At 50.5% G+C, this 42,761-nt stretch carries 36 protein-coding genes, 1 tRNA gene and 2 pseudogenes; 15 read left to right on the top strand and 24 right to left on the bottom strand.

What is annotated here, in order from left to right; genetic code table 11:
- Positions 1-216 (bottom strand): annotated as a pseudogene (locus A7589_RS09360) (ribose ABC transporter permease); the annotation flags it as partial.
- The gene (locus A7589_RS09355; protein WP_001089395.1) at positions 213-1,733 is read right to left on the bottom strand and encodes a sugar ABC transporter ATP-binding protein; all 1,521 of its coding nucleotides are present in this window, start codon (positions 1,731-1,733) and stop codon (positions 213-215) included. The gene A7589_RS09355 and the pseudogene A7589_RS09360, both read right to left, overlap by 4 nt.
- Before the next feature lie 113 nt (positions 1,734-1,846).
- On the opposite strand from A7589_RS09355, the gene A7589_RS09345 reads away from it, so the two are divergent.
- The 3 genes from A7589_RS09345 (at position 1,847) to yjdP (ending at position 5,254) form a co-directional block, all read left to right on the top strand.
- Positions 1,847-4,111, top strand: a complete 2,265-nt coding sequence (locus tag A7589_RS09345; RefSeq protein WP_105282758.1) for a hybrid sensor histidine kinase/response regulator — start codon at positions 1,847-1,849, stop codon at positions 4,109-4,111.
- Positions 4,112-4,223: 112 nt separating this feature from the next.
- On the top strand, positions 4,224-4,856 hold the full coding sequence (locus A7589_RS09340; protein WP_000636711.1) for a GNAT family protein: 633 nt from the start codon (positions 4,224-4,226) through the stop codon (positions 4,854-4,856).
- A gap of 68 nt (positions 4,857-4,924) precedes the next feature.
- Entirely contained in the window at positions 4,925-5,254 is a 330-nt protein-coding gene (gene yjdP / locus A7589_RS09335) for a DDRRRQL repeat protein YjdP (protein WP_000806200.1), read from the top strand.
- Positions 5,255-5,317: 63 nt separating this feature from the next.
- On the opposite strand, the gene yjdN is transcribed toward yjdP, so the two are convergent.
- Positions 5,318-5,761 (bottom strand): VOC family metalloprotein YjdN, encoded by a 444-nt coding sequence (yjdN, locus tag A7589_RS09330; RefSeq protein ID WP_108188816.1) that lies wholly within the window; start codon positions 5,759-5,761, stop codon positions 5,318-5,320.
- Positions 5,762-5,900: 139 nt separating this feature from the next.
- Entirely contained in the window at positions 5,901-6,236 is a 336-nt protein-coding gene (locus tag A7589_RS09325; RefSeq protein ID WP_001300891.1) for a zinc ribbon domain-containing protein YjdM, read from the bottom strand.
- 399 nt (positions 6,237-6,635) lie between these two features.
- Here A7589_RS09325 and crfC point away from each other — a divergent pair, with 399 nt between their 5' ends.
- The 4 genes from crfC to pmrR all read left to right on the top strand — a co-directional run bounded on the left by crfC (position 6,636) and on the right by pmrR (position 11,709).
- A complete protein-coding gene (gene crfC, locus A7589_RS09315) occupies positions 6,636-8,864 on the top strand; it encodes a clamp-binding protein CrfC (RefSeq protein ID WP_000288530.1) in 2,229 nt (742 codons plus the stop codon).
- Positions 8,861-9,733, top strand: coding sequence for a diguanylate cyclase regulator RdcB family protein (locus A7589_RS09310; protein ID WP_000169204.1), 873 nt, complete (start codon positions 8,861-8,863; stop codon positions 9,731-9,733). Before crfC ends, A7589_RS09310 begins: the two co-directional genes overlap by 4 nt.
- Before the next feature lie 269 nt (positions 9,734-10,002).
- Positions 10,003-11,505, top strand: coding sequence for a glycine betaine/L-proline transporter ProP (proP, locus tag A7589_RS09305; protein ID WP_010353876.1), 1,503 nt, complete (start codon positions 10,003-10,005; stop codon positions 11,503-11,505).
- Between the two features lie 114 nt (positions 11,506-11,619).
- On the top strand, positions 11,620-11,709 hold the full coding sequence (gene pmrR / locus A7589_RS23585; RefSeq protein WP_000797657.1) for an LpxT activity modulator PmrR: 90 nt from the start codon (positions 11,620-11,622) through the stop codon (positions 11,707-11,709).
- Here pmrR and pmrB read toward each other — a convergent pair.
- The 7 genes from pmrB to melR form a co-directional block, all read right to left on the bottom strand.
- Positions 11,685-12,785: a two-component system sensor histidine kinase PmrB gene (gene pmrB, locus A7589_RS09295; protein ID WP_001052119.1), complete on the bottom strand. Its 1,101-nt coding sequence runs from the start codon at positions 12,783-12,785 to the stop codon at positions 11,685-11,687. The genes pmrR and pmrB overlap by 25 nt on opposite strands.
- Positions 12,786-13,454 carry a two-component system response regulator BasR gene (gene basR / locus A7589_RS09290; protein WP_000697915.1) on the bottom strand — a complete coding sequence of 223 codons (669 nt, stop codon included), beginning with the start codon at positions 13,452-13,454 and terminating at the stop codon, positions 12,786-12,788. It abuts the gene before it with no gap.
- A complete protein-coding gene (gene eptA / locus A7589_RS09285; protein WP_010353881.1) occupies positions 13,451-15,094 on the bottom strand; it encodes a phosphoethanolamine transferase EptA in 1,644 nt (547 codons plus the stop codon). The genes basR and eptA overlap by 4 nt, the downstream gene beginning before the upstream one ends.
- Before the next feature lie 103 nt (positions 15,095-15,197).
- Entirely contained in the window at positions 15,198-16,535 is a 1,338-nt protein-coding gene (gene adiC, locus A7589_RS09280) for an arginine/agmatine antiporter (protein WP_000093133.1), read from the bottom strand.
- Between the two features lie 136 nt (positions 16,536-16,671).
- Complete coding sequence (adiY, locus tag A7589_RS09275) at positions 16,672-17,433, bottom strand: DNA-binding transcriptional activator AdiY (RefSeq protein WP_001217092.1); 762 nt, start codon at positions 17,431-17,433, stop codon at positions 16,672-16,674.
- A 335-nt stretch (positions 17,434-17,768) separates the two neighbouring features.
- Positions 17,769-20,036, bottom strand: a complete 2,268-nt coding sequence (gene adiA / locus A7589_RS09270) for an arginine decarboxylase (RefSeq protein ID WP_077637380.1) — start codon at positions 20,034-20,036, stop codon at positions 17,769-17,771.
- Between the two features lie 197 nt (positions 20,037-20,233).
- Positions 20,234-21,142 (bottom strand): transcriptional regulator MelR, encoded by a 909-nt coding sequence (gene melR, locus A7589_RS09265; protein WP_001090774.1) that lies wholly within the window; start codon positions 21,140-21,142, stop codon positions 20,234-20,236.
- 260 nt (positions 21,143-21,402) lie between these two features.
- Here melR and melA point away from each other — a divergent pair, with 260 nt between their 5' ends.
- Positions 21,403-22,758, top strand: a complete 1,356-nt coding sequence (gene melA, locus A7589_RS09260) for an alpha-galactosidase (RefSeq protein WP_108188815.1) — start codon at positions 21,403-21,405, stop codon at positions 22,756-22,758.
- Here melA and A7589_RS09255 read toward each other — a convergent pair.
- From A7589_RS09255 to A7589_RS09235, 5 genes are all read right to left on the bottom strand, one after another.
- Positions 22,755-23,405 carry a DUF2238 domain-containing protein gene (locus A7589_RS09255; protein ID WP_000198757.1) on the bottom strand — a complete coding sequence of 217 codons (651 nt, stop codon included), beginning with the start codon at positions 23,403-23,405 and terminating at the stop codon, positions 22,755-22,757. The genes melA and A7589_RS09255 overlap by 4 nt on opposite strands.
- Positions 23,406-23,527: 122 nt before the next feature.
- Entirely contained in the window at positions 23,528-25,174 is a 1,647-nt protein-coding gene (fumB, locus tag A7589_RS09250; RefSeq protein WP_000066144.1) for a class I fumarate hydratase, read from the bottom strand.
- Between the two features lie 77 nt (positions 25,175-25,251).
- Positions 25,252-26,592: an anaerobic C4-dicarboxylate transporter DcuB gene (gene dcuB, locus A7589_RS09245; RefSeq protein ID WP_000899528.1), complete on the bottom strand. Its 1,341-nt coding sequence runs from the start codon at positions 26,590-26,592 to the stop codon at positions 25,252-25,254.
- 570 nt (positions 26,593-27,162) lie between these two features.
- Positions 27,163-27,882, bottom strand: coding sequence for a two-component system response regulator DcuR (gene dcuR, locus A7589_RS09240; RefSeq protein ID WP_000611279.1), 720 nt, complete (start codon positions 27,880-27,882; stop codon positions 27,163-27,165).
- Entirely contained in the window at positions 27,879-29,510 is a 1,632-nt protein-coding gene (locus A7589_RS09235; RefSeq protein ID WP_001216444.1) for a sensor histidine kinase, read from the bottom strand. The genes dcuR and A7589_RS09235 overlap by 4 nt, the downstream gene beginning before the upstream one ends.
- Before the next feature lie 178 nt (positions 29,511-29,688).
- Between A7589_RS09235 and yjdI the strand changes: the two genes are divergently transcribed.
- Complete coding sequence (gene yjdI, locus A7589_RS09230; RefSeq protein WP_000371865.1) at positions 29,689-29,919, top strand: 4Fe-4S mono-cluster protein YjdI; 231 nt, start codon at positions 29,689-29,691, stop codon at positions 29,917-29,919.
- Positions 29,920-29,930: 11 nt separating this feature from the next.
- Positions 29,931-30,203, top strand: coding sequence for a GNAT family N-acetyltransferase (locus tag A7589_RS09225; protein WP_000405640.1), 273 nt, complete (start codon positions 29,931-29,933; stop codon positions 30,201-30,203).
- A 71-nt stretch (positions 30,204-30,274) separates the two neighbouring features.
- On the opposite strand, the gene A7589_RS09220 is transcribed toward A7589_RS09225, so the two are convergent.
- From A7589_RS09220 to aspA, 6 genes are all read right to left on the bottom strand, one after another.
- A tRNA-Phe gene (locus A7589_RS09220) sits at positions 30,275-30,350 on the bottom strand.
- A gap of 106 nt (positions 30,351-30,456) precedes the next feature.
- The gene (locus A7589_RS09215) at positions 30,457-31,032 is read right to left on the bottom strand and encodes a transcriptional regulator (RefSeq protein ID WP_001188520.1); all 576 of its coding nucleotides are present in this window, start codon (positions 31,030-31,032) and stop codon (positions 30,457-30,459) included.
- A 36-nt stretch (positions 31,033-31,068) separates the two neighbouring features.
- Positions 31,069-32,766 (bottom strand): protein-disulfide reductase DsbD, encoded by a 1,698-nt coding sequence (gene dsbD / locus A7589_RS09210; RefSeq protein WP_000068949.1) that lies wholly within the window; start codon positions 32,764-32,766, stop codon positions 31,069-31,071.
- Positions 32,742-33,080: a divalent cation tolerance protein CutA gene (cutA, locus tag A7589_RS09205; RefSeq protein WP_000883313.1), complete on the bottom strand. Its 339-nt coding sequence runs from the start codon at positions 33,078-33,080 to the stop codon at positions 32,742-32,744. Before cutA ends, dsbD begins: the two co-directional genes overlap by 25 nt.
- A 115-nt stretch (positions 33,081-33,195) precedes the next feature.
- Positions 33,196-34,497: an anaerobic C4-dicarboxylate transporter DcuA gene (dcuA, locus tag A7589_RS09200; protein WP_000961959.1), complete on the bottom strand. Its 1,302-nt coding sequence runs from the start codon at positions 34,495-34,497 to the stop codon at positions 33,196-33,198.
- Between the two features lie 117 nt (positions 34,498-34,614).
- Positions 34,615-36,051 carry an aspartate ammonia-lyase gene (gene aspA / locus A7589_RS09195; protein ID WP_010349613.1) on the bottom strand — a complete coding sequence of 479 codons (1,437 nt, stop codon included), beginning with the start codon at positions 36,049-36,051 and terminating at the stop codon, positions 34,615-34,617.
- 336 nt (positions 36,052-36,387) lie between these two features.
- On the opposite strand from aspA, the gene A7589_RS09190 reads away from it, so the two are divergent.
- Positions 36,388-36,864 (top strand): FxsA family protein, encoded by a 477-nt coding sequence (locus A7589_RS09190; RefSeq protein WP_001267449.1) that lies wholly within the window; start codon positions 36,388-36,390, stop codon positions 36,862-36,864.
- Between the two features lie 15 nt (positions 36,865-36,879).
- On the opposite strand, the gene yjeH is transcribed toward A7589_RS09190, so the two are convergent.
- Complete coding sequence (gene yjeH, locus A7589_RS09185) at positions 36,880-38,136, bottom strand: L-methionine/branched-chain amino acid transporter (protein ID WP_000015829.1); 1,257 nt, start codon at positions 38,134-38,136, stop codon at positions 36,880-36,882.
- Positions 38,137-38,411: 275 nt separating this feature from the next.
- Here yjeH and A7589_RS09180 point away from each other — a divergent pair, with 275 nt between their 5' ends.
- The 3 genes from A7589_RS09180 to A7589_RS09170 all read left to right on the top strand — a co-directional run bounded on the left by A7589_RS09180 (position 38,412) and on the right by A7589_RS09170 (position 40,886).
- Positions 38,412-38,705, top strand: a complete 294-nt coding sequence (locus A7589_RS09180; RefSeq protein ID WP_001026276.1) for a co-chaperone GroES — start codon at positions 38,412-38,414, stop codon at positions 38,703-38,705.
- Positions 38,706-38,748: 43 nt separating this feature from the next.
- Positions 38,749-40,395, top strand: a complete 1,647-nt coding sequence (gene groL / locus A7589_RS09175; protein ID WP_000729121.1) for a chaperonin GroEL — start codon at positions 38,749-38,751, stop codon at positions 40,393-40,395.
- Positions 40,396-40,532: 137 nt separating this feature from the next.
- Complete coding sequence (locus tag A7589_RS09170) at positions 40,533-40,886, top strand: DUF4156 domain-containing protein (protein WP_000558209.1); 354 nt, start codon at positions 40,533-40,535, stop codon at positions 40,884-40,886.
- Positions 40,887-41,088: 202 nt separating this feature from the next.
- On the opposite strand, the gene A7589_RS09165 is transcribed toward A7589_RS09170, so the two are convergent.
- Positions 41,089-41,958: a YjeJ family protein gene (locus tag A7589_RS09165; protein ID WP_000155819.1), complete on the bottom strand. Its 870-nt coding sequence runs from the start codon at positions 41,956-41,958 to the stop codon at positions 41,089-41,091.
- 382 nt (positions 41,959-42,340) lie between these two features.
- Here A7589_RS09165 and A7589_RS09160 point away from each other — a divergent pair.
- Positions 42,341-42,720, top strand: a pseudogene (locus tag A7589_RS09160) (IS1 family transposase); the annotation flags it as partial.
- Between the last annotated feature and the right edge of the window lie 41 nt (positions 42,721-42,761).

Here is a 42,761-nt window from a genome sequence, read left to right as displayed (position 1 = left end):
CCCGCCGGTCAATATAATGAAGGTCATTCCCGCCGCCAGCACAATGTTGATTGACGCCTGGCGGGTAATATTCAGCAGGTTGCTTTCGGTAAAAAAGTTTGGCGCGATAAAGCCAAAAACTGCCACGATCAGGATCAGAATCGGCAAAATGCCGACCGTTTGCATCAGATCGCTCATTAACATTTTTTTGGCAGAGGTCTTTGCAGATGTTGTCATGAGCGCACCGCCTGGGAATGAGCGTCGTTGACGCCGGTCGCTAAGGTCATAATGTTTTCCTGGGTGATGTTGTTGCCGTTTAACTCACCGGCAATGCTGCCTTCGCGCATTACATAAACACGATCGCTCATCCCGACTATCTCCGGCAGTTCGCTGGAGATCATCAGGATCGCCACGCCCTTGCGTGCCATCTCGTTCATGATCCGGTAGATCTCGCTTTTTGCGCCGACATCCACGCCGCGCGTGGGTTCATCGAGCAGTAAAATGCGTGGGCCAATCGCCACCCAGCGGGAGATCAACAGTTTTTGCTGATTACCGCCGGAAAGCCCACCCGCTCGCACCTGGGAATGTGGCACACGAATGTTGAGCAACTTAATGGCGTCATCGGAGATGGTTTGCGCTTTTTTGCGGTTGAGCATCCCCCAGCTGGCATCGCGCTCCAGGGTTGCCATGGTGATGTTTTCGGCTGCCGCCATTTCAAGGAACAGCCCCTGTTCTTTACGGTTTTCGGTCAGAAATCCAATGCCAAGATCGATGGCTTCGCGCGGGGAGTGGATCACCACCGGTTCGCCATCCACTTCAATCATTCCGCCCGTTGCTTTACGCACGCCGAAAATTAACTGCGCGAGTTCGGAACGTCCGGCACCCACCAGCCCTGCGAGGCCGACAATTTCGCCGGAACGCACCAGCAGACTGCTCGGCTGCACTTTGCCGCCGTCGGTCAGGTGGTGAACGTTCAGGCGGGCTTTGCCGGGCAGGATATCGCGTTCTTTATTGAACAGATCGCTCAGCGGCCTGCCAACCATCATCCGCACCAGTTCAGCAGCGTTGAGGTTGTCGCGGGTCAGGCTGCCAACGTATTGCCCGTCGCGCAGCACGCTGACGCGATCGGAAAGCTCATACACTTCCGCCATGCGGTGGCTGATGTAGATAATCGCCATCCCTTCATCGCGCAGCCGCATAATCAGCTCAAACAGGCGGTGAGTTTCGCGGGAGGAGAGGGCGGCGGTGGGTTCGTCCATCACCAGAATGCGGCTGTTGCGATGCAGCGCGCGGGCAATTTCGACCTGCTGTTGTTCGGCAATGGTCAGCGTCATGACTTTATCACTGGCCTTGAACTGCGCGCCGAGGCGGTCGATCACTTTTTGCGCCTGCACCAGCATCTCTTTACGCTGCACCAGCCCGCCGTGGGAAAGCTCGCTGCCGAGGAAAATGTTCTCTGCCACCGTCAAATTGGGTGCCAGCTGCATCTCCTGATAAATCAGCGTAATACCGGCGCTTAAGGCATCTTTTGGCGTGCGAATGTGAAAGGGTTTGCCATCAATCAGGATCTCGCCGCTGGTGGCGGTATAAGCCCCCGCCAGCACCTTCATCAGCGTGCTTTTTCCTGCGCCGTTTTCCCCCATCAGGGCATGGATCTCGCCAGGGTAAACCGTCAAATCCACCCCTTTGAGCGCATAAAATTTGCCGAAGGCTTTGGCAATATTGCGCATCTCCAGAACTGGCGTGCTGTTCATGGTGGACTCCTGCGAGGTTGTCGATATCAGCACTCCATCACAGGAAAGTAAATGCAAAATGTCAGAAGCCGTTCATATTTGTCATATTGCGAATTTTCTTCACGGAGCGTGATATGGCGCACCCCGGACGTCACTTTTTTGCCAGCGCGCGCGGGCGATTGCTGCTTTTAAATTTGCTGGTGGTAGCAGTGACGCTGATGGTCAGCGGCGTGGCGGTAATGGGTTTTCGCCATGCCAGCCAGATGCAGGAGCAGGTGCAGCAGCAAACGGTGGATGATATGACCGGCAGCCTGAATCTGGCGCGCGACACGGCAAACGTGGCGACGGCGGCGGTGCGATTGTCACAGGTGGTGGGGGCGCTGGAATATAAAGGCGAAGCCGAGCGATTACTGGAGACACAGCGGGCATTAAAAAGCTCACTTGAGCAACTGGCGACAGCGCCTTTAGCACAGCAGGACGCCGGGCTGGTGGCGCGAATCATCCAGCGTAGTAATGAACTGCAAACCAGCGTCGGCGGAATGCTGGAGCGGGGGCAAAGGCGGCATCTGGAACGCAACGCGTTGTTAAGTTCGCTATATCAAAACTTAAGTTATCTGCGGCATCTGCAAAAAGTCACTCACGCGCAAGATGATATTTTGCTTAACGAGATGAACCGGCTGATCGTCGCCGCCATTGCCACTCCAGCACCGCAGGCGATTATTCATCAACTGGTTGAAGTGATGTCTGCGCTGCCGACTCATAGTGATACGCCGTTAGTAAATACGCTACTTACTGATTTCAATGATGAACTACGTAAACTCGCGCCGCTTTCTGCCGCTCTGGAGCAAAGCGATCTGGCGATTAGCTGGTATATGTTTCACATCAAAGCTCTGGTGGCGATCCTTAACAGCGATATTAACCATTATGCCGAACAGGTGGCGATGCTTTCAGGTCAGCGGGTAGCGCAAAGTTACCAGGATCTGCGCTCCGGCGAGAGAGTGATCATGATCTTTGCCCTGTTAGCGGTGGTGATCACCGCGTTTGCAGGTTGGTACATCTATCGCAATCTTGGCTCAAACCTGACGGCGATTTCTCGCGCCATGAGTCGTCTGGCGCACGGTGAAGCAGAAGTCAGCTTTCCGGCGTTACAGCGGCGCGATGAGTTGGGGGAACTGGCACGCGCCTTTAACGTCTTCGCCCGTAATACCGCATCGCTTGAACGGACGTCACGGCTGCTGAAAGAGAAAACCACGCAGATGGAGATTGCCCAAACCGAGCGGCAGGGGCTGGAAGAGGCGCTATTGCACAGCCAGAAGCTAAAAGCGGTCGGGCAACTGACGGGGGGACTGGCGCATGATTTTAATAATCTGTTGGCGGTGATTATTGGCAGCCTGGAGCTGGTGAACACGGACTCGCCCGACGCGCCGCGAATACAGCGGGCGCAGCAAGCCGCCGAACGTGGCGCGCTACTGACCCAACGGCTGTTGGCATTTTCCCGCAAGCAGTCCTTACATCCACAAGCCATTGAACTGAAAACATTACTGGAAGAGTTAAGCGAATTGATGCGCCACTCCTTACCGGCAACGCTGACGCTGGAGATTGAAGCGCAGTCTCCGGCGTGGCCTGCGTGGATTGACGTCAGCCAACTGGAAAACGCCATCATCAACCTGGTGATGAACGCTCGTGATGCGATGGAAGGGCTGACGGGAACCCTCAAAATCCGCACCTGGAACCAGCGTGTCACCCGTAGCGGTGGGCAGCGTCAGGACATGGTGGCTCTGGAGGTTATCGATCATGGCTGTGGAATGTCGCAGGAGGTGAAAGACCAGGTGTTCGAACCGTTCTTTACCACCAAACAGACGGGGAGCGGCAGCGGGCTGGGCTTGTCGATGGTCTATGGTTTCGTGCGTCAGTCCGGCGGGAGGGTGGAAATCGAAAGTGCGCCGGGGCAGGGAACGACAGTCAGACTACAGCTTCCCCGTGCGTTGTTGGCGGCGAAAAATGTATCGTCAGCGGTGGTAGAACAGACAGCCGTCAGCGGCGATAAGCTGGTGTTGGTGCTGGAAGATGAAGCTGCGGTACGCCAGACCATCTGTGAACAGCTGCATCTGCTGGGCTATTTGACGCTGGAAGCGAGCAGTGGCGAACAGGCGCTGGATCTGCTGGCGGCATCAGCGGAAATCGATATCTTTATCAGCGACTTAATGCTCCCAGGCGGTATGAGCGGCGCAGAAGTGGTCAATGCAGCACGCAAACGCTACCCACACCTGACGCTGTTGCTTATCAGCGGTCAGGATTTACGCCCCAGCTATAACCCCGCGTTGCCAGAAGTGGCGCTGCTGCGCAAACCTTTTACCCGCGTGCAACTGGCGCAGGCATTGGGGCAAATTGAGGGATGATTTTCAGAATTTATCAAGAGGCCTGGAGCAAATGTGCTGCTATTGTGAGCAATTCTGTTCTGAATGGGATATAAAAGGAATTATGCCAGTACTGACAAGAGGCGATTCACATATGATCGTGATGCCAACCACCTATAGCCCAATGACGGTTGCTCGTTCTTTTCGCGTGGTGGAAGAGATCGAGCTTTCCGGGCGTCTGTTACAGGTGATTTATGACAGCCAGACGCCAAGAGCGGCCATCATTGAAGCGGACATTGAAGTTTTTGCAGGCGTGCCACGTCATCGGGTACTTGCCGCTCTCGACCTGCAGCGTAAAAAAGAGTTCGGCAGCGATATTATTGCCGTTGAACGCTGGTGGGAAGACTCGGATCTGGTACAAGTGGAAGGTATCTGCGTCTCCCCAGGTGAACGCGATAAAGGTCTGGCAACGCGACTGTATGAAGCGTTAATCCTGCAATGCGGAATCACACTCATCAGCGATTTTGATCAGTATGATGGCGGGAAGATGCTCTGGCAGAAGATCGCGCGCGAGTCCGATCAGATTTCAGTGTTTATATTAGACACTGAACAAGAGACATTTTGGCCTTACGATGGCACGAAAGTGATCTACGATGGTGGCTGCATTCCGGAAGAACGTATCTGGAGTATTTCTCCGGATCAAAAATGTCATAGCATTGTGCTGGTGGCGGAAAATAAACGGCGAGCTATCCAGCTAATGGAAGAGTCTGCGCCTTACCGTATTTGAGATTACTCCGCTACTCCGGTTATTCACACTCAACTAACGTTAAGCCAGTCCATCACAGAGACTGGCTTATGAAACCTTACTCCACGCTCTTTCTTTTCACCCTGCTCACGCTGACCACCGTTCCGGCTCAGGCCGATATTATCGACGACACGATTGGTAATATTCAGCAGGCGATTAACGACGCTTATAACCCTGATCGTGGGCGTGACTATGAAGATTCGCGCGACGACGGCTGGCAGCGTCAAGTGAGCGACGATCGTCGCAGACAATATGACGACCGCCGCCGCCAGTTTGAAGATCGCCGCAGGCAGCTTGACGACCGCCAGCGCCAGCTTGATCAGGAGCGTCGGCAGCTGGAAGATGAAGAGCGGAGAATGGAAGATGAGTATGGGCGGTGATGTTGGGTATGGAGCAGGCATCACCCCTCCCCCTAATTCTCCCCATCAGCTATTAAAGCCCGGCTATTGTGTTGACTGCTGCTTAACGACATTAATCATCCACGGCACACCATATTTATCGGTAACTTTGCCGAAGCCATGCGCCCAGAAGGTTTCCTGCCAGTCCATTTCGATTTTTCCGTTGGCGGCAAGGTTGTCAAACCAACGTTTCCCTTCCTCGACCTGTTGCGAATCGAGCACCAGCGTAAAGCCGGAGTAGTTGGCTTTTCCTGACGGTATGGCATCGCTCATCATGATGTCGCTTCCGGCAATGCGCACGTTAGCATGGGCGATGGCAGTATCGGGAAATAGCATCCCTGAAGGACAGCCTTCGGTGCTTTCTTGCGTGGGTTTCGGCATTTCCCCAAAGCTGATTTTATAGAGCAGTTCCGCGCCTAACGCGCGTTGGTAATAGGCTATCGCGTCGGCACAGTTACCGGAAAAAGAGATATAGGGACTTAACGGCATGATGGTGACCTCAGTTAAGAGAAGTCAGTTAAGTGTAGTTTGAATTTTGTACAGATGAAGAGTAGGCCTGATAAGACGCGCAAGCGTCGCATCAGGCAGTTGGCACCGTTGCCGGATGTATCGCACCCGGCATTCGAAATCAGTTCTTTTTCACAAACTCAGATTTCAGTTTCATCGGACCAAAACCGTCGATTTTGCAATCGATGTTATGGTCGCCTTCAACCAGGCGGATGTTTTTCACTTTGGTGCCAATTTTCAGCATCGAAGAGCTACCTTTCACCTTCAGATCTTTAATGATGGTAACGCTGTCGCCGTCAGCCAGCAGGTTGCCGTTAGCATCTTTAACGATCAGCTCGTCGCTTTCCTGTGCAGGTTCGGCGTCGTTCCATTCGTAGGCGCATTCCGGGCAGATGTACATGCCGTTATCTTCGTAGGTGTATTCGGAGTTGCATTTCGGGCAGTGTGGTAATGACATGTGGATTTCCTCAAAAGTCAGCAGGGCAAAAGCGCCAAAAAACGGCAGATTGCCGAAAAAGGCCGCAATTATACACAAAATCCCTGAGTTTGTCGGGGGTACTGCTGATTTTAGTCGACGATCGTTTTCATTTGAAAGACAACGCAAAAAGAAAATAATCTTTTTGCCTCTGTTTATTATTTAAGTTAAGGTTAACTCTCTTCTTGTTCTTTTTTTAATTAAATTGTTATTTTATCTTTCTGACTTTTAACTTGTCGGAAGAGATTTATTCATCCTAATAAAAACAATATATTAAATATAAAAATTATTTCCTGCAGTAATTATAAAAGCCGACAACAGAACTAAAAAACGATCTGGCTAAATAAAAATAATGAAATTTGCCTTAAGGAAGAATTTTCCATGTACACACAGACAATATATGAATTAAGTCAGGAGGCTGAGCGTCTGTTACAGCTTTCCCGACAACAGTTGCAGTTACTGGAAAAAATGCCGCTCTCTGTGCCCGGAGAAGATGCACCACCACTGACTTTACCCTGGAGTCAGCCTAATATAGCCGAGCGTCATGCGATGCTGAATAATGAGCTGCGTAAAATTTCCCGTCTGGAAATGGTGCTGGCGATTATTGGCACCATGAAAGCAGGAAAATCAACCACCATTAACGCTATTGTTGGCACTGAAGTTCTGCCTAATCGCAATCGCCCTATGACTGCGCTGCCGACGCTTATTCGCCATACGCCGGGGCAAAAAGAACCGGTGCTGCATTTTTCACATGTCGCACCAATCGACTGTTTAATCCAACAATTACAACAACGCCTGCGCGATTGCGATATTGAGCATCTGACCGAACTGCTGGAAATAGATAAAGATATGCGTGCGCTTATGCAGCGGATCGAAAATGGCGTTGCTTTTGAAAAATATTATCTTGGTGCCCAGCCAATTTTTCATTGTCTGAAAAGTTTGAATGATTTGGTGCGTCTGGCGAAGGCGCTGGACGTCGATTTTCCTTTTTCTGCTTACGCCGCCATTGAGCATATTCCAGTAATTGAAGTGGAGTTTGTCCATCTGGCGGGACTGGAGAGTTATCCCGGTCAATTGACGTTGCTGGATACCCCCGGACCGAATGAAGCCGGACAACCGCATCTGCAAAAAATGCTTAACGAGCAACTGGCGCGCGCCTCCGCAGTGCTGGCGGTGCTGGACTATACGCAACTGAAGTCAATCTCCGATGAAGAGGTGCGTGAGGCGGTTTTAGCGGTGGGGAAATCAGTACCGCTGTATGTGCTCGTCAATAAGTTCGATCAGCAGGATCGTAACAGTGACGATGCCGAACAGGTGCGGGCGCTGATTTCCGGAACGCTGATGAAAGGCTGTGTTACGCCAGGGCAGATATTTCCGGTATCGTCGATGTGGGGCTATCTGGCGAATCGGGCACGTCATGAGTTAGCTAACAATGGGAAGTTGCCTGCGCCGGAGCAACAACGCTGGGTGGAGGATTTTGCCCATGCCGCGCTTGGCAGGCGCTGGCGCAATGCCGATCTGGCAGATATCGACCGTATTCGTCATGCCGCCGATCAACTGTGGGAAGATTCGCTGTTCGCTCAACCGGTTCAGGCGTTACTCCATGCTGCCTACGCCAACGCGTCGTTATATGCTCTGCGATCTGCTTCGCATAAGTTGTTGAATTATGCCCAACAAGCGCGGGAATACCTTGATTTTCGCGCACACGGGCTGAACGTCGTCTGCGAGCAATTGCGGCAAAATATCCGCCAGGTTGAAGAAAATATGCAGCTATTGCAGCTCAATCAGGTGCAGGTGAGTGGCGAGATTAAACATGAAATCGAGGTGGCTCTGGTATCAGCCAACGACTTTCTGCGTCAGCAGCAAGACGAGGTGAATACCCAGTTAGCTGTGCTTTTTCAACATGATTCATGGTCGTTAAGCGAGATTCGTACCCGCTGCGAGACGCTGTTACAGGCGGCGCAGACCAAAATCAGCCGTGATTTTACGCTGCGTTTTGCTGAACTGGAATCAACCCTTTGCCGGGTGTTAACCGATGTTATTCACCCCATCGAGCAGCGGGTAAAAACAGAATTGAATGAGTCCGGGTTTCGCCCCGGCTTTCATTTTCCTGCTTTTCATGGCGCAGTCCCACACTTCAATACTCGCCAGTTGTTCAGCGATGCAATATCCCACCAGGAAGCAACGGATGAGCAGAGCAGCCGTTTTGGCATTGTGCGTGAGACGTTCTCGCGCTGGCTGAATCAGCCTGACTGGGGACGGGGTGGTGAGAAATCCCCGCCAGAGGCCGTTGATTACAGTGCGCTACAACGAACGTTAACCGAAGAAGTAGACCTTTATTGCCAACAAATGGCTAAAGCTTTGGCGGTTCAGGTCGATGATTCTGTCACGGCAGGCATGAACACTTTTTTCGCTGATTTCGCGTTATGTTTGACGGAATTACAGGCGCGTTTACGCGATAGTCTGGCGCTGCGTCAACAAAATGAATCCGTGGTCAGGATGATGCAGCAGCAATTGCAGCAGACCGTGATGATTCATGGCTGGATTTATACGGACTCTCAGTTGTTACGCGATGATATTCAAACTCTTTTCATGGCAGAACAGTATTGACAAAGACGTTACTGGACGGCTCCGGTCGCGTACTGGAGTCGGTTTATCCCCGCTTTTTGGTGGATCTGGCGCAGGGCGATGATGCCCGCTATCCACAAGCCCATCAGCAGCAGTTTCGTGAACGACTGATGCAGGAGCTCCTTGCGCGCGCACAGCTTCAGGCGTGGGCGAATGCCGGAATGTTAAATGCGCCACTTAGCCTGCGCCTGACATTGGTGGAAAAACTGGCGGCGATGCTGGATCCCGGCCATCTGGCGCTGACGCAGATCACGCAACATCTGGCGCTATTGCAAAAAATGGATCACCGCTCGCACTCCGCTTTCCCGGAACTTCCCCAGCAAATTGCCGCGTTGTATGAGTGGTTTTCTGCCCGCTGTCGCTGGAAGGAAAAAGCGTTAATGCAACGAGGGTTACTGGTTCAGGCAGGTGAGCAGAGTGAGCAAATTTTTACCCGCTGGTGTGCTGGTGCGTACAACGCCTGGTCGCTGCCGGGACGTTGCTTTATTGTTCTGGAGGAGCTGCGCTGGGGGGCGTTTGGTGATGCCTGCCGTCTGGGAAATCCACAAGCAGCGGCGTTGTTGCTTGACGACTTACGCGTGAAAGCGACGCAATATCTGGCTGAAAGTATCAATGCGGCACCGACTACTCGCCATTATTACCATCAGTGGTTTTCCTCTCCTACTACCCCGACTGGCGGGGATCATGCTGACTTTTTAAGTTGGCTTGGCAAGTGGTCCGATGCCGATAAGCAGCCCGTTTGCTGGTCAGTAACCCAACGCTGGCAAACCGTCGCGCTGGGGATGCCACGGCTCTGTTCAGCACAGCGTCTGGCGGGCGCGATGGTTGAGGAAATCTTCTCTGTAAATTGACTGTAAATGATCAGTTACATCAATGAGTGCTCAACGAAATCCATGTGTGAAGTTGATCACAAATTTAAACACTGGTAGGGTAAAAAGGTCATTAACTGCCCAATTCAGGCGTCAACAGGTTTGATTGTACAATCCTTAATCGGATCGTGTAAGCAAACCAGCTACGCTTGTTACAGAGATTGCACCCTGCAATTCCCGCTCCCCTTTTGCGGGCGCCGCGTCGATTTGCCTGACGCGTGCGGAAATGGGCTTACTCTGCGAGGAAAGCTATGCTGAAAAGGAAAAAAGTAAAACCGATAACCCTTCGTGATGTCACCATTATTGATGACGGTAAACTGCGAAAAGCCATTACTGCAGCATCGCTGGGTAATGCAATGGAATGGTTCGATTTTGGTGTTTATGGCTTTGTTGCTTACGCATTAGGTAAAGTATTTTTCCCAGGGGCTGACCCCAGCGTGCAGATGGTTGCTGCACTTGCCACCTTCTCCGTTCCCTTTCTGATTCGACCGCTTGGCGGACTCTTCTTCGGTATGTTGGGCGATAAATATGGTCGCCAGAAGATCCTCGCTATCACTATTGTGATTATGTCGATCAGTACGTTCTGTATCGGTTTAATACCGTCCTATGCCTCTATTGGTATTTGGGCGCCGATTCTGCTGTTGATTTGTAAGATGGCACAAGGTTTCTCGGTCGGTGGCGAATACACCGGAGCATCGATATTTGTTGCGGAATACTCACCTGACCGTAAACGTGGCTTTATGGGCAGCTGGCTGGATTTCGGTTCTATTGCCGGGTTTGTGCTGGGTGCGGGCGTGGTGGTGTTGATTTCGACCATCGTCGGTGAAGAGAACTTCCTTGACTGGGGCTGGCGTATTCCGTTCTTTATCGCGCTGCCGCTGGGAATTATTGGGCTTTATCTTCGTCATGCTTTAGAAGAGACGCCAGCGTTCCAGCAACATGTTGAGAAACTGGAACAGGGTGACCGCGAAGGTTTGCAGGATGGCCCGAAAGTCTCGTTTAAAGAGATTGCCACCAAACACTGGCGCAGTCTGTTGACATGTATTGGTCTGGTGATTGCCACCAACGTGACTTACTACATGTTGCTGACTTATATGCCGAGTTATTTGTCGCATAACCTGCATTACTCCGAAGACCACGGGGTGCTGATTATTATCGCGATTATGATCGGTATGCTGTTTGTTCAGCCGGTGATGGGCTTGCTGAGTGACCGTTTTGGTCGTCGTCCGTTTGTGATCCTCGGCAGTGTTGCGTTGTTTGCGCTGGCGATCCCGGCGTTTATCCTGATTAACAGTAATATTATCGGCCTGATTTTCGCCGGGTTGCTGATGCTGGCGGTGATCCTTAACTGCTTTACGGGTGTTATGGCCTCTACCTTGCCAGCGATGTTCCCGACGCATATTCGTTACAGTGCGCTGGCGGCGGCATTTAATATTTCGGTGCTGGTTGCCGGTCTGACGCCAACGCTGGCAGCCTGGCTGGTGGAAAGCTCGCATAATCTGATGATGCCTGCCTATTACCTGATGGTAGTGGCGGTGATTGGTTTGATTACCGGCGTGACCATGAAAGAGACGGCGAATCGTCCACTGAAAGGTGCGACGCCAGCGGCGTCAGATTTGCAGGAAGCGAAGGAAATTCTCGTCGAGCATTACGATAATATCGAGCAGAAAATCGAGGATATTGACCAGGAGATTGCCGATTTGCAGGCGAAACGTACCCGCCTGGTGCAGCAACATCCGCGAATTGATGAGTAAGCTGAAACGGATTGCCTGATGCGGCACTCTCTTATCAGGCCAACAATCGAACTCTTAAGGTTCACTTAATCTCTGACGCGCATACTCTCCTCCAGGACAACGGAGGAGAGTGCAATGAAAAACCGTGTTTATGAAAGTTTAACGACTGTGTTTAGCGTGCTGGTAGTCAGCAGCTTTCTCTATATCTGGTTTGCCACGTACTGATCTTTTTTCAGCCGTACCCAGGCGCGCGTGCCGGAAGCCTCTTCCCGGTTTTGCAGGAAAAACTGCCCGTGATGCAACTGTGTGATGCGGCTGACAATACTTAATCCCAGACCAATCCCGCCATAACGGCTGTCCATTCGTACAAACGCTTTGCTCAACTCTCCGCATTTACTCTCATCAATGCCAGGCCCTTCATCTTCAACGGCCATGACCGCTCCGCCAGCTTCTTGCAGCTTAATCATAATGTTGCTGCCTGCTGGACTATAGCGATGGGCGTTTTCTACCAGGTTACGCAATAACATCCGCAGCAGGGTCGCGTCGCCCTGAACGGTGATGTCGGCGGCGCTCTCTGGTAACAGCAAGGTTTGTTGACGCTGGTCGAGCATGGTGCTGAGTTCGTCATAGGAGGGCAGGATCACATCTTCCAGCAGTTTTACATGTTGATAATTACCGGAAGAAAATGACTGTCCGGCGCGTGCCAGTTGCAACAACTGGGAGACGCTCTCCATCATCTGATCAAGCCGTGCGACTAACGGCGCTACATCAATGTGATGCGTTTTCGCCAGCAGTTCCAGATGCAAACGCACCCCCGCCAGCGGCGTTCGCAGTTCGTGAGCGACGTCAGCGGTAAACAACCTTTCGTTATCCAGCGTGCTGGTCAGGCGACTGACCAGATCGTTCAACGCCGAAACCACCGCTTCGATTTCGAGGGTGGCACTGTGAATGGCTATGGGCGTTAAGTTGTCAGCGGTGCGCGCTTCCAGCTCTTTTTGCAGTTCCGCCAGCGGGCGTGTGATGCGGTGCACCGCCTGATAGCAGATAAATAGTGTCAGGCTGACCATAAATACGCCGGGAACAATCAGGCTGGCGACTGCTTCGCGGATCTCACGCATGATGTGGCGATCGTTGTTGCGATTGTCACGTAGCGCCTGCTCAAACAGCTGAATCTGCTCGGTACTTTCATGCCATAGCCAGAAGACGCTGATCAGCTCAAACACCAACAAAATGGCCCCGATGGTCAATATCAGCCGTTGGCGCAGCGATATTGGTCGGCGCAGAAAACGCATCAGATTCAATTAGTTTTCCTCATTCGCGACCAGCATATAGCCAAAGCCGCGCACGGTACGGATACGGGCTTTGCCCACTTTGTCGCGCAGATTGTGGATATGCACTTCCAGGGTGTTGGTCGAGGGCTCATTGTCCCAGTTATAGATGTCGTTGTAGAGAATTTCCCGATGTACCGGACTGCCTGCTTTGAGCATTAACCGTGACAACAGAGCATATTCTTTGGGCGTCAGAATCAACTCTTCGCCGCCCATCCATACCTGACGGCGACCCATATTCAGCGTCAGATTGCCAACAATCAGCTCACTTTCGCCCTGATTATTATGGCGTCGTAGCAGGGCGCGGATACGGGCGTGTAACTCTTCCAGCGCAAAAGGCTTCACCAGATAGTCATCGGCACCGACATCCAGCCCCGCTATTTTGTCGGTCAGGGTGTCGCGAGCGGTGAGGATCAGTACCGGCAGGGTATATTTTTTCTGCCGGATACGGGCGAGAAAATGCAGCCCATCTTCGTCGGGTAAACCTAAATCCAGCACCACCAGGCTGTAATGACCGGCCTCAAGGCTTTGCTCCGCCATCCGCGCGGTCGTGACTCCATCGCACGCGTAGCCTTCGGTTTGTGCCGCCAGAATCAGCCCCTGCAATAACAGTGTATCGTCTTCAACAATCAGAATTTTCATTCAGTCACTCTCCTGCAAGTTTGCAGAATATCATCCGCAGCCTGGTAATACTTCGTTTCGACGCCGGTTAATCCCAACAGGGTTGAGAATAAATTGTCCTGTGAATAGTGCTGTGTTTGTGCCTGTTTTTGCAGGCAGCTCTGGTCAATCTGATACCGCTTTTGATAATCCTCCGATAACCACAGCAGCATCGGTACTTGTTTTTGGCTGTCAGGTGCGATGGCATAAGGCAGGCCGTGCAGGTAGATGCCATTTTCACCTAACGATTCACCATGGTCAGAAAGATAAACCAGGCTGGTGGTAAATTTATCCTGATGTTCTTTCAGCAGATTAATTGCTTTATCAACAATATAGTCGACGTAGAGCAACGTATTATCGTAAGTGTTCACCAGTTGTTCTTTGGAACAGGTCTGGATCTCGTTGGTGTCGCAGGTGGGGGTAAATTTCCTGAACTGCGGCGGATAGCGGTTGTAATAGGTCGGGCCGTGGCTACCGATGGTGTGTAAGACAATCACGCCATCACCTTGCAGGTTATTGATGTACTCTTCCAGCCCGTGGAACAGCACCTCGTCATAGCATTCGCCGTTGATACACTGGCCGGGCAGGTTCAGCGCGGTGACATTCTGGTGTGGTACGCGGTCGCAGACACCTTTGCAGCCACCGTCGTTGTCATTCCATAACACATTAATGCCCGCTCGCTGAATGATATCCAGCACGCCTTCCTGGTGCTGTGCCAGCTCTTCTTTGTAATGCTCACGCGGCATATCCGAGAACATGCATGGCACAGAGACAGCCGTTGCCGTGCCGCAAGACGCGGTATTGGGGAAATAGACCACGTTATCTTTCGCCAGACGCGGATTGGTTTCACGTGGGTAGCCGTTGAGTGAGAAATTCTCTGCCCGCGAGGTTTCGCCGACGATCAGGATGGTCAGATTTTTACGCTTCTCGTTTTGCATTAACGGGTTGCGGTGTGCATCCTCGCCAATGCGAACCAGCGGCAGATTTGCCAGTCGCTGGTGGGAATACCATGACCAACTGGCAACAATGCTGTTGGAGGGGCTTAAGGATTTCACCAGCTCTTTGTTGTTGCGAAACAGCGAGGCGTAGTCTTTATAAAACAACGCGGCGACCAGCAGAATCAGCAGTACAGAAATCAGAATATTGGCCCCACGGAAAAGAACGCTACGCAGGCGTGAGGTTGCGGGTTTGATTTTTACCCAGCAGGCAATCAGTGCAGCAAGAACCCCGCTTAATCCCAGAGTTAATAACATCTGCGGTGTCATTAACGCGTAGCTTTCCGCAGGTGTGGTATCCATGATATTGGCAACCATCGAACGGTCGATGACGATGCCATAAGTCATTATGAAATATTGCGCAGACGCGCCGACAAGAATAAACAGGCAGGCCAGTGGACGATTAAGCCATAAGAAAGAGCCTAGCGTCAGGACAATATTAATCACGCTGAACGCGACGACAGGCATCGATAAGAAAACCAGTACGTTATGCATTGAATCCAGCGGTAACGCCTGTAACACCTGTTTAAAAAAGGCAATGTTCAGGCAGATAGCAATATAAAAAGAGGCCAGCAATAGCCAGGCGAGTAAATTCAAAGAGGGTCTTTTTAGAAGGCGCTTCAACATCACGGTGTTTCCATCGAACAAAGTGCGCATATGCTCGCAAAGCAAAGTTAAGCCAACCTTAAGTTCTTAAGGTTGGCTTTTATGTTTGCTGGATTAAGGGGGCTTAATCTTTGCTTATTGGTGCATCTAAAGGATAGGGGTTTTTATGCAGTCGGTTGTAGTTCAGCGTGTACATTGCGGTAATCACCATCAGCGTGACGAATGACCACATAACCTCTTGTGCGCCAGAACCGACCACCGCCCAGATGCAGTAAAGGAAGGCGATAGTGGTGATGGCCAGATACGCCGGACGCGCTTTACCAAAGTGACCGTGGCCTAAAAGCAGTAAAGCGGCACAGGTATAAAGATAAGGCACCAGGGTAAAGATTACCGATACGGAAGAGACCAGACCGAACTCTTTGGTTGCGTTTGGCGAAATGCTGCTGAACTGGAAGATAGTCATCAGGATACCGACGATAATCAACCCGGCTACCGGTGTGCCTGCTTTGTTGACGCGGGCAAAAATCGGTGGGAACAGACCGTCATCGGCAGCGGCTTTCGCCGTTTGCCCGGCCAGTAATGTCCAGCCGCCCAGCGAACCTAAGCAACCAGCCGCCGCACAGAAGGAGACAATGGCCCCTGCGGTATCACCCAGCGCCATCCGTGCAGCATCACCGAAAGGTGAGGCGGAAACGCGCAGTGCGGCGTTGGGGATCATCCCCATAATCGCGGTGGTCGAGAGCACATAGCAAACGGCGGCAATCAATACCCCGCCAATGGTGGCGATAGGGACGTTGCGTTTCGGGTTTTTCACCACACCCGCTGCAACGGAGGCACTTTCCACACCGATGAACGACCACAGCGTAACGTTAAGGGTACTTTGAATTGCACCGAAGGTGCCCAGGCCGCTGACGTTCCATGCCGCCATATAGGTTTCTCCGTGGAACCAGAACCAGCCGAATACGGCAATCCCGACGATTGGGATCAGCGCCAACACGGTAGCGACGGCCTGCACGCGGGTGATCATTTTCGGACCGACGATATTAAGCAGAACGAAGATCCACAGCACCACCACGCAGGTGATGGTTAATACCCACGGATCTTTCAGGAGCGGGAAGAAATAGCTCAAATAGCCGACGCCAATGACCACCATGGCGATATTGCCAATCCAGCAGGCCAGCCAGTAGAGAACGTTGGTTTGATATCCGAGAAAAGGACCGAAACAGCGGCGCGCGTAGGCATATGAACCGCCAGGGCTGGGATCGAGGAACGACATTTTGGCGTAGACCATCGATAAAGCCAAAGCACCGATAATCGTCACCAACCAACCATATATGGCAATACCGCCAGTTGAGGCCAGGTTTGCAGGTAACAGAAATACACCTGACCCCATAATATTCCCCGACACCATCAGAGTAACGGGGATTAAGCCCACTTTGTGAGCATCAGCATCCGAAGACATAATTAAACTCCTGCGAAGGCGAGCTTCGTGACAATAAATTACGTCATATCATACGCCTGCATTCGCGCATTGAATTATCGTCAGTCGGGTTATCGCTGATGCCGTTATTAATATATCTCTTCGTAAAGGTTATAAATCAGGCGACAGAACGTTCTCTGTGTTGGCTAACATAATGGAGTGGCGTCATGCCATAGAAGTCTTTAAATACAGAAATAAAGTAAGACGTGCTGTTGTAGCCACAGGATTGTGACACCTGTGAGATATTTTTTCCATCCATCATTAATTCATTTACAGCATAACGCATCCGGCAGGTGGTTATTATTTGGCTATAACTGGTGTTTTCGCTTTTCAGCTTTTTCTTTAACAAACTTGGGCTAAGACATAAACAACTGGCTACCATACTAAGATTCCAGTCTTTATGGATATCGCTTTCAATGATTTGATAAACGCTGTCGCTAACACAATTACGTAACATATACATAAGTAGAGAAAGGAATTTTTTACTGTCGAGAAAGCGAGAGAGCACAGTGAATAATAATGCACGTGTTCGTTCTTTTTCCGACTCTGTTTCAGCAGGCGCTGTGCTATGTTGCGCCGCAACGCGAAACACCTCTGGTGTAAGGCATGGCAGGGAAATAATCGGTGTGGCGCTACGTTGCCAGACCGGTATTTTCGAGAGATCTTTATTCAGAAAACGGAGATAATCTTTGATGATGTCGAGGCTAATATACGCAATCAAAGTGTTATTCAGAGAGGAGACGTCGATAATATTATTTTCACAACTTAATAACGCCATATGGTTAGCCTTCAAACTTATAGGCTCTTTCCCATTCACTCTTAGCCAGACATCTTTTTCAGTTAATAAAACTATACAAGGTTGGTTGCTGCAAATCCTCATACATGTACTCCTGAAATGCAAAGAAAAATAGTGGATCTCGCCAACATAGAGAGATACCGGGGACTGGTTATATAATTGTATGACGAATCAAAACATGCATAAAAATAACGTGTTTTACTAATATTACAAATTTTTATAGTAATTTCTCATGTACAAAAATTTTTACAGAGTGGTGAAGGGTAAATAATAAACAAAAAAAGCGCGGGGTGGGACCGCGCAAAAAGTATGACATTTTTGTTTGCAGCAATTTTTATGAAAACGTTGCCATACTCAAAAGGCCTCAGGCCAGGCGGCGTAATGTTATTAAAACAATTACGCCTTCAGCGGAATAGTGGTTACGCTTTCACACACATTACGTGGTAAATACCGTCAATAATTTCAGTACCTTCAGTTTCGTGTTCAAATCCAGGGAAATGATGATCCCAGGATTGCAGCGAGCGTAAATAACTTACCTGTGGACTGTTTTTATCGCCGAAGTTTTCACCAGACAGCAGCATTGGGATTCCTGGCGGATACGGGATGACTGAGTTCGCCGCAATGCGTCCTGGCAGATTTTCAATGGATACCAGCTCGACGTTGTTGTCGACAATCGCGTTGTACGCTTCACGCGGAGTGATTTCAGCCACCGGCAGGCCAGAATAGGCTTCGTTTAACCGTGCACCTGGGTTGTTTTCTTTCAGCCAGGCAAACATTTTGTCGCCCAGATCGTGAATCCCCATGTTCGCGTAAGTGTCAGGATATTGTTCAACAAGTTCCGGCATCACCTGCGCCAGCGGTGTGTTGGCGTCGTAGTGGCGTTTGAAGGAACAGAGGGTGTTAACCAGAGTTCCCCATTTCCCTCGGGTCACACCCATTGAGAACAGGAACATAATCTGGAAATCGGTGGTGCGAGTTGGCACGATGCCGTGGTGACCAAGCCATGCGGTAACCAGTGCGGCAGGTACGCCAGTCTCTTCCAGTTCACCGTCTTCACCCATCCCCGGTGCGAGGATGCTGACTTTAATCGGGTCGAGCATACTCCAGTTGTCCGGGATATCTTTAAAGCCGTGCCAGCTTTCGCCCGGATGCATTACCCAGCAGTCCTGAACGGTGGTCAGCAGTTTGCGCGGCGCGTCAGCAAAGTCATAGGTTTTGCCGGTTTCCGGATCGGTAACCACTTCTTTATTCCACGGTTTAAAGAACCAGCTACCTTCGTCAGTAAACTCTTTATACAACCGTGCCATTGCCTGGCGGAAATCGACCGCTTCATCGATCACTTCCTGAGTCAGTGACAGACCGCTGTTGCCGTCCATCATTGATACAGCCACATCGTTTGATGCGCAGATGGCATATAACGGGGAAGTGGTGGCATGCATCATGTATGCCTGATTAAAACGGGAGAAGTTAATCGCGCCCCGGCCTTCACGTACATGAATATAAGACGCCTGCGACAGCGCATTCAGCAGTTTATGTGTGGAGTGGGTAGCGAAAACGGTTGGACCGTTGTGATTGCCCGGTTCACCGCGCATTGCATAGTGATCGGCATAGATCGGGTTAAACCGTGCGTAGCCATACCAGGCTTCGTCGAAATGCAGACGGTCAGAGGTTTTTTCCAGCAGATCCTGCGCGTCTTTGGCGTTATAGCACACGCCGTCGTAGGTGCAGTTGGTCACCACGCAGTAAGACGGTTTTTGTCCGACTTTGTCTTTAGTCAGCGGGCTTTCACTGATTTTCTTCTGCAAGGTTTCAGGCTGCATTTCCTGCGGGTAGATTGGCCCGATAATGCCGTAGCGGTTGCGGCTTGGCACCATGTATACCGGTTTCGCGCCAGTCAGCATTAAGCCTTGTTCAATGGATTTGTGGCAGTTACGGTCAACAACGACCACGTCGTTATCGGTCATGCAGGCTTGCATGATGGTGCGGTTAGAACCTGAAGTGCCGACAACGACTGACCAGGAGCGATCGGCACCAAATACGCGCGCGGCATATTTTTCGCTTTCGCCAAATGCGCCAGTATGGTCAAGCAAAGAACCGAGAGAAGTTCGTTCGATCCCCATATCGGTGCGGAACAGGTTTTCACCATAATAGTCATGGTAGAAACGTCCGGCTGGCGTTTTAGTGAACCCCACTCCGCCCTGGTGACCCGGGGCGGCCCAGGAATACTCATGGATGTCGCTATATTTCATCAGCGCGCTGAACAGTGGCGGTAACAACTGTTGACGGTAGCGGGTCATCGCGGCGATGGCGCGTCCGGCAATAAAATCGGCAGTATCTTCCAGAATCCAGGCGAATTCATCGACAAGCTCCAGCAGGTCGCGATCCAGCGCGGCGATTGATTTTTCCCGATCGCCTAACAGGAATACCGGCACGTTTTGCTGGCGTTCATGAAGTTTACCGATCAATTCTCTGACGTTTTGATGTTCGTCTGGATGCTCCATTTGATAACTGAACATCAGACAATCAATAGCTTCATTTGAAGAGAGAATGGCAAAACCATCATCGAATGAGGTTGATTTAATGACGGTAACATTTTGTTGGCTCAAGGCATTCGCCAGACGTTCAACGGCGCTACCGACCCAGGTGTCCTGATGTAGAAACTCGCTTTCAACAATTAATACTTTCATCATTGTTTACCCGGTTGTGAAGGAATCTTCGTTGCGGGCAAGTATCTTCCGGGCATTTCAGGCTGTAAAGCGATTGAAAAATAAGCGTTTTTAATTTTTTATTATTATAAACATAAGCTTATATTAATTTTTCAATTAATTTTCAATGTTTATTATCGACAGCTAAATTATTTTTTTGGCTGATACTGATATCGTTTTTAACCGGGAAGTGTCTGGCGGCGCTGTTGGCTAAGTTTGCGGTATTGTTGCGGCGACATACCGACATATTTGGCGAAAGTACTGTAAAAACGACTGCTTGAACGAAAACCTGCCGTCAGGGCAATATCGAGAATACTTTTATCGGTATCGCTCAGTAACGCGCGAACGTGGTTGATGCGCATCGCGGTAATGTACTGTTTCATCGTCAACTGCATGACTCGCTGAAATATCCCCATCGCATAGTTGGCGTTTAGTTTGACGTGCTCAGCCACGTCGTTGATGGTCAGCGCCTGGTCATAGTTTTCTGCAATAAAGCCCAGCATCTGGCTGACGTAAAATTGTGCATGGCGCGAGACGCTGTTTTTGTGCGTGCGCGAGGTTTTATTGACCAGAATCGGTTCCCAGCCAGAGAGGCTAAATCGCTTGAGCATCAGGCCAATTTCATCAATGGCGAGCTGGCGGATTTGCTCATTCGGGCTGTTCAATTCCTGCTGCCAGCGGCGCACTTCAAAGGGGCTAAGTTGCTGTGTCGCCAGCGATTTAATCACCATGCCGTGAGTGACGTGGTTTATAAGGTCTTTATCCAGAGGCCAGGAGAGAAACAGATGCATCGGCAGATTAAAAATCGCCATGCTCTGACAGGTTCCGGTATCGGTTAGTTGGTGTGGCGTACAGGCCCAGAACAGCGTGATATGCCCCTGATTGATATTTACTTTTTCATTGTTGATCAGGTATTCCACATCGCCATCGAAAGGCACATTTACCTCAACCTGACCATGCCAGTGGCTGGTGGTCATGACATGTGGTGCACGAAACTCTATCTCCATCCGCTGGTATTCTGAATACAGAGACAGCGGGCTGCGGGTCTGTTTTTCATCGCTGCTACACATAAAGGTATCTGTATTCATGGATGGCTCTCTTTCCTGGATTATCAGAATTATGGCATGAGTGGCTGAGGATGACTGCGAATGACGACACAAAACGTAAATAGAGAGGATCTTCTAAGGGCTAATTACTCTGTTTTTTAGGTAATTTAGTCCCAAAAACTTAGATTTACTGCTAAGTAACCCCAGATCTGAGTTTTTGGGAATGCTCAATCGGGAAGCCGGAGGCTTTCTGCGAAATCGCCTGTCATGATGAAATCATTCAAGCAAGCCTGGAGACCTGAATGATGTCTGCACCCAAAATTACTTTTATCGGCGCTGGTTCGACAATTTTCGTAAAAAATATTCTTGGTGATGTGTTTCATCGCGAGGCGCTGAAAACGGCGCATATTGCTCTGATGGACATTGATCCAACTCGCCTGGAAGAGTCGCACATTGTGGTGCGTAAGCTGATGGATTCAGCAGGAGCCAGCGGCAAAATCACCTGCCACACGCAACAGAAAGAAGCCTTACAGGATGCCGATTTTGTCGTGGTGGCATTTCAGATTGGTGGTTATGAACCTTGCACGGTGACTGATTTCGAGGTCTGTAAGCGCCATGGTCTGGAACAAACTATTGCCGATACGTTGGGGCCGGGCGGCATTATGCGCGCGCTGCGTACCATTCCGCACCTGTGGCAAATTTGCGAAGACATGACAGAAGTCTGCCCCGATGCCACCATGCTCAACTACGTTAACCCGATGGCGATGAATACCTGGGCGATGTATGCCCGCTATCCGCATATCAAACAGGTAGGGCTGTGCCATTCGGTGCAAGGAACGGCGGAAGAGCTGGCGCGTGACCTCAATATTGACCCCGCTACGCTGCGTTATCGTTGTGCGGGTATCAACCATATGGCGTTTTACCTGGAACTGGAGCGCAAAACCGCCGACGGCAGTTACGTGAATCTCTACCCGGAACTGCTGGCAGCGTATGACGCAGGTCAGGCACCGAAGCCGAATATTCATGGTAATCCTCGCTGCCAGAATATTGTGCGCTATGAAATGTTCAAAAAGCTGGGCTACTTCGTCACGGAGTCGTCAGAACATTTTGCCGAATATACGCCGTGGTTTATTAAGCCAGGCCGTGAGGATTTGATTGAGCGTTATAAAGTACCGCTGGATGAGTACCCGAAACGCTGCGTCGAGCAGTTGGATAACTGGCACAAAGAGCTGGAGGAGTATAAGAACGCCTCCCGGATTGATATTAAACCGTCACGGGAATATGCCAGCACCATCATGAACGCTATCTGGACTGGCGAACCGAGCGTGATTTATGGCAACGTCCGTAACGATGGCTTGATTGATAACCTGCCGCAAGGATGTTGTGTGGAAGTGGCCTGCCTGGTTGATGCTAATGGCATTCAGCCGACCAAAGTCGGTACGCTACCGTCGCATCTGGCAGCCCTGATGCAAACCAATATCAACGTACAGACGCTGCTCACCGAAGCCATTCTCACCGAAAACCGTGACCGTGTTTACCACGCCGCGATGATGGACCCGCACACTGCCGCCGTGTTGGGAATTGACGAAATATATGCCCTTGTTGACGATCTGATTGCCGCCCACGGCGACTGGCTGCCAGGCTGGTTGCATCGTTAAGGGGTAATCGCTTCCGGCGCTTTGGTAATTAAGCCATAGCGCCGGAGCTGGCGACAGTGAAGGCGAGCAAGCAATATCACCGTAGTTAATGCGCCCAGCAGCGCGCAGAACATATCGGATTGCGTGTCCCACTGGTCGCCCTGGGTGCCGAGAAAGTCATCCGCTCCCTGACCCATCGCCAGCGCCGTCCACCACTCGATCAACTCATACATGGCGCTTATCGCCAGTGCTACGCAGCAGACCAGAAACGCCACCATTTTGCGTCCGCGCACGTACATCCCACGCACGAGGATTTCTCGCGCCACCAGTGCAGGCACCAGCCCCTGGAAAAAATGCCCCAGCTTGTCATACGGATTACGGCTTAACCCCAACCATTCCTGTACTTCAAAACCGATGGGGACTTTCGCGTAGGTGTACTGACCGCCGACCATCAGGATGATGGCGTGAAAGAAAATCAGTGCATAGAGCAGCGGCGTTAACGGATAACCTCTGGCGGTGGTAAGCAGCAACGGTACGACAATAATTACCGGCGTCACTTCCATCAACCAGGTGAGTTTGTCATGAGCCGAAATTCCGGTGTAAATCAGGATTAACGTCAGCGCCAGTGCGCCAGTGTTAAGAATTAACGGCTTGAGTGTGCGGGTCATGGTGAGTTCGCAAGTCAGGGAAAATACTGACTATTCACCAGCAAGCGTGAAATTACAATCGCAAAAGAGGTGGCCCAGGGGGATCACCTGGCAGTATGCCGCCAGGCGCTGGGCCAAAGAAGTTACTTAGTGCAGTTCGCGCACTGTTTGTTGACGATTTGCTGGAAGAAGTCGTTGCCTTTGTCATCGACCAGGATAAACGCCGGGAAATCTTCTACTTCGATTTTCCAGATAGCTTCCATACCCAGTTCCGGATAAGCGACACATTCCAGATGCTTAATGCTCTGCTGTGCCAGCACTGCCGCCGGGCCGCCAATGCTGCCGAGGTAGAAGCCGCCGTGTTTATGACACGCGTCGGTGACTTGCTGACTGCGGTTACCTTTCGCCAGCATGATCATGCTGCCGCCGTGGGATTGCAGCAGATCCACGTAAGAGTCCATACGGCCTGCGGTGGTTGGGCCTAAAGAACCCGATGGATAACCGGCTGGCGTTTTTGCCGGACCTGCGTAGTAGATCGGGTGATCTTTGATGTACTGCGGCAGTTCTTTACCGGCGTCGATCAGCTCTTTCAGCTTGGCGTGCGCAATATCACGACCAACGATAATCGTGCCGGTGAGTGACAGACGAGTAGAGACCGGATACTGCGAAAGCTGGGCGAGGATCTCTTTCATCGGACGGTTGAGATCGACTTTCACCGCGTCGCCTTCACCCGCCTGACGCAGCTCTTCAGGAATATACTGACCTGGGTTGTGTTCCAGTTTTTCTATCCAGATACCTTCGCGGTTAATTTTCGCTTTAATGTTGCGGTCAGCGGAGCAGGAGACGCCCATACCCACCGGGCAGGATGCGCCGTGACGCGGCAGGCGGATTACGCGGATGTCGTGAGCGAAGTATTTACCGCCAAACTGCGCGCCGAGGCCGAGCTTCTGAGCCTCTTCCAGCAGTTCTTGTTCTAACTGAACATCGCGGAACGCCTGACCGTGTTCGTTCCCTTCAGTCGGCAGCTCATCGTAATAGTGAGCACTTGCCAACTTGACAGTTTTCAGGTTGGTTTCCGCAGAAGTACCGCCAATCACAAACGCGATATGGTACGGCGGGCAGGCTGCGGTGCCGAGGGTACGCATTTTCTCAACGAGGAAGTTTTTCAGTTTACCCGGAGTCAGCAGGGCTTTGGTTTCCTGATAGAGATACGTTTTGTTGGCAGAACCGCCGCCTTTGGCGACGCAGAGGAATTTGTACTCGTCGCCATCCACTGCGTACAGGTCGATTTGCGCAGGCAGGTTAGTGCCGGTGTTGACCTCTTTGTACATGTCCAGCGGTGCGTTTTGTGAATAGCGCAGGTTATCTACGATATAAGTGTTATAGACACCTTTTGATAAGGCTTCTTCATCACCGCCGCCGGTCCACACTCGCTGACCTTTTTTACCGACGATGATGGCGGTGCCGGTATCCTGGCAGGTCGGCAATACACCTTTGGCGGCGATTTCGGAGTTTCTCAAGAATTGCAGCGCCACATACTTATCGTTTTCGCTGGCTTCAGGGTCATGAAGAATAGAAGCTACCTGTTGCTGGTGTGCCGGGCGGAGCATGAAAGAAGCGTCATGGAAGGCTTGCTGCGCCAGCAAGGTCAGGGCTTCAGGTTCCACTTTCAGGATGGTTTCGCCGTTAAATTCGGCAACACTAACGTAATCGGATGTGAGCAGATAGTACTCGGTATTGTCTTTCCCCATCGGGAAAGGCGCCTGATAAATAAACTCTTTATTTGACATAGCTTCCAGCCTGTAACTCTGTATTTGTTATACGAAAATGGCGTGCCACACAGCGACGGGCAGCACGCAGAGTGCAATTACAAGAACCCGTACATCGCAGCGAAGATCCAGCCGAAGACGCACGATACGCTCACACCAATCAACCCTGGCAAAATAAAGCTGTGGTTGATGACGAAGCGGCCGATGTGGGTGGTTCCGGAACGGTCAAACTGAATCGCTGCCAGATCGCTCGGATAGGTCGGCAGTATGTAATAACCATAGCAAGCCGGTGCTGAAGCCACGATGTATGCCGGGTCAACGCCAATCGCCAGTGCAACCGGAACAATTGCTGCCAGTGCAGCGGCCTGGGAGTTAACAAACTTGGAGACCAGCAATAGAACAATGGCATAAGCCCACGGATACTCTTTCACCATTTCGCCCAGTACGCCCTGAATTTCAGACATATGCGCACCGAACATGGTTTCCGCCATCCACGCGATACCGTATACCGCCACGATGGCAATCATACCGGAACGGAAGACTTCATTTTTTGAGATGGACGCGGGATTGGTTTTGGTCAGGATAATAATCAGCGCCCCGGTCAACAGCATAAACATCTGGATAACCAGTACCATCGACAGCGGTTTGCCGCCAAAAGACGGACGCAGGTCAGAATCAGCACCAAGAAGTGCGACCACCGCGATTGCCCCGAGGAAGATCCACATTGCCAGCCAGTTGCTTTTCGGCAGTTTTTTATCCAGCAGCGTGGCGGTGTCACCGTAAACGTACTCACGGTTTTCCGGTACGGAGATGAATTTCTGGAACTCTTCGTCTTTGTCCAGATCTTTACCACGGAACCAACTGAAAATACCGATCGCCAGGATACCTAACAAGGTAGAGGGGATGGTAATCGCAAGCAGGTCGAGGAACTCAAGGTGACGACCATCAAAGGTTACGTTCCCCAGCATTGCGACCAGAGATACTACGGCAACCGACACAGGACTGGCGATAATCCCCATCTGCGCGCCGATAGAGCTCGCCGCCATTGGGCGTTCCGGACGGATGTTGTTCTTAATCGCAACGTCGTAGATGATCGGCAGGATGGTGTAAACCACGTGACCCGTACCGCAAAGAATGGTCAGCGTACAGGTGACAAATGGTGCGACGATGGAAACATATTTCGGATTGCGACGCAGCAGTTTTTCGGCAATTTGCAGCATAACATCCAGGCCGCCAGAGGCTTGCAGGGTCGCCGATGCCGCCACCACCGCAATGATAACCAGCATGACATCAACCGGTGGTTTACCCGGCTGAAGATGGAAGACGAATACCAGAATGACCAGGCCGATACCGCCTAATAAACCCAGCGCGATACCGCCCTTTCGGGCACCATAAAACAGACATATCAGTATTATGATAAGTTGGATGGTAAATAACATGTGTAAACCCTCGCGATAATCCCATTTAAATTCTTGCCAAATAGATCACAGCCACATTCTGTTTTGGATGAACTGTTATCAGAGACTGACTAAATATCCGTTTGGTCGTAACTGGCTTGAGTAAATACTTCACAGTGAATATTGGCTGATTCAGACAGCGGTAAATTTATGCACTGTGATAAGTGACTTTTTCAGAGGAAAATACTCTCTGGCGATGGGGTTATAGTTTGTGTTTCGCAGATGTTAAAGATCTGTTTTGCTCTATCTTGTTGATATTTATTGGTATAATTTTTGTTCTACAGACAGATATCATCAAGTTTATAGATTATTCTGATCTACCTATTTGTGGGTAAAAATACACATAATACGGGTGACATAATAGTTAATTAACTTTTGTTAGCGTTTTGAAATTAAAAACTCTATTTATCCGAATTGATATTAATTCGCAGGGGATGAAGAGGGATAATTATATTTGATCTGGCACAAGTTTTACTGATGGCTGATGTAACTTGTGCCAGTGCTGGTTTGCATTACTGCAATAATTGTTACTTCCAGATAACTAATAACGCGTTATTGGCAATATTGCTTCAGTAATGAGTAATGCTCAGCCTGAATACGGTAGCGATAAACCGGACGACCGGTGACGCCATAATGGATACTGGTAACTAAGATGTGACAATTTACTAGCCAGATCAGATATTTGCGGCAGGAAACGCGAGAGATGTTAACCTCGTTGGCCAGCTCGTCGGTTGAAAATTCATAGTCCTGGTGAGCGTCAATCCACTGGCACAGCGTGCGTAAAGTCTGCGGCGTTAAGCCTTTCGGCAGTCGGCGGGTATCCTGTTCGTTAGATGAGTTGCCATGAATTAGCTGATCCAGTTCGGCCTGGTCATAGTATTGATGTTTCTCCAGCGCCATTTTCTTTTGTCGCCAGCCGATGAGTGCCTCTTCAAAACGTGATGCCTGGAACGGTTTGATGAGATAATCAACGACGCCATAATGCAGAGAATCCTTAATGGTTGCGGCATCAGCAGCCGAGGAGATGACAATCACATCGCTTTTGCATCGAGCGTTGTGCAGGACAGGCAGTAAATCGAGCCCGTTTTCTTTTTGCATATAGATATCGAGCAAGATCAGGTCGATAGGTGTTTCGTTGTTGAAGATAATCTCTTTGGCTTTCTCCAGTGTCGAGGCTGTTCCGCAGCATTGAAAACCAGGGATCTGCGCCACGTATCGGCGATTCAACTCCGCCACCATTGCGTCGTCATCGATAATTAATACATTGATCATTTGCTCGACCTCTCCCCATCCCAGGGTAACTGGACAAAAAATTGTGTGAAAATCCCGGGTTCCGATTCCACGGCAATGCTGCCGCCGAGATTTTCAACCTGTTGTTTGACAAGTGCCAGACCGACGCCTCGTTCACTTCCTTTTGTCGAGACACCTTTTTCAAAAATGTGATCGATTTTGTCAGGGGAAATTCCCGGACCATCATCGTTAATTTCACAGTGCAGCCAGCCGTGACGGTAGTGCAACGTAACGCTGATTTCACCACCGGGTTCTTGCCCTAATGCCTCCAGCGCGTTTTCTATCAGATTTCCCAGTGCGGTAATTAACGTTGCGACTTGATCTTCACTACCGCTGTCTGGCAACTGGCTCTCACTATTTAATACCAGCGTATGGCCTAAATCGGTCGCGCGGTTAATCTTGCTGATTAAAAAACCAGCGATAACCGGAGATTTGATTTTACCCAGCAAAGAGCCAATCTCTTCCTGATAGTTGTTGGCTGTTTTTAGAATGTAATCTTCCAACTGCTTATAACTCTTCAGATGTAATAATCCGAGAATCACGTGTAATTTGTTCATAAATTCGTGGGAGCGTTCACGAAGTGCGTCGGCATAGTTGACCAGCCCATCCAACCGTTGCATTAGTTTACGAACTTCCGTCTTGTCCCTGAAGGTAGAGATGGCTCCGATGATAACGCCATTGCTGCGTACAGGTACGGTGTTGATGAGTAATAGCCGATCTTTGACGGTAACCTCTTCATCTCGTCGCGGCGTGCCGTCGCGTAATACTTCCGAGACATCCACCACCTGCGACCATGCCTGACTCAGTGTCGACAGCTTTTCATCATCCTGGGATTTGTGATAATTAAGCAGTTCTTGCGCAGCATCATTGATGAGTGTGACTTCGCCGCGCGCGTCTACGGCAACGACACCTTCTTTGATCGATTGCAGCATTGCCTGGCGTTGCTCAAACAGAGTTGAGATTTCGTAAGGCTCCAGGCCGAACAGGATGCGCTTAAGTACTTTGACCAAAATCCATGTCCCCAGCCCGCCAACCAGCACACCGAATAAAATTGACCAGATAATGCTCCAGCGACTGTCATTGATCTGCTGCGTTACGCGGCTTAGCTCCAGACCAATCGCCACCACGCCGATCTGCTTATGATTTTCGTCGTAGATAGGGGTAAATACGCGTAAAGCCTGTGCCAGAAAACCGCGATTAATCGCGACATTTTCCTCGCCGTTGAGCGCCTTCAGGATGTCGTCCCCTTTAAAGAGCTGACCAATGCGTTGGGTTTCAGGGTGCGAGTAGCGAAGGCTTTGCATATTGGTAACGACAATAAACAGCAGATCGTTGCGTTTGCGTACAGCTTCGGCGATGTCCTGGATACCGCTCTCCTGCGGTTTTTTCTGCAAGCCCTGACGAATTTCTGGCGAGTCGGCAAGGGTACGCGCCACGGCCAGCGCCTTGTTAGCCAGCCCGTCACGCGTCATATCGCTGATTTGCGAGAAGTAAACCAGATGCACTACCAGCAGCACCGAGAACAGCACTGCGCTGACCATTAAGATCACCGTGGTACTGAGTTTCATCGGACGTTTGCGTAACATGCGGCAGGGCAGTGAATGTCTCATCAGCTTCCTTGTATGACAAATTTCCTAAGCATTATCTCTGATGCTGCGGGTAATTCAAAGGGAGTAAGGGGATTGGCCATCCGGGGAAGCGGATTTGGTAACTGAAACTTCCGGTGTCGTCTGGCGATTCGAGAGCTATGCTTATAGCGAAAACCATACTTATGAGGGAGGGAAGGTCATGGATCAGGAACTACTGGACGTTGGTTATCGCTGCTATACCGGCGAAAAGGTCGATGTCTATTTCAACACCGCAATATGTCAGCATTCCGGTAATTGTGTTCGCGGTAATAGCAAACTGTTTAATCTCAAACGTAAGCCGTGGATCATGCCGGATGAAGTAGACGTCGCTACCGTCGTGAATGTTATTGATACATGTCCCAGCGGTGCACTGAAATACCGTCATAAATAAGTGAGGGGAAAATGGAAATACGTGAGGGTCATAATAAATTTTACATCAATGATGCGCAGGGAAATCAAATAGCTGAAATTGTCTTTGTGCCGACCGGAGAGAATTTAGCGATTATCGAACATACCGATGTTGATGAAAGCCTGAAAGGACAGGGGATTGGTAAACAACTGGTAGCGAAAGTCGTGGAAAAAATGCGCCAGGAAAAACGGAAAATTATCCCACTGTGCCCGTTTGCGAAACACGAATTTGATAAAACGCGTGAGTATGATGATATTCGCAGTTGATGGGGCGAAGGCAGGAAGGACGTATTCCCAAAAGCAAAAACCCGCCTTGTAGGCGGGTTCTCAGGAATTAGTGGTGCCCGGACTCGGAATCGAACCAAGGACACGGGGATTTTCAATCCCCTGCTCTACCGACTGAGCTATCCGGGCAACGGGGCGCATTAAACCGTAATCTGCACATCTCGTCAACCTAATTTCAGTAAAAGCGATTCAACTGCTTAAGATTGCGGCAAATCGCTTCTTTTCTGTGTTTCTGTCAGGTCAATGCACCACCCTGGCGGCAGCGGGCGAAGCGCAGAATATCTTCCGCCAGCCGGTGTGCGGTGTCGACATCCGCCTGGCTACGATTCACCAGCATTCGGCTCAGGCAACCTTCCAGCACCAGTTCCATCTGCTTTGCCACCATCGCCGGATCGTCAACTTCCAGCGTGGTTAATAGTTCGTGGGTGAAATCGTAGGCCGCGCTTTTTTGCTGATCGGCCAGTTGATGAATAGGGTGGCCAGGATCGGGATAAAACGTACAGGCCGCGATAAACAGACAGCCCGGATAGCGGTTGTTTTTAACGCACTCTGATAACGCCTGATAACGCGCCAGCAGCTTTTGTTCGGCGGTTTGCGTTTCGTCCAGCATCAACTGACGACGCCAGACATCTATCTGTTGGCTAAGATAGCGCAGCGCGTCGTAGAGGATCGCCTCTTTGTCTGGCCAGAAGCGGCGCAGCTCGTCCAGTGGATAATCCACACGTTCAGCAACCATCTCCAGCGTGGTGTTGGCAATCCCTTGTAATTCTAATAATTTCAGGGCTTCTCCCAGTACATCTTCACGTTGCACGCTATTTTCCTCCGTCTTTCCCACTGCAAGTGTCGTTCACGGTTGGCGATCGCGCAAATGTGCGCTGAAGGTTTCAGCATCCATAAAGCCCGTGACGCGTGCTTGTGGATGCTCCTGGCCTTGTCCGTCAAAAAAGAGAATTGTCGGTAGGCCAAGGACATTTAGATGTTTTAACAGCGCCACATCTTGTGCGTCGTTGGCGGTGACGTTGGCCTGAAGTAAGACCGTGTTAGCCAACGCTTTTTGCACCTGTGGGTCGCTAAAGGTGTATTTCTCGAACTCTTTACAGGCAACGCACCAGTCGGCGTAGAGATCTAACATTACCGGTTTGCCTTTGGCTTCAACGAGCGCCTGATTTAACTCATCCACCGTTTTGATTGGTGTAAAGTTGAGATGCGCCTGAGTTTGCGCGGTATGCGTCGCACCAAATGCCCAATCCTGGAGTGGGCGCACGCTAACCAATGCCGCTGCCAGCAGGATTATTTGCACTACGCGCATCCAGCCGCGTTTGGCCTGTAAGCTGGTGACAAAGGCCCAGCCAAAGAATGCGACGCCCAGCGCCGACCACAAGCGTAATCCCCAGACATCACCAATCACCCGCTCCAGCAGGAAGACCGGCAGCGCGAGGATCACAAAACCAAACGCGGTTTTGACTTGTTCCATCCACGGGCCGCTTTTCGGCAGCAGACGGTTGCCAAAGACGGTAATTAACATCAGCGGTAGACCCATACCCAGCGCATAGAGATAAAGTGTGCCGCCGCCCAGCCACATGTTACCGCTTTGGGCGATATACAACAGAATCGCGCTAAGTGGCGCGGTGGTACATGGTGAGCAGATCAAACCGGCAATCGCCCCCATAACAAACACACCGCCGGGCGAGCCACCCTGTTGGCGATTGCTCATCAGCGTGAGGCGCGTTTGCAGCGAAGAGGGAAGCTGCAGGGTAAACAAGCCAAACATCGACATCGCCAGCAACGTAAAGATGATGGCGAGGCCAATGAGCACGTAAGGGTGCTGTAGCGCCGCCTGGAACTGTAATCCGGCAGCGGCAACTACCAGGCCCAGCGCCGTGTAGGTCAGCGCCATCCCTTGCACATAAATAAAGGTCAGCAACAATGCTCTGGCGGTGGAGAGTCGCTGTTTACCGCCCAGCACGATGCCGGAAATCAGTGGGTACATCGGCAGTACGCAGGGGGTGAAGGCGATGCCGATGCCTATCAACAATGCCCAGAGCGCAGAAAAGGGCAATTGCGCGGCGGACTGCTCTTGCTGCGGAACAGACATCGGCTGTGGCGCTGCGTTGTTGGCAACCACTTCGCTTAACGGTACGGTTTTGGTTTCTGGTGGATAGCAGAAACCAGCGTCAGCGCAGCCCTGGTAAGTGACAGTTAATGTCGCGCCAGCCGTAGCCTGGTTGATGGTCACTGGAAGCGTCAGCCGCTTGCGATAAATCTCGCTTTTGCCGTAAAATTCATCGTCATGCCAGACGCCTGGCGGTAACTGCACGTCGGCAATTTTCGCTTGTTCAGGCGTGATGCGGATCTGTTTACGGTAAAGGTAATAACCGTCTTTGATCTGCCAGGTTAGATTAAGATCATGTTGGTTTTGCTGAAAATCAAAAGCAAAAGCCTGATCCGCTGGGACAAATTGTGAACGTCCTGGCGCGTCGAATAATCCGGCGAAAACGGAAGTGCTGCAAAGTAGCAGGATCAGCGTAAAGATGCGTTGAGCCATGAGAGGTAATCTGTGTCTCCGTGTGTAACAGGTAAAACCAGAAGCTCCGGGGTTTGATACGGATGATGAGACTTCAGGCATTCCAGCAGCGCCTGCTGGTGAGCTTTGTCGGTTTTTAAGATCATCTGTACTTCATATTCCTGTTCCAGCTTACCTTCCCAGTAATAGAGAGAGGTTGCGCCGGGGATCAGGGTTGCGCAAGCCGCTAGTTTTTCTGCCAGCACTTTGGCGGCTAAATCCTGGGCTGTCGCTTCATCCGGCGCAGTACACAGCACCACGACAGACGCGGTATTCGAACTTTTATCATCAAGCATAAACACCTCGCAAGAACAGATGGAACCGCAAGAGAGAGGTCACTATACAACGGACGAGGGAAGGATGTTAGTCGGCGGGAAAGAAAGCGGGGCGTGAACGCCCCGCGATTTGTCATTACAGCATGAAGCTACCCAGCACGAAGCCGAAGCAAACGGCCAGGGCAACACCCAGAGTACCTGGGATGAAGAACGGATGGTTGAAGACGAATTTACCGATACGAGTTGTACCCGTGTCATCCATCTGTACCGCAGCAACCAGCGTCGGGTAGGTCGGCAGAATGAACAGACCAGACACCGCAGCGAAAGAAGCAACAGCGGTCAGCGGAGAAACGTTCAGTGCCAGAGCCATCGGCATCAGTGCTTTTGCGGTTGCAGCCTGAGAGTACAGCAGAGCAGAAGCAAAGAAGAAGATGACAGCCAGCAGCCACGGATGACCCTGAATCACTTCACCAGCGGTATCTTTGATCCAGTCGATGTTGTTGGAAACGAAAGTATCGCCCAGCCATGCAACGCCCAGGATACAAATACAGGCGCTCATACCTGCTTTGAAGGTGCTGGAGTTGAGGATGTTGTCGGTATCAACTTTACAGATAACGGTGGTCAGAGTTGCAACGCTGAGCATGATGATCAGGATTGCGTTGGTGGTGTTCATCAGCGGTTTCTCAACCAGGCCCATGCTCGGACTGTTGATGATTGCATAGATAACCACGCCAACTACGCCCAGCAGGAACAGCCAGACGGAAGTTTTTGCACCGGATTTGATTTCAATCTGTTTTTCACCGCGCAGTTCAACCAGGCCTTCTTCCAGACGCTTACGATAAATCGGATCGTCAGACAGTTTGGAGTTGAACAGCATAGTGACCAGGAAGGACATCACCAGAACCGCCAGCAGGGTGGACGGGATGACCACAGAGAGCAGATGGAGGTAGCTGATGCCATGACCTTCCATTACGGAAGACATGTAAACCACTGCCGCTGAGATTGGCGATGCGGTGATCGCAATCTGCGCGGAAACCACTGCAGTAGACAGCGGACGGCAAGGTTTAACGCCTTGTTCCTTCGCAACTTCAGCGATCACTGGCAGCGTTGCCAGAGAGATGTTGCCAGTACCCGCAAAGATTGTCAGGAAATAAGTCACGATCGGAGCGAGGATCGTGATGTATTTCGGGTTACGGCGCAGCAGCTTTTCTGTCTGATGAACCAGATAGTCCAGACCGCCAGCAACCTGCATGGCAGAAATAGCGGCGATAACCGCCATGATAATGGAAATGACATCGAACGGGATGTTACCAGGTTTGACGCCGATAGCGGCAAGAACCAGCACCCCCAATCCGCCTGCAAAACCAATACCTATTCCCCCCAGTCTGGCGCCCAAGAAGATCGCCAGCAAAACTATGATGAGTTCTACAACTAGCATATTAGCCTTCCTTGTTTTTTAACAAGTTGATATTAGATTGTTATTTTTAAGTTACTACTCACAAGAAAAAAGGCACGTCGTCTGACGTGCCTTTTTTATTTGTACTACCCTGTACGATTACTGTTCGCTTTCATCAGTATAGCGTTTTGCTTTGTAAGCCGGGTGCATCAGATTCTGTACGGAGAAAATATCGTCAAGTTCCGCTTCAGTCAACAGACCGCGTTCCAGAACGACTTCACGTACACTCTTACCGGTTTCGGCACAGATTTTACCCACGATGTCACCGTTGTGGTGACCGATGAACGGGTTCAGGTAAGTGACGATACCGATAGAGTTGTAAACATAACCTTCGCACACTTCTTTGTTAGCAGTGATGCCATTAACGCATTTTTCCAGCAGGTTGTAGCAAGCGTTAGTCAGGATGTGAACGGATTCAAACATGGCCTGGCCAATGACCGGCTCCATAACGTTCAGCTGGAGCTGACCTGCTTCTGCTGCCATGGTAACAGTGATGTCGTTACCGATGACTTTGAAGCATACCTGGTTAACCACTTCCGGAACAACCGGGTTTACTTTAGCTGGCATGATGGAAGAGCCCGCCTGCAGTTCCGGCAGGTTGATCTCGTTCAGGCCGGCACGTGGGCCAGAAGAGAGCAAGCGCAGGTCGTTACAGATTTTGGACATCTTCACAGCCAGACGTTTCAGCGCGCCGTGAACCATAACGTAAGCGCCGCAGTCAGAGGTCGCTTCGATCAGGTCTTCAGCCGGAACGCATGGGAAGCCAGTGACTTCAGCCAGTTTTTTCACTGCCAGCGGAGAGTACTCTTTCGGCGTGTTCAGGCCAGTACCGATTGCCGTTGCGCCGAGGTTAACTTCCAGCAGCAGTTCAGCGGTACGTTGGATGTTTTTCACTTCTTCTTTCAGCAGAATGCTGAAAGCGCGGAATTCCTGACCAAGGGTCATCGGTACTGCGTCCTGCAGCTGGGTACGACCCATTTTCAGGATGTCCTGGAATTCGACAGCTTTACGTTCAAAGCCTTCACGCAGTTGGTTAATTGCATCTACCAGTTTAATCAGGGAAGAGTAAACCGCGATACGGAAACCGGTTGGGTAGGCGTCGTTAGTGGACTGACATTTGTTAACATGGTCGTTCGGGTTCAGGTACTGATATTCACCTTTCTGGTGACCCATCAGTTCCAGACCGATATTGGCCAGCACTTCGTTGGTGTTCATGTTTACGGAAGTACCTGCGCCGCCCTGGTAGACGTCTACCGGGAACTGATCCATGCATTTTCCGTTATTCAGGACTTCATCACATGCGGCAATGATTGCATTCGCTACACTTTTAGGAATGGTTTGCAGCTCTTTGTTTGCCATAGCTGCGGCTTTTTTAACCATTACCATACCGCGAACAAATTCAGGAATATCGCTGATTTTGCTGTTGCTGATATAGAAGTTTTCAATCGCTCTCAGAGTGTGAACACCATAGTAGGCATCAGCTGGAACTTCCCTGGTACCCAACAGATCTTCTTCGATACGAATGTTGTTTGACATGTGAACCTTCTTTTTCAAGCTGCCAATGATTTGCTTTAAACACACAGAATATATGTGGTTTCGAATGTTTTTCGACCGACGATTATCCCCTGCATCGGCCGAATACTCGGGATCATATGCTGCTTGAGGATTTCTACCGTAATCTGGATCACTTTAAGTGTCGGTTTTTACCCCTTAATTATTAATTTGTGAAATAGATCACCGCTTTGGGATTACTACCAAAAATAGTTGCGCAAACATCTTGAAATTTTGCTAATGACCACAATATAAGCTGAACGCGATTCGCAACCCATTCAGGCGTCCGGATTTAACCGGTTGCTATTACAGGAGAAACCTTTGCGCTGGTTACCTTTTATTGCCATTTTTCTTTATGTCTATATTGAGATTTCAATTTTTATTCAGGTTGCCCATGTTCTGGGGGTATTGCTGACCCTCGTACTGGTTATATTCACATCGGTTATCGGTATGTCACTGGTACGTAACCAGGGCTTTAAGAATTTCGTGCTGATGCAGCAAAAAATGGCGGCGGGTGAAAACCCAGCGGCGGAGATGATTAAAAGTGTTTCGTTGATCATTGCCGGTTTGCTGCTTTTATTGCCGGGCTTTTTCACCGATTTCCTGGGGCTTCTGCTTTTATTACCGCCGGTGCAAAAGCATCTGACAGTGAAGCTGATGCCGCATTTGCGTTTCTCCCGAATGCCGGGTGGCGGTTTTAGCGCCGGGACCGGTGGTGGTAATACTTTTGATGGTGAGTATCAGCGAAAGGATAATGACCACGACCGTCTTGATCATAAAGACGATCGCCAGGATTAATGTCAAAACGCCGGATTATGTGGTTATGCCATTTTCCGGCGTTTTTCGTTTTGGCAAAAACAGCCATAACCCCGCCAGCATGATTAGCGCATAGAGACTTTTCCAGCCGACCATTGCCAGTAACAGAACGCATAACAGCCCGCCAATCACCGCCAGTACGCGATAACGTCCTTGCAATAATTTACAGCCTGCCAACATGCACAACAGGTAAATCATAATAAAGATGCCGTTGGCATAAATAATGAGTGCGTCCAGATTGATCCCTAAAGCATGAATCACCAACGTGCTTACTACGCAACAGCCGAGCACCGCATTGAGGGCATTATTCGGGATATGGCGAGAAGAGAGGCGTGCCAGGTAGTGCTCAGGATTATGTTGCGCCTGTGACCAGACCAGGCGGGCGAAGCTCTGTATATAAATGTTGAGACTGGCAAAGCAGGCCAGATAGCCAATCACGCAGGCAATCCATAACGCCCCTACACCGAATAGCTGCACCACAATTTTGGGAAGCGATGCAGCCGCCGCCATTTTTTCACCATAGGCGTCGAAGTGTAAGACGACTACCGTACAGCCCCAGTAGACTAATCCTGCCAGCAGTAGACCAATCATCAAAGCGCGCGGAAAATCACGCTCTGGATTTTTAAATTCCGAAGCGAGATGGGCAAATGCCTCCAGACCGACAAAGCACCAGAACATCACCGATAACGCAGCAAATAACCCGGAAAGTTCGATATCACCTGGCGCAGGGAAGGGGATGTTCGCAGGTTTGATATCGCCCGCCCACCAGATGGCAACAATCAGTGCGACGATAAGCCCGGCAATGACCGTTTGTAGATTAGCACTGGAACTGGCACCGCGAGTACCGATATACCACACCAGCGCCAGTGTACCGAGTTCTGCCAACAATAGTTGCCAGCTATGCCAGCCAAACATCGCCTGACCGAACCCGGCAGCAATTTGTAGCGCGGCGGGCAAACCCACGGGAATAACCGATAAAAACAGCCAACCGGTGACTCGCTCAAGTCGCGAGCCGAACGCCATACCGACGAAGTGCGCGACGCCGCCCGCGCTGGGGTAGTGGCGACCCAGAATCGCAAACACAATTGCAATCGGGAACACTAAGATAATCAAAACTGGCCACGCCCACAGGCTATTATTGCCTGCCACCAGAGCAGCTAACGCCGGAACGGCAAACACGCCAGTGCCTAATAATGACGTCGATAGCAGGCCGATACCCTGGGCCAGCCCCAATTCTTGTTTGAGTCCACTCATGGGTTGAAGTCCGATTGCGCCCAAATTTTGGGCAACTGCGTAGATTTTCGATGGTAGCACAATCAGATTCACTTATGACGGCGATGTCGAAATTGCGATGAAACGTGAGGTGAATCAGGGTTTTCACCCGATTTTGTGCTGATCAGAATTTTTTTTCATTTTCCCCCTTGAAGGGGAGATGCCTCATCCCCATTTCTCTGGTCACCAGCCGGGAAACCACGTAAGCTCCGGCGTCACCCATAACAGATACGGACTTTCTCAAAGGAGAGTTATCAATGAATATTCGTCCATTGCATGATCGCGTGATCGTCAAGCGTAAAGAAGTTGAAACTAAATCTGCTGGCGGCATCGTTCTGACCGGCTCTGCAGCGGCTAAATCTACCCGTGGCGAAGTGCTGGCTGTCGGCAATGGCCGTATCCTTGAAAATGGCGAAGTGAAGCCGCTGGACGTGAAAGTTGGCGACATCGTTATTTTCAACGATGGCTACGGTGTGAAATCTGAGAAGATCGACAATGAAGAAGTGTTGATCATGTCCGAAAGCGACATTCTGGCAATTGTTGAAGCGTAATCCGCGCACGACACTGAACATACGAATTTAAGGAATAAAGATAATGGCAGCTAAAGACGTAAAATTCGGTAACGACGCTCGTGTGAAAATGCTGCGCGGCGTAAACGTACTGGCAGATGCAGTGAAAGTTACCCTCGGTCCGAAAGGCCGTAACGTAGTTCTGGATAAATCTTTCGGTGCACCGACCATCACCAAAGATGGTGTTTCCGTTGCTCGTGAAATCGAACTGGAAGACAAGTTCGAAAACATGGGTGCGCAGATGGTGAAAGAAGTTGCCTCTAAAGCGAACGACGCTGCAGGCGACGGTACTACCACTGCAACCGTACTGGCTCAGGCTATCATCACTGAAGGTCTGAAAGCTGTTGCTGCGGGCATGAACCCGATGGATCTGAAACGTGGTATCGACAAAGCCGTTACCGCTGCAGTTGAAGAACTGAAAACGCTGTCCGTACCGTGCTCTGACTCTAAAGCTATTGCTCAGGTTGGTACTATCTCCGCTAACTCCGACGAAACCGTAGGTAAACTGATCGCTGAAGCGATGGACAAAGTCGGTAAAGAAGGCGTTATCACCGTTGAAGACGGTACTGGTCTGCAGGACGAACTGGACGTGGTTGAAGGTATGCAGTTCGACCGTGGCTACCTGTCTCCTTACTTCATCAACAAGCCGGAAACTGGCGCAGTAGAACTGGAAAGCCCGTTCATCCTGCTGGCTGACAAGAAAATCTCCAACATCCGCGAAATGCTGCCAGTTCTGGAAGCTGTTGCAAAAGCAGGCAAACCGCTGCTGATCATCGCTGAAGATGTTGAAGGCGAAGCACTGGCAACTCTGGTTGTTAACACCATGCGCGGCATCGTGAAAGTCGCTGCGGTTAAAGCACCGGGCTTCGGCGATCGTCGTAAAGCAATGCTGCAGGATATCGCAACCCTGACTGGCGGTACTGTAATCTCTGAAGAGATCGGTATGGAGCTGGAAAAAGCGACTCTGGAAGACCTGGGTCAGGCTAAACGTGTTGTGATCAACAAAGATACCACTACCATTATCGATGGCGTGGGTGAAGAAGCTGCAATCCAGGGCCGTGTTGCTCAGATCCGTCAGCAGATTGAAGAAGCAACTTCTGACTACGACCGTGAAAAACTGCAGGAGCGCGTAGCGAAACTGGCAGGCGGCGTTGCAGTTATCAAAGTAGGTGCTGCTACCGAAGTTGAAATGAAAGAGAAAAAAGCACGCGTTGAAGACGCCCTGCACGCGACCCGTGCTGCGGTAGAAGAAGGCGTGGTTGCTGGTGGTGGTGTTGCGCTGATCCGCGTAGCGTCTAAACTGGCTGACCTGCGTGGTCAGAACGAAGACCAGAACGTGGGTATCAAAGTTGCACTGCGTGCAATGGAAGCTCCGCTGCGTCAGATCGTCCTGAACTGCGGTGAAGAACCGTCTGTTGTTGCTAACACCGTTAAAGGCGGCGACGGCAACTACGGTTACAACGCAGCAACCGAAGAATACGGCAACATGATCGACATGGGTATCCTGGATCCAACCAAAGTAACTCGTTCTGCTCTGCAGTACGCAGCTTCTGTGGCTGGTCTGATGATCACCACCGAGTGCATGGTTACCGACCTGCCGAAAAACGATGCAGCTGACTTAGGCGCTGCTGGCGGTATGGGCGGCATGGGTGGCATGGGCGGCATGATGTAATTGCCCTGCACCTCGCAGAAATAAAGAAACCCCCGGGCAGAAATGTCTGGGGGTTTTTCTTTTGGTCATCTTTCTAGTATAAGATTCAGACACGGACGACGCGAGTTGCGTCCAGCTCATTGATTATGGGGAATAACATGCACGTAAAATACTTAGCAGGGATTGTCGGTGCCGCGCTACTGATGGCGGGTTGTAGCTCCAGCAACGAATTGAGTGCTGCCGGTCAGAGTGTACGCATTGTTGACGAGCAGCCTGGTGCCGAGTGCCAACTGATTGGTACTGCGACAGGTAAGCAAAGTAACTGGCTTTCCGGGCAACACGGTGAAGAAGGCGGTTCTATGCGCGGTGCAGCAAACGATCTGCGCAACCAGGCGGCAGCAATGGGCGGTAATGTGATTTATGGTATCAGCAGCCCGTCGCAGGGGATGTTGTCCAGTTTTGTTCCGACTGATAGCCAGATTATCGGCCAGGTTTATAAGTGCCCGAACTGATATGATTCAGAGGCTGGATGACAAACGTGTAATTGCCTGATGCGCTTCGCTTATCAGGCCTACATCGAGCATTGCAACTGATTGAATATTCGAGAATTTGTAGGCCGGATAAGACGTTTTCGCCGCATCCGGCATGATCAACGATCACGTTATCAGTAATTCCAGGCTGGATGGCTCCAGCCTCGCATTCAAAAAGATGAGATTATTTCGCCTGTGGCGCGGCCTTGCTGATGGACTGAACTCGTAAGTGATGTATTGCGCGTAAGCATTGATCCTGAGTCAGCGGTTGGGCGTTATTTGCTGCTACTGTACGAACGTAAACCTGAGATGGCACACCCGCGAGTTTTTTCAGCCGTGGACTGAAATCAAGCATCCGGCGTGTGATAGCCTCAATTTCTTTACCCGCTGTCGCTTCACGCGTTTTCACCACCGCGCCGCTAAATTGTTCTTTGCCACTTTCATCTTTAAAGCGATAAAGCACCGCCAGATAATGGCTAAACAGATTATGTTTCCATTCCGGCTGAGAATAGGTGTCATATTCCAGATTGCCATTGTCCTGGCAGTCGACGTCATATAACGGCAGGAAATCTAATAGCGATGTAATACGCAATGCCAGTTCACGCATTTCAGCATTATTAATTGCATGAATGATTGCTCGCGCCAGCATTTCAATCTGCAACTCATTAACGACTAACTCACATTTGCTACCGTCATGTAGCGTTAATTCGAAGGTAAGATTTTCGCCCTGATTTTCGGTAAGTTCCAGCGTGTTAACCCGGCGATTAATATCGGCATTTTTAAGCTCATCAACCAGAATTTCTGGGATATTCTCTGCCATTTTCTTCATGACTTTATCGCGAGCCTGCTCATACTGAATACGTGTATCAGCATCCAGTTTATGCTTTTGATGCAGACGACTTTCTAGCGCAATCAGTAGGTCGCGTAGTTCCATAACAGACATAAAGAATAACGATTCTTTATTGCGAGGCTCTTTAATTTTCAGCGCCAGTGCAATGAAATTATTACTCTTGCGAATAACACCGGTATTAACACCCTTGATGCTTATGGTCATGTAGGTTCTCCCTAACCATTTTTCAATAAAATAATTAATTTTAATGTATAAGCCAGATAAATGGGCTTGGTAGTAATGGTTTTTAAAATAACATAAATAGCAGTGCTCACTCTATATATAAACAGAAAAGAAAGGTTAATTATTGGTGTTGGCTATATAAAGAGTAAAAATAGCAACGTAAATGAATAATTAAAGGTTATGCAACGGGCAAAGATTAAACTTCTCTGTTGAGTGACCGGTCTCTGTTCTCGTGTTCGTTGCTCTTGGCGGATGCGGCGTAAATGCCTTATCCCGCCTACAGCTCATTGAGTTTCAATGCGCGATGTAGGTAATGCTGCCAACTTACTGATTTAGTGTATGATGGTGATTTTAAGGTGCTTGCGTGGCTTCCATTTCCATCAGATGTCCTTCCTGCTCCGCTACTGAAGGCGTGGTGCGTAACGGCAAAAGCACTGCCGGACATCAGCGCTATCTCTGCTCTCACTGCCGTAAAACATGGCAACTGCAGTTCACTTACACCGCTTCTCAACCCGGTACGCACCAGAAAATCATTGATATGGCCATGAATGGCGTTGGATGCCGGGCAACCGCCCGCATTATGGGCGTTGGCCTCAACACGATTTTACGTCACTTAAAAAACTCAGGCCGCCGTCGGTAACCTCGCGCATACAACCGGGCAGCGATGTGATTGTCAGCGATGAAATGGACGAACAGTGGGGCTACGTAGGGGCTAAATCACGTCAGCGCTGGCTGTGTTACGCGTAGGACAGGCTACGGATGACTGGTGTGGCGCACGGTGTCGG

The sequence above is a fragment of the Escherichia sp. MOD1-EC6475 genome (assembly GCF_003046645.1).
Classification (GTDB): Bacteria; Pseudomonadota; Gammaproteobacteria; order Enterobacterales; family Enterobacteriaceae; genus Escherichia; species Escherichia ruysiae.
This window is presented reverse-complemented; position numbering and strand designations above follow the sequence as displayed.

Coding starts and splice junctions, on each gene's coding strand:
- A7589_RS09325 (WP_001300891.1), bottom strand. CDS start 6,236: ATGTCATTACCACACTGCCCGAAATGCAACTCCGAATACACCTACGAA.
- eptA (WP_010353881.1), bottom strand. CDS start 15,094: ATGTTGAAGCGCCTTCTAAAAAGACCCTCTTTGAATTTACTCGCCTGG.
- dcuR (WP_000611279.1), bottom strand. CDS start 27,882: ATGATCAATGTATTAATTATCGATGACGACGCAATGGTGGCGGAGTTG.
- yjdN (WP_108188816.1), bottom strand. CDS start 5,761: ATGCCGTTAAGTCCCTATATCTCTTTTTCCGGTAACTGTGCCGACGCG.
- fumB (WP_000066144.1), bottom strand. CDS start 25,174: ATGTCAAATAAAGAGTTTATTTATCAGGCGCCTTTCCCGATGGGGAAA.
- A7589_RS09355 (WP_001089395.1), bottom strand. CDS start 1,733: ATGAACAGCACGCCAGTTCTGGAGATGCGCAATATTGCCAAAGCCTTC.
- dcuA (WP_000961959.1), bottom strand. CDS start 34,497: ATGCTAGTTGTAGAACTCATCATAGTTTTGCTGGCGATCTTCTTGGGC.
- yjdI (WP_000371865.1), top strand. CDS start 29,689: ATGGATCAGGAACTACTGGACGTTGGTTATCGCTGCTATACCGGCGAA.
- adiY (WP_001217092.1), bottom strand. CDS start 17,433: ATGAGGATTTGCAGCAACCAACCTTGTATAGTTTTATTAACTGAAAAA.
- aspA (WP_010349613.1), bottom strand. CDS start 36,051: ATGTCAAACAACATTCGTATCGAAGAAGATCTGTTGGGTACCAGGGAA.
- A7589_RS09340 (WP_000636711.1), top strand. CDS start 4,224: ATGATCGTGATGCCAACCACCTATAGCCCAATGACGGTTGCTCGTTCT.
- melR (WP_001090774.1), bottom strand. CDS start 21,142: ATGAATACAGATACCTTTATGTGTAGCAGCGATGAAAAACAGACCCGC.
- proP (WP_010353876.1), top strand. CDS start 10,003: ATGCTGAAAAGGAAAAAAGTAAAACCGATAACCCTTCGTGATGTCACC.
- adiC (WP_000093133.1), bottom strand. CDS start 16,535: ATGTCTTCGGATGCTGATGCTCACAAAGTGGGCTTAATCCCCGTTACT.
- pmrR (WP_000797657.1), top strand. CDS start 11,620: ATGAAAAACCGTGTTTATGAAAGTTTAACGACTGTGTTTAGCGTGCTG.
- dsbD (WP_000068949.1), bottom strand. CDS start 32,766: ATGGCTCAACGCATCTTTACGCTGATCCTGCTACTTTGCAGCACTTCC.
- dcuB (WP_000899528.1), bottom strand. CDS start 26,592: ATGTTATTTACCATCCAACTTATCATAATACTGATATGTCTGTTTTAT.
- A7589_RS09345 (WP_105282758.1), top strand. CDS start 1,847: ATGGCGCACCCCGGACGTCACTTTTTTGCCAGCGCGCGCGGGCGATTG.
- yjdP (WP_000806200.1), top strand. CDS start 4,925: ATGAAACCTTACTCCACGCTCTTTCTTTTCACCCTGCTCACGCTGACC.
- yjeH (WP_000015829.1), bottom strand. CDS start 38,136: ATGAGTGGACTCAAACAAGAATTGGGGCTGGCCCAGGGTATCGGCCTG.
- A7589_RS09165 (WP_000155819.1), bottom strand. CDS start 41,958: ATGACCATAAGCATCAAGGGTGTTAATACCGGTGTTATTCGCAAGAGT.
- A7589_RS09170 (WP_000558209.1), top strand. CDS start 40,533: ATGCACGTAAAATACTTAGCAGGGATTGTCGGTGCCGCGCTACTGATG.
- A7589_RS09225 (WP_000405640.1), top strand. CDS start 29,931: ATGGAAATACGTGAGGGTCATAATAAATTTTACATCAATGATGCGCAG.
- A7589_RS09235 (WP_001216444.1), bottom strand. CDS start 29,510: ATGAGACATTCACTGCCCTGCCGCATGTTACGCAAACGTCCGATGAAA.
- A7589_RS09180 (WP_001026276.1), top strand. CDS start 38,412: ATGAATATTCGTCCATTGCATGATCGCGTGATCGTCAAGCGTAAAGAA.
- crfC (WP_000288530.1), top strand. CDS start 6,636: ATGTACACACAGACAATATATGAATTAAGTCAGGAGGCTGAGCGTCTG.
- basR (WP_000697915.1), bottom strand. CDS start 13,454: ATGAAAATTCTGATTGTTGAAGACGATACACTGTTATTGCAGGGGCTG.
- adiA (WP_077637380.1), bottom strand. CDS start 20,036: ATGAAAGTATTAATTGTTGAAAGCGAGTTTCTACATCAGGACACCTGG.
- A7589_RS09255 (WP_000198757.1), bottom strand. CDS start 23,405: ATGACCCGCACACTCAAGCCGTTAATTCTTAACACTGGCGCACTGGCG.
- groL (WP_000729121.1), top strand. CDS start 38,749: ATGGCAGCTAAAGACGTAAAATTCGGTAACGACGCTCGTGTGAAAATG.
- melA (WP_108188815.1), top strand. CDS start 21,403: ATGATGTCTGCACCCAAAATTACTTTTATCGGCGCTGGTTCGACAATT.
- cutA (WP_000883313.1), bottom strand. CDS start 33,080: ATGCTTGATGATAAAAGTTCGAATACCGCGTCTGTCGTGGTGCTGTGT.